At 65.1% G+C, this 56,395-nt stretch carries 56 protein-coding genes (2 of these 56 only partly in view); 23 read left to right on the top strand and 33 right to left on the bottom strand.

The annotated features are described in order from the left end of the window. From mnmH to rpmH, 10 genes are all read right to left on the bottom strand, one after another. Positions 1–24 carry the beginning of a tRNA 2-selenouridine(34) synthase MnmH gene (gene mnmH, locus VWP12_RS02590; RefSeq protein WP_410474476.1) on the bottom strand. 1,116 nt of this gene lie to the left of the window's left edge, so only the first 24 of its 1,140 coding nucleotides appear in the window; it begins with the start codon at positions 22–24; the stop codon falls past the left edge of the window. Further along, entirely contained in the window at positions 21–1,088 is a 1,068-nt protein-coding gene (gene selD, locus VWP12_RS02595; RefSeq protein WP_410474477.1) for a selenide, water dikinase SelD, read from the bottom strand. The genes mnmH and selD overlap by 4 nt, the downstream gene beginning before the upstream one ends. 109 nt (positions 1,089–1,197) lie before the next feature. Further along, positions 1,198–1,992, bottom strand: a complete 795-nt coding sequence (locus tag VWP12_RS02600; RefSeq protein WP_410474478.1) for an EAL domain-containing protein — start codon at positions 1,990–1,992, stop codon at positions 1,198–1,200. A 58-nt stretch (positions 1,993–2,050) separates the two neighbouring features. After that, complete coding sequence (locus VWP12_RS02605) at positions 2,051–2,596, bottom strand: GNAT family N-acetyltransferase (RefSeq protein ID WP_410474479.1); 546 nt, start codon at positions 2,594–2,596, stop codon at positions 2,051–2,053. Between the two features lie 16 nt (positions 2,597–2,612). Beyond that, positions 2,613–3,167: a PAS domain-containing protein gene (locus tag VWP12_RS02610; RefSeq protein WP_410474480.1), complete on the bottom strand. Its 555-nt coding sequence runs from the start codon at positions 3,165–3,167 to the stop codon at positions 2,613–2,615. Between the two features lie 141 nt (positions 3,168–3,308). Continuing rightward, positions 3,309–4,655: a tRNA uridine-5-carboxymethylaminomethyl(34) synthesis GTPase MnmE gene (gene mnmE, locus VWP12_RS02615; RefSeq protein WP_410474481.1), complete on the bottom strand. Its 1,347-nt coding sequence runs from the start codon at positions 4,653–4,655 to the stop codon at positions 3,309–3,311. A 59-nt stretch (positions 4,656–4,714) separates the two neighbouring features. Then, on the bottom strand, positions 4,715–6,424 hold the full coding sequence (gene yidC, locus VWP12_RS02620) for a membrane protein insertase YidC (protein ID WP_410474482.1): 1,710 nt from the start codon (positions 6,422–6,424) through the stop codon (positions 4,715–4,717). Positions 6,425–6,433: 9 nt separating this feature from the next. After that, positions 6,434–6,742 carry a membrane protein insertion efficiency factor YidD gene (yidD, locus tag VWP12_RS02625; protein ID WP_410474483.1) on the bottom strand — a complete coding sequence of 103 codons (309 nt, stop codon included), beginning with the start codon at positions 6,740–6,742 and terminating at the stop codon, positions 6,434–6,436. Beyond that, positions 6,727–7,146: a ribonuclease P protein component gene (rnpA, locus tag VWP12_RS02630; protein ID WP_410474484.1), complete on the bottom strand. Its 420-nt coding sequence runs from the start codon at positions 7,144–7,146 to the stop codon at positions 6,727–6,729. Before rnpA ends, yidD begins: the two co-directional genes overlap by 16 nt. A 5-nt stretch (positions 7,147–7,151) precedes the next feature. Continuing rightward, a complete protein-coding gene (rpmH, locus tag VWP12_RS02635; protein WP_058574926.1) occupies positions 7,152–7,286 on the bottom strand; it encodes a 50S ribosomal protein L34 in 135 nt (44 codons plus the stop codon). A gap of 518 nt (positions 7,287–7,804) precedes the next feature. On the opposite strand from rpmH, the gene dnaA reads away from it, so the two are divergent. The 7 genes from dnaA to xth all read left to right on the top strand — a co-directional run bounded on the left by dnaA (position 7,805) and on the right by xth (position 17,045). Further along, positions 7,805–9,214: a chromosomal replication initiator protein DnaA gene (gene dnaA, locus VWP12_RS02640; protein ID WP_410474485.1), complete on the top strand. Its 1,410-nt coding sequence runs from the start codon at positions 7,805–7,807 to the stop codon at positions 9,212–9,214. A gap of 266 nt (positions 9,215–9,480) precedes the next feature. After that, on the top strand, positions 9,481–10,590 hold the full coding sequence (gene dnaN, locus VWP12_RS02645; RefSeq protein WP_410474486.1) for a DNA polymerase III subunit beta: 1,110 nt from the start codon (positions 9,481–9,483) through the stop codon (positions 10,588–10,590). A gap of 10 nt (positions 10,591–10,600) precedes the next feature. Continuing rightward, complete coding sequence (recF, locus tag VWP12_RS02650) at positions 10,601–11,671, top strand: DNA replication/repair protein RecF (RefSeq protein ID WP_410474487.1); 1,071 nt, start codon at positions 10,601–10,603, stop codon at positions 11,669–11,671. Between the two features lie 479 nt (positions 11,672–12,150). Continuing rightward, the gene (gene gyrB / locus VWP12_RS02655) at positions 12,151–14,562 is read left to right on the top strand and encodes a DNA topoisomerase (ATP-hydrolyzing) subunit B (protein ID WP_410474488.1); all 2,412 of its coding nucleotides are present in this window, start codon (positions 12,151–12,153) and stop codon (positions 14,560–14,562) included. A gap of 62 nt (positions 14,563–14,624) precedes the next feature. Continuing rightward, a complete protein-coding gene (locus tag VWP12_RS02660; protein ID WP_125199368.1) occupies positions 14,625–15,197 on the top strand; it encodes a LemA family protein in 573 nt (190 codons plus the stop codon). A 32-nt stretch (positions 15,198–15,229) separates the two neighbouring features. Then, the gene (locus VWP12_RS02665; protein ID WP_410474489.1) at positions 15,230–16,177 is read left to right on the top strand and encodes a GIDE domain-containing protein; all 948 of its coding nucleotides are present in this window, start codon (positions 15,230–15,232) and stop codon (positions 16,175–16,177) included. 76 nt (positions 16,178–16,253) lie between these two features. Further along, a complete protein-coding gene (gene xth, locus VWP12_RS02670) occupies positions 16,254–17,045 on the top strand; it encodes an exodeoxyribonuclease III (protein ID WP_410474490.1) in 792 nt (263 codons plus the stop codon). A gap of 20 nt (positions 17,046–17,065) precedes the next feature. Here xth and glnE read toward each other — a convergent pair whose 3' ends face one another. Beyond that, positions 17,066–19,939 (bottom strand): bifunctional [glutamate--ammonia ligase]-adenylyl-L-tyrosine phosphorylase/[glutamate--ammonia-ligase] adenylyltransferase, encoded by a 2,874-nt coding sequence (glnE, locus tag VWP12_RS02675; protein WP_410474491.1) that lies wholly within the window; start codon positions 19,937–19,939, stop codon positions 17,066–17,068. Between the two features lie 164 nt (positions 19,940–20,103). After that, the gene (locus VWP12_RS02680; RefSeq protein WP_125199364.1) at positions 20,104–20,580 is read right to left on the bottom strand and encodes a DsrE family protein; all 477 of its coding nucleotides are present in this window, start codon (positions 20,578–20,580) and stop codon (positions 20,104–20,106) included. A 410-nt stretch (positions 20,581–20,990) separates the two neighbouring features. On the opposite strand from VWP12_RS02680, the gene VWP12_RS02685 reads away from it, so the two are divergent. Together VWP12_RS02685 and VWP12_RS02690 are read left to right on the top strand one after the other, a co-directional pair. Further along, positions 20,991–21,848, top strand: coding sequence for a metallophosphoesterase (locus VWP12_RS02685; protein ID WP_410474492.1), 858 nt, complete (start codon positions 20,991–20,993; stop codon positions 21,846–21,848). Between the two features lie 4 nt (positions 21,849–21,852). Then, complete coding sequence (locus tag VWP12_RS02690) at positions 21,853–22,035, top strand: hypothetical protein (protein ID WP_410474493.1); 183 nt, start codon at positions 21,853–21,855, stop codon at positions 22,033–22,035. A gap of 76 nt (positions 22,036–22,111) precedes the next feature. On the opposite strand, the gene purH is transcribed toward VWP12_RS02690, so the two are convergent. Both purH and VWP12_RS02700 read right to left on the bottom strand, forming a co-directional pair. Further along, positions 22,112–23,674: a bifunctional phosphoribosylaminoimidazolecarboxamide formyltransferase/IMP cyclohydrolase gene (gene purH, locus VWP12_RS02695; protein ID WP_410474494.1), complete on the bottom strand. Its 1,563-nt coding sequence runs from the start codon at positions 23,672–23,674 to the stop codon at positions 22,112–22,114. A 152-nt stretch (positions 23,675–23,826) separates the two neighbouring features. Beyond that, on the bottom strand, positions 23,827–24,894 hold the full coding sequence (locus VWP12_RS02700) for an NAD(P)-dependent oxidoreductase (RefSeq protein ID WP_410474933.1): 1,068 nt from the start codon (positions 24,892–24,894) through the stop codon (positions 23,827–23,829). A gap of 73 nt (positions 24,895–24,967) precedes the next feature. Between VWP12_RS02700 and dgt the strand changes: the two genes are divergently transcribed. Both dgt and yfbR read left to right on the top strand, forming a co-directional pair. Further along, positions 24,968–26,410, top strand: a complete 1,443-nt coding sequence (gene dgt / locus VWP12_RS02705; protein WP_410474495.1) for a dGTP triphosphohydrolase — start codon at positions 24,968–24,970, stop codon at positions 26,408–26,410. Positions 26,411–26,466: 56 nt separating this feature from the next. Next, positions 26,467–27,081, top strand: coding sequence for a 5'-deoxynucleotidase (gene yfbR / locus VWP12_RS02710; protein WP_410474496.1), 615 nt, complete (start codon positions 26,467–26,469; stop codon positions 27,079–27,081). 22 nt (positions 27,082–27,103) lie between these two features. Here yfbR and VWP12_RS02715 read toward each other — a convergent pair whose 3' ends face one another. The 3 genes from VWP12_RS02715 to trxB form a co-directional block, all read right to left on the bottom strand. Then, the gene (locus VWP12_RS02715; protein ID WP_410474497.1) at positions 27,104–28,003 is read right to left on the bottom strand and encodes a hypothetical protein; all 900 of its coding nucleotides are present in this window, start codon (positions 28,001–28,003) and stop codon (positions 27,104–27,106) included. Beyond that, positions 28,003–28,359: a hypothetical protein gene (locus VWP12_RS02720; protein WP_410474498.1), complete on the bottom strand. Its 357-nt coding sequence runs from the start codon at positions 28,357–28,359 to the stop codon at positions 28,003–28,005. The genes VWP12_RS02715 and VWP12_RS02720 overlap by 1 nt, the downstream gene beginning before the upstream one ends. A gap of 67 nt (positions 28,360–28,426) precedes the next feature. Next, on the bottom strand, positions 28,427–29,386 hold the full coding sequence (gene trxB, locus VWP12_RS02725; RefSeq protein ID WP_410474499.1) for a thioredoxin-disulfide reductase: 960 nt from the start codon (positions 29,384–29,386) through the stop codon (positions 28,427–28,429). A gap of 216 nt (positions 29,387–29,602) precedes the next feature. Between trxB and hemH the strand changes: the two genes are divergently transcribed. The 9 genes from hemH (at position 29,603) to VWP12_RS02770 (ending at position 38,821) form a co-directional block, all read left to right on the top strand. Beyond that, positions 29,603–30,715, top strand: coding sequence for a ferrochelatase (hemH, locus tag VWP12_RS02730; protein ID WP_410474500.1), 1,113 nt, complete (start codon positions 29,603–29,605; stop codon positions 30,713–30,715). 12 nt (positions 30,716–30,727) lie between these two features. Continuing rightward, positions 30,728–31,504, top strand: a complete 777-nt coding sequence (locus tag VWP12_RS02735; protein WP_410474501.1) for a competence/damage-inducible protein A — start codon at positions 30,728–30,730, stop codon at positions 31,502–31,504. Positions 31,505–31,658: 154 nt separating this feature from the next. Further along, positions 31,659–33,068, top strand: coding sequence for a DegQ family serine endoprotease (locus VWP12_RS02740; protein ID WP_410474502.1), 1,410 nt, complete (start codon positions 31,659–31,661; stop codon positions 33,066–33,068). A 186-nt stretch (positions 33,069–33,254) separates the two neighbouring features. Next, the gene (locus VWP12_RS02745) at positions 33,255–34,022 is read left to right on the top strand and encodes an exodeoxyribonuclease III (protein WP_410474503.1); all 768 of its coding nucleotides are present in this window, start codon (positions 33,255–33,257) and stop codon (positions 34,020–34,022) included. 346 nt (positions 34,023–34,368) lie between these two features. Next, the gene (locus VWP12_RS02750; protein ID WP_410474504.1) at positions 34,369–34,827 is read left to right on the top strand and encodes a glycine zipper 2TM domain-containing protein; all 459 of its coding nucleotides are present in this window, start codon (positions 34,369–34,371) and stop codon (positions 34,825–34,827) included. Positions 34,828–35,129: 302 nt separating this feature from the next. Next, positions 35,130–35,762: a guanylate kinase gene (gene gmk / locus VWP12_RS02755; protein WP_410474505.1), complete on the top strand. Its 633-nt coding sequence runs from the start codon at positions 35,130–35,132 to the stop codon at positions 35,760–35,762. A 116-nt stretch (positions 35,763–35,878) separates the two neighbouring features. Beyond that, positions 35,879–36,205: a DNA-directed RNA polymerase subunit omega gene (gene rpoZ / locus VWP12_RS02760; RefSeq protein WP_125199349.1), complete on the top strand. Its 327-nt coding sequence runs from the start codon at positions 35,879–35,881 to the stop codon at positions 36,203–36,205. Between the two features lie 25 nt (positions 36,206–36,230). Next, complete coding sequence (locus tag VWP12_RS02765; RefSeq protein ID WP_410474506.1) at positions 36,231–38,414, top strand: RelA/SpoT family protein; 2,184 nt, start codon at positions 36,231–36,233, stop codon at positions 38,412–38,414. Positions 38,415–38,431: 17 nt separating this feature from the next. Then, complete coding sequence (locus VWP12_RS02770; RefSeq protein ID WP_410474507.1) at positions 38,432–38,821, top strand: RidA family protein; 390 nt, start codon at positions 38,432–38,434, stop codon at positions 38,819–38,821. Between the two features lie 112 nt (positions 38,822–38,933). Here VWP12_RS02770 and VWP12_RS02775 read toward each other — a convergent pair whose 3' ends face one another. The 8 genes from VWP12_RS02775 to VWP12_RS02810 all read right to left on the bottom strand — a co-directional run bounded on the left by VWP12_RS02775 (position 38,934) and on the right by VWP12_RS02810 (position 47,214). After that, the gene (locus tag VWP12_RS02775) at positions 38,934–39,677 is read right to left on the bottom strand and encodes a YdiY family protein (protein WP_410474508.1); all 744 of its coding nucleotides are present in this window, start codon (positions 39,675–39,677) and stop codon (positions 38,934–38,936) included. A gap of 211 nt (positions 39,678–39,888) precedes the next feature. Beyond that, positions 39,889–40,197: a BolA family protein gene (locus VWP12_RS02780; RefSeq protein ID WP_410474509.1), complete on the bottom strand. Its 309-nt coding sequence runs from the start codon at positions 40,195–40,197 to the stop codon at positions 39,889–39,891. A gap of 55 nt (positions 40,198–40,252) precedes the next feature. Continuing rightward, positions 40,253–42,271: a putative bifunctional diguanylate cyclase/phosphodiesterase gene (locus tag VWP12_RS02785; RefSeq protein ID WP_410474510.1), complete on the bottom strand. Its 2,019-nt coding sequence runs from the start codon at positions 42,269–42,271 to the stop codon at positions 40,253–40,255. Next, positions 42,268–43,563, bottom strand: a complete 1,296-nt coding sequence (locus VWP12_RS02790; protein WP_410474511.1) for a PfkB family carbohydrate kinase — start codon at positions 43,561–43,563, stop codon at positions 42,268–42,270. The genes VWP12_RS02785 and VWP12_RS02790 overlap by 4 nt, the downstream gene beginning before the upstream one ends. A 39-nt stretch (positions 43,564–43,602) precedes the next feature. Beyond that, complete coding sequence (locus tag VWP12_RS02795) at positions 43,603–44,169, bottom strand: metallophosphoesterase family protein (RefSeq protein WP_410474512.1); 567 nt, start codon at positions 44,167–44,169, stop codon at positions 43,603–43,605. After that, entirely contained in the window at positions 44,135–45,319 is a 1,185-nt protein-coding gene (locus VWP12_RS02800; RefSeq protein WP_410474513.1) for an SO_0444 family Cu/Zn efflux transporter, read from the bottom strand. The genes VWP12_RS02795 and VWP12_RS02800 overlap by 35 nt, the downstream gene beginning before the upstream one ends. A 108-nt stretch (positions 45,320–45,427) precedes the next feature. Next, on the bottom strand, positions 45,428–46,144 hold the full coding sequence (locus VWP12_RS02805) for a LytR/AlgR family response regulator transcription factor (protein ID WP_410474514.1): 717 nt from the start codon (positions 46,142–46,144) through the stop codon (positions 45,428–45,430). Next, entirely contained in the window at positions 46,141–47,214 is a 1,074-nt protein-coding gene (locus VWP12_RS02810; RefSeq protein ID WP_410474515.1) for a sensor histidine kinase, read from the bottom strand. The genes VWP12_RS02805 and VWP12_RS02810 overlap by 4 nt, the downstream gene beginning before the upstream one ends. 178 nt (positions 47,215–47,392) lie before the next feature. On the opposite strand from VWP12_RS02810, the gene argH reads away from it, so the two are divergent. Further along, on the top strand, positions 47,393–48,805 hold the full coding sequence (argH, locus tag VWP12_RS02815; RefSeq protein ID WP_410474516.1) for an argininosuccinate lyase: 1,413 nt from the start codon (positions 47,393–47,395) through the stop codon (positions 48,803–48,805). Between the two features lie 79 nt (positions 48,806–48,884). Here the strand turns inward: argH and VWP12_RS02820 are convergent, their stop codons facing one another. The 3 genes from VWP12_RS02820 to VWP12_RS02830 form a co-directional block, all read right to left on the bottom strand. Beyond that, positions 48,885–49,544: a hypothetical protein gene (locus VWP12_RS02820; RefSeq protein ID WP_410474517.1), complete on the bottom strand. Its 660-nt coding sequence runs from the start codon at positions 49,542–49,544 to the stop codon at positions 48,885–48,887. Positions 49,545–49,574: 30 nt separating this feature from the next. Then, complete coding sequence (locus VWP12_RS02825) at positions 49,575–50,228, bottom strand: hypothetical protein (RefSeq protein WP_410474518.1); 654 nt, start codon at positions 50,226–50,228, stop codon at positions 49,575–49,577. Between the two features lie 90 nt (positions 50,229–50,318). After that, on the bottom strand, positions 50,319–50,957 hold the full coding sequence (locus tag VWP12_RS02830; protein WP_410474519.1) for an alpha/beta hydrolase: 639 nt from the start codon (positions 50,955–50,957) through the stop codon (positions 50,319–50,321). A gap of 352 nt (positions 50,958–51,309) precedes the next feature. Here VWP12_RS02830 and pdxH point away from each other — a divergent pair, with 352 nt between their 5' ends. Together pdxH and VWP12_RS02840 are read left to right on the top strand one after the other, a co-directional pair. After that, the gene (gene pdxH / locus VWP12_RS02835) at positions 51,310–51,957 is read left to right on the top strand and encodes a pyridoxamine 5'-phosphate oxidase (protein ID WP_410474520.1); all 648 of its coding nucleotides are present in this window, start codon (positions 51,310–51,312) and stop codon (positions 51,955–51,957) included. After that, entirely contained in the window at positions 51,954–52,646 is a 693-nt protein-coding gene (locus VWP12_RS02840; RefSeq protein ID WP_410474521.1) for a uracil-DNA glycosylase, read from the top strand. The genes pdxH and VWP12_RS02840 overlap by 4 nt, the downstream gene beginning before the upstream one ends. Positions 52,647–52,872: 226 nt before the next feature. Here VWP12_RS02840 and VWP12_RS02845 read toward each other — a convergent pair whose 3' ends face one another. The 5 genes from VWP12_RS02845 to VWP12_RS02865 form a co-directional block, all read right to left on the bottom strand. Further along, positions 52,873–53,625, bottom strand: a complete 753-nt coding sequence (locus tag VWP12_RS02845; RefSeq protein ID WP_410474522.1) for an RES family NAD+ phosphorylase — start codon at positions 53,623–53,625, stop codon at positions 52,873–52,875. Between the two features lie 3 nt (positions 53,626–53,628). Further along, positions 53,629–53,997, bottom strand: a complete 369-nt coding sequence (locus tag VWP12_RS02850) for an antitoxin Xre/MbcA/ParS toxin-binding domain-containing protein (RefSeq protein WP_410474523.1) — start codon at positions 53,995–53,997, stop codon at positions 53,629–53,631. 300 nt (positions 53,998–54,297) lie between these two features. Continuing rightward, complete coding sequence (radC, locus tag VWP12_RS02855; protein ID WP_410474524.1) at positions 54,298–54,969, bottom strand: RadC family protein; 672 nt, start codon at positions 54,967–54,969, stop codon at positions 54,298–54,300. 46 nt (positions 54,970–55,015) lie between these two features. After that, complete coding sequence (locus tag VWP12_RS02860; RefSeq protein ID WP_410474525.1) at positions 55,016–55,777, bottom strand: DUF2063 domain-containing protein; 762 nt, start codon at positions 55,775–55,777, stop codon at positions 55,016–55,018. Further along, positions 55,777–56,395, bottom strand: the 3' portion of a protein-coding gene (locus VWP12_RS02865; protein WP_410474526.1) for a DUF692 domain-containing protein. Its footprint extends 227 nt past the window's final position; 619 of the gene's 846 nt are visible here — the last part of the coding sequence; its start codon lies off the right edge, out of view; the stop codon is at positions 55,777–55,779. Before VWP12_RS02865 ends, VWP12_RS02860 begins: the two co-directional genes overlap by 1 nt.

Genomic DNA, 56,395 nt, shown 5'->3' on the forward strand with positions numbered 1-56,395 from the left:
CGGCAGATCGGCACGCCCGCTCACGCCGAGCCGCCCTCGTGGAAGACCACGCGCGGGCCCTCGTTCTCCTCGTGCAGGCGTCCGATGGGAGCCGCGTGCAGTCCGGCCTCGGCCAGCAACGAGGCGACGGCGTCGGCTGCCTCGGGACGCACCGATACCAGCAACCCACCGGAGGTCTGCGGATCACAGACGATCGCGCGGGCGAACTCGCTCATCTGGCCGAGATCACGTCCGTAGCTGTCGAAGTTCCGCCCGGTACCGCCCGGCATCTGGCCGGCGGCGATGTAGTCGGCGACCGCCTCGATCAGCGGCAACGATGCCACGTCGATCTCGGCGCGCAGCCGGCTGCCGCGCACCAACTCGAGCAAATGACCGCCCAGCCCGAAGCCGGTGACATCGGTCATGGCGGTGACCGCCTCGAGCGCCGCCAACTCACGGCCGATAAGGTTCAGGCGCGTCATGCTCTGCGGGGCGAAATCGGCGTGGGCGGCGTCGAGCACGCCGTTCTTTTGTGCGGTGGTCAATACGCCAACGCCGAGCGGCTTGGTGAGAAAGAGATGATCGCCGGCACGAGCGGTGTCGTTGCGCTTGAGCCGGTCGAGCTCGACACGGCCGGTCACGGCCAGGCCGAAAATGGGTTCGGGGGCATCGATCGAGTGCCCGCCAGCCAGCGTGATGCCGGCATCAAAGCAGGCACTGCGCCCGCCGTCGATCACTGCCGCGGCGATCTCCGGGCCCAGTTTATCGATCGGCCAGCCGAGGATCGCGATCGCCAGCAACGGTTGACCGCCCATGGCGTAGACATCGCTGATCGCGTTGGTTGCCGCGATCCGGCCAAAGGTGAACGGATCATCGACGATCGGCATGAAGAAGTCGGTAGTCGAGATCACGGCGCTGCCATCGCCCAGATCGAAGACGGCGGCATCGTCGCGCGAGTCGTTGCCCACGAGCAGCCGGGCGTCGGGCTGGATCGGGGTCAGGCTCGAGACCAGCATGTCGTCGAGCAGGGCCGGGGCGATCTTGCAGCCACAACCGGCACCGTGGCTGTACTGGGTCAATCGGATGTTGGGGGCGTTGTCTGAGGACATGGAATCATCGGTGGACTGTGTTCAACCGCTATCGAGCGGGGGACCATCACCGCCCCGTGGCTCGACACCTCACGGCGGCGTGGGGTCGACGGGGTGGGCTTGGACGAATTCAGGGCATCTCGGGGATCGGGAGTGTCTCGAACCCGGGCCGGGCGAACCAGTATCCCTGGAAGCGGTTGAGCCCGAGCGAACGTAGCGTCTCGTATTCCTCGCGCGTCTCGACCCCTTCGGCAATCAGCTCGATCCCCATCTCGTCGCACATCATCGCGGTCGAACGGATCACCGCCTGCTTGCTGCGATGCTCGTCCACCCCACGTACCAGGTTGAGGTCGATCTTGACCAGGTCGGGCTCGAGCTCGATCAGGTGATTCAGTCCGGCGAACCCCTCGCCGTAGTCATCGATCGCCCGCATCAGCCCGCGCTCGCGGTACTCGTCGAAGATCGAGCGCAGGTGGCCGCGATCGGTGATGCGTTCGGCCTCGGTGACCTCGAAGATCAACCGCTTCGGGTCGAAGCCGTAGATCGCAGCCGCCTCCATGGTCGCGCGAATGCAGGCCTGCGGCTTGTAGACGGCATTGGGCATGAAGTTGATGCTCAGATTCGCCTCGATCCCGAGGTCGGAGGCGAGGCGAATCGCGGTCACGCGCGCGGCCTGGTCGAAGTAGTAGCGATTCTGGTCGGTGACCTGGCCGAGCACGCTGCCGGCCGACTCCCCGTTGGGACCGCGCACCAGCGCCTCGTAGGCGTAGATCTCGTTGCGATCGATATCGACGATCGGCTGGAACGCCATGGAAAACGAGAAACCCAGTTTGTCCGACGCCTCGGCCAGGCAATCGCGGCAGGTGACCTGCCGCACCCCGTCGGGGAACACCTGCAGATCGTTGAGTTCGGTCACTTGCGGCATCGACAACCTCCCGGGGCACTGACAAGCAATGGCCCACCGAGGCGGCGGCGCCAGTGGGTCAGTCTAGCAAAAGCCCGAGAATTCCCGTGCGATACATAAGGTAATCGTCCATGACGAAGCCATTGCCGATCGGCTGGCAATCACTGCCCGAGACAAAAAACCCGGCCCGTTCGTAGGCCCTGATGGCCGGGTGATTGTGTCGATTGACCCGCAGTCGGACCTGGTCGAGACCCTCAACGGCCATCTGCCGGCAACTGGCATCGATCAACCAGTGACCCAGCCCCTTACCGTGAAAGCTCGGATCCAGGTAGAGCTTGTCGAGGAAGGCCATATCCGATTCGTGGCGCCAGGCCGAAAAGCCGATCGGCACGCCGACAATCCGCAGCAGCGAAAAGCGGGTGCCGTTCTGCTGGGCCTCGCGCAACGCGGGCAAGGCGTAGCCGCGCCCGAGCATGTAATGCACCTGGGCACTGCCAATGATGGGCGGATAACACCGCCACCAGATGCTTTCGGCCAGGGCCGCGATACCGGGCAGATCGTCAGGTTCCGCCGGATCGAGGGACAGCCGATTGGGCTCAGCGGAATGGCAGGCGGGCAACGACATTCTGTTCTACGCCAACTCAGGCCCGGGAGGACAGCACCATCTGCGGCAGGCTGGCATAACCGTGCCGACGGACGAAGCGATTCATTACCTCGATCGCGGGCGCAAAACGCCGCTCGTCGGTCTGACTACTGCGCTGCTCGGCGGCGCGCATGTTGGCAAACAGCTGCTCCCATTCCGGCACCACGTCGGCGCGCAGCAGGAAGCGAGCCGAGGTGCAACCCTGCGCCTGGCCATCGCGGACGATCGGCGCGACGGGGGTGAGCACCCAGTAATGATCACCGTTCTTGCAGCGATTCTTGACGATGCCGAAGAATTCCTCGCCGGCCTGAATGGTCTGCCACATCAGGTAATAGACGGTATCGGGCATGTCCGGATGGCGCAGGATGCTGTGCGGCTGGCCGATCAGCTCGTCAACCGCGAACCCGGAAATCTCGGCCAGCGATCGGCTGGCCTGGGTGATGATGCCATTGCAGTCGGTCTTTGACTGCAAGGCCCGGTGGGTCCCCAACCCGACCACTCGACCGGTGACCTGTCGAATGTCGATCGGCGGCTGGTACTCCATCGACAGCATGGCAGCGCTCCTCTACCCGAAAGGGCAAGCCGGACGTGGCCCGACGGTACCAAGAAAAATCGATCGGGTATTTAAGCGCGAGAGGCCGGGGCCTTCAACCAAGCAGGGCGCTCGGGTAGACCGGCACGAATCCGGTACGGCTCACTTGCCGATGCAGAAACTGCCGAAGATCTCGCCCAGCAGGTCATCGGCGGTATAGCGACCGGTGATGGCCTCCATCGCGGACTGCGCGCGGCGCAAGGACTCGGCCGCCAGCTCGCCCGCCCCCAACGTCAGCGAGTCGGAGGCCTCGGCCAGGCTTTCCCGGGCGCGCTCGAGTGCCTCGAGATGCCGCCGGCGCGCGATGAAGGGATCCTCGGTCCGATCGGACACGCCGGCAAGGTGCCGCAGTTCGCGGCGCAACGCATCCACGCCCGCCCCGGTTCGGGCGCTCAACCGCAGTATGCCGTCCTCGACCGCCTCGGAGGGCGACTGGTCGGTCAGATCGACCTTGTTGATCACGGTCAGCAGCGGCTTGTCGGGGAGGCGCGCGAGCGTGGCCTCGTCCTCGGCCGATCGGCCGTGCGCGCCGTCGATCAGGTGCAGGATCAGATCGGCGCGCTCGATCTCCTCCCAGGCCCGGCGGATACCTTCCTGCTCGATCGGGTCATCGCTCTGGCGCAGGCCGGCGGTATCGATGACGTGCAGCGGCAGGCCGTCGAGCATGATCTCGGCGCGCAGCACATCGCGGGTGGTGCCGGCAATCTCGGTAACGATCGCGCGCGACTCGCCGGCCAGCTGGTTGAGCAGACTCGACTTGCCGGCATTGGGCTGGCCGACGATCACGAGTTGCAATCCTTCGCGCAGCCGCACGCCTTCACCGGTGCGGCCCAGCAGGTCGGCCAGCTCCTCACGCAAGGCGGCGAGTTGGTCACGCAGCCGCGTGTCGGAAAGGAAATCGATCTCTTCTTCGGGGAAATCGAGGGCGGCCTCGATGTACATCCGCAGGTGGATCAGGTGTTCAACGAACGCATCCACACGTCGCGAGAACGCCCCGGTCAACGACCGGCGCGCGGCGGTGGCCGCCTGCGTGGAACCGGCCTCGATCAGATCGGCGACCGCCTCGGCCTGGGCCAGATCCATGCGGCCATTGAGGAAGGCCCGCTCTGTGAATTCACCGGGACGGGCCATGCGCGCACCGCAGGCGATCATCGCCGCGACGGCGGCATCCAGCAGCACCGGGTTGCCGTGCCCCTGCCATTCGACCACGTCCTCGCCGGTGTAGGAATGCGGCCCCGGGAAATACAGCAGGATGCCGTCGTCCAGCACCTCGTCGCTTTCCGGTCGGTTCAGCGTGACGTAGTGGGCGTAGCGAGGACGGGGCTCGATGCCGCTCAGGCGTCGGACGATGGCGAGCGCCTCCGGCCCGGACAGTCGGACGACGCCGACACCGGCCCGCCCGGCGGCGGTCGCCACCGCGCAGATCGTGTCGACCGGTATCGCGTTCATGGAAAGGTCCGATTACGGTCGGAAAGGGTGCGATGTTTCACGGGAAACATCGCCGCCGATCAGCTCGATCCCTTCTGGGCCGCCATCTGCTTTTCCACCCGGCGGGTGATGATCGCCTGCTGGACGATCGAAAGCAGGTTGTTGACGAACCAGTAGAGCACCAGACCCGCCGGGAAGAAGGCGAAGAAGACCGTGAAGATCACCGGCAGCCACTGGAAGATCTTCTTCTGCATCGGATCGACCGGCGCCGGGTTGAGCTTCTGCTGCAGGAACATCGAGGCGCCCATCAGCAACGGCAGGATGAAGTACGGATCCTTCTGGGTGAGGTCCTCGATCCACAGGATCCATGGCGCCTGGCGCAGCTCGACCGACTCCACCAGCACCCAGTAGAGCGCGATGAACACCGGGATCTGGATCAGGATCGGCAGGCAGCCACCCAGCGGATTGATCTTCTCCTTCTGGTAGAGCTTCATCATCTCTTGGGAGAGACGCTGCTTGTCGTCGCCGAAGCGCTCCTTCAAGGCCTGCATCTTCGGCGTGACGGCCCGCATGCGCGCCATCGATCGATAGCTGATTGCCGAGGGCCACAGGAAGAGCAGCTTGATCACCAGGGTGACCAGCACGATCGCCCAGCCCCAGTTGCCGACCCAACTATGGAAGAAGTCGAGCAGCCAGAAAATCGGCTCGGAAATGACGGTCAGGATGCCGAAGTCGACCGCGAGGTGCAGGCCGGTGGCGAGCGGATCGAGGTTCGACTGGATCTTCGGCCCGACGTAGAGGATCGATTCGAGCGTCTGGGTCGACTGCGGCGCCACGGCGGTGACCGGCGACATCAGGCCCAGGCTATAGACGGTAAAGCCGTCGTTCTGGCTGCGCAGGGTGTAGTACTGGTTCACCTGTTCGGGGTTCGATGGCACCCAGGCGCTCATGAAGTAGTGCTGGATGATGGCGGCCCAACCATCCTGCAGATCCTTCTGCAGCTTGATCTTGCCCATCTCGTCGAATTCGATCTTCTCGTAGTTGAGTCGATCACCGCCGCCGGGAGGCGTGCCCGCGTAGACGCCGCCGGTGTAGGTATACATCAGCTGCATGCCGGGGGTGGAGCCCGAGCGGGTCAGCTGACGATATTGCTGACCACGCCATTCGGCGTCGGTGGTGTTCTCCACCGTGTAGCGCAGGTCGACTGCATACGAGCCGCGCTTGAACAGGTAGGTCTTGGTCACCCGGATGCCGTCCTCTTCCCATGTCATCGGCACCTCGAGCACGGACTCGCCGTCGGCGAGCCGGTACTCGGGCTCCTCTACCTGGAAGGTGGCATGGTGATCCGGCGCGGGCGCATTCTTCGCGCCGATCAGGCCGGACTGGGCAATGTAGGTAAACCCGCTGCTGTCCTGTAGCAGGCGCACCGGCTCATCCGGCCGATCGAGCTCGACGGGGTACTCCAGCAGGTCGGCCTGGCGGATCACGCCGCCGTTCGGATCGAGCTCCAACGACAGCACGTCGGTCTCGACCCGGATCCGATCCGACGCGGCACCCGGCCCGGCAGCCGCCTCCTCGCCAGTCGAGGAAGGCACATCGCCCCCCGTTGACGGCCCGCCGGAGGTAGGCAGATCGTCGGCCGGGCGGTCATTTCCGGCCGCCGCCTGTTCGGTCGTCTGAGAGACGTTGCTGCGCTCGGCCGATGACGTGTTGTCTTCCAGCCAGGCCTGCCAGAGCAGGATCAGGACGAAGCCCAGGGCGATGATCAAGATCAGGCGGCGTTGTTCCATGGGAATCTTTCAGTCTCGCGATTGAACGGCATGGGGCCCGTGATGGGCATCGGCTCGGGAAGCGTCGGATTCGAGTTGGCAGCGGGAGCAGCCGTGTGCCGAGGAGGTACCAGGCACCGGATCGACGCCACCGGCGCAAAAGGGATGGCAGCGCCCCAGTCGACGCAGGGTCAGCCAACCGCCCTTGAGCGCGCCGTGTTGTGACAGGGCCTCGACGGCGTACTCGGAACAGGTCGGGTAGAAACGGCAGGACGGCGGCAGCATGGGGCTGATCAGTAGGCGATAGCCCTTGACCAGTCCGATCAGGACGCGGCGCATTTCCGACTCGCCTTGTTCAGTGCCTGGCGCATCTGGCGGTGCAGATCCGGCATGGACAGCTTGTCCACCCCCGACTTGGCCAGCACGACGACGTCCATGCCGGGCAGGTCGGCGCGGCTCAGGCGAAAATGTTCACGAGCGACGCGCTTGACCCGATTGCGCTCGTGGGCAAGTCGCACCCGCTTGCGGCTGACGGCCAGCCCCAGGCGAGGTTCGCCCTCCGGATTGGCGCGCAGGGCCAGCATCAGGTTGGCCGTATGCACCCGGCCGCCGTCACGCATCACGCGCTGGTAGTCCCGTCCGGAAAGCAGACGGGCCGAACGCGGAAACCGGCCGCCACGAATGACGGCCGGTTCCGTGCTGTCGGCCCCGGCGATCAGGACCTCGGGCGCTGCGTCAGTCATCTGCCTTAGGCAGACAGACGCTTGCGGCCCTTGGCGCGACGGGCGTTGATGATGGCGCGGCCGCCACGGGTCTTCATGCGGGCACGGAAACCGTGGGTCCGCTTGCGGCGCAGATTGCTCGGCTGAAAGGTTCTTTTCATGACGACGTCCCAGTATTGATCAGGTCGATGAGGTGGTCGGAAAGACCGGTCTCGCCGGTCCGTTCGGGTCGAATCGATCGACCGTATCCGCTTGAAAAAGGGGCCGAATACTCTGACAGACCGGGGGCCGCTGTCAAGGGCGGCGTGGCACGGGCCCCGGAAAGACTGCCCCGGCACCTCGAAACCCGGCCAGGAACCACCCGCCGTTGGTCTGTGTATCGACGGATTCGCGACCGTCTCATATCTTGTGGATAAGATGTCGATCGACCGGGGGTGGATGTTATCATCCGCCCCTTGTCCGAGGTATCGATACACGAATCTCCGCAGCCCCGGCTTGCCGGCTTTTTGGCCGTCACGGCACCGATTCAACCACGGGCTGATTGCCCGTCAAGAAGCTGGACGCCCCGTGACGAACCAGGGCGAGCAAGCCGGCAAGCCCGCCAGACTGCCCCAGCGGCGGTCTCGATTCGTGTAAAGAACCCTAGTCGACCCCGAACCGGTGGAGAACGACCGTCGTCATGCAGCATTTCCCGATGTGGCAACAATGCATCGATCGTCTGGCCCAGGAGTTGCCGAACGATCAGCTGACCATGTGGATATTCCCGTTGCAGGCCGAACAGGTCAGCGACGAGCAATGGCTGCTGTGGGCCCCCAACCGCTTCGCCTTCGACTGGGTCAACCAGAAACTGCTCGAACAGATTCGCTTCCACGCCCGCGAGATTTCCGGCCAACCCGAACTCGACGTCTCGTTGCGCATCGGCGAGGCAGGACGCAGCCATACCAAGTCATCGACGACCCCGAGCACGCCTCCGAGCACCCGGCCGGCGCCTGCGGCCCCTCGACCGACCACGCCCAGTCCAATCGAACCCGAGCCGGTCGAGCCGGGTGACACCGCCGACGAAGGCTTCTCGCACAATCTCAATCGCGGCTTTACCTTCGAGACGTTCGTCCAGGGCAAGTCGAACCAACTGGCGTGCGCTGCCTCCCAGCAGGTTGCCGCCAATGCCGGGGCCAGCTACAACCCGTTGCTGATCTACGGTGGCGTGGGCCTGGGCAAGACCCACCTGATGCACGCGGTGGGCAATCAGATCATCGAGCAGCAGAGCGACCGGCGCGTGATCTACCTGCACAGCGAGCGGTACGTGCAGGAAATGATCACTGCGATTCGCAACAACAACACCGAGCAGTTCAAGAACTTCTACCGCGGCATCGACGCGCTGCTGATCGACGACATCCAGTTCTTCGCCACCAAGCCGCGCAGCCAGGAGGAGTTCTTCCACACCTTCAATGCGCTGATCGAGCAGGGCAAGCAGATCGTGATGACCTGCGATCGCTACCCCAAGGAAATCGAGGGGCTTGAGGAACGCTTGAAGTCGCGTTTCGGCTGGGGCCTGACGGTGGCGGTCGAGCCGCCCGACATGGAAACCCGGGTCGCCATCCTGCACAGCAAGGCCGAGCAGTCGGGCATCGATCTCGATTCGGACGTCGCCTTCTTCATCGCCCGACGTATCCAGGCCAACATCCGCGAACTCGAGGGTGCCCTGCGACGGGTGATCGTCACCACGCAGTTCTCCAAGCGGCCGATCACCATCGAGTCGACCAAGGATGCGCTCAAGGACATGATCTCGGCGCACGCCAAGATGATCACCCTGGACAACATCCAGCGCACGGTCGCCAAGTACTACAACGTCAAGATCCAGGAACTCACCGGCGCCCGACGCACTCGTTCGATCGCCCGACCGCGCCAGCTCGCGATGGCACTGGCCAAGGAGTTGACCAACCACTCCCTGCCCGAGATCGGCGAATCATTCGGCGGCCGCGATCACACCACAGTGCTGCACGCGGTGCGCAAGATCGAAGAGCTTCGCGAGATCGACAGCAAGATCAATGACGACTACAACCTGCTGCGACACACGCTGAATGTGTAATCGCCGGCGGTCCTGGGGACAAACCACGTACACCACGGGGACAGGCACTGGGGAACGTGTGGATGAATCCGCGAATAATGAGTTTTCCACAAACCGTCCCATTTCATACACAGGCCGTCCCATGGCATTGAGCCAACCTGTTAAGTGCGAGAAGCTACTGATCGAACTCGGCTTTTCGCACTTATCCCAAGGAAAGCGGCTACGTCACATTCATCATCATCAACAGAATAAAAACATCTGTTACTGATTCAGAGGAACCGCCCACCATGCAACTGACCGTCAGTCGACCGGACCTGCTCGATGCCATCAACCGGGTAATCGGAGGCGTCGAGAAACGCCAGACGATGCCGATCCTGGGCAACCTGCTGCTTGAAGTGGATGCCGATCGGCTCAAGCTCACCGGCACCGATCTCGAGATCCAACTGGAAAGCGAGTGTCCCGTCGACGCCCCCCAGCCGGGTCGAACCACGGTCAACGCACGCAAGCTGCACGACATCATTCGAGCAATCCCCGCCGAATCGCAGATCGTCATTCGCCAGGAAGAAGGCTTCGTCATCGTCCAGGCCGGCCACAGCGTGTTTCGACTCGCCTGCCTGCCTGCCGACGAATACCCGCGCATGGAAGCGACCACCGAGGAACATCGCCTGGTCCTGGGACAGGATCGGCTTCGCGCCATGCTCGACAAGACCCAGTTTTCGATGGCCCAGCAGGATGTCCGCTATTTCCTCAACGGCCTGCTGTTCGAAGTCAGCCCTGAGCGTATTCGTTGCGTGGCCACCGACGGCCATCGACTGGCGCTCGCCGAAACCGACAGTCAGCAGGCGATCGAGGAGACCCTGCGCATCATCGTGCCGCGCAAGATGGTGATGGAACTGATGCGGGCGCTGGACCGCGACGACAACTCCCCGGTCGAACTGCTGGTCAGTACCCAGCAGATCGAACTCAAGCTCGCCCACCAACGCATGGTCAGCAAGCTGATCGACGGTCGTTTCCCGGATTACGAGCGGGTCATCCCGAAGAACAACAGCAAACAGGTCCACGTCGATCGCGAGACGCTCAAGCAGGTCCTGCAACGTGCATCCGTGCTCAACACCGACCGCTTCGCCGGTGCGCACTACCACCTGCAATCCGACCGCTTGGCGATCGAGGCAATCAACAGCGACCAGGAATCCTCCCGCGAGGAAATCCCGGTTCACTACCAGGGCGATGACCTGAAAATCGCCTTCAATATCAGTTATATGCTGGCCATCCTCTCGCACGTCGACGACATGCAGGTCCGCATGGATTTCGAGACCCCCGAATCCAGTGCCCTGATCCTGCCGACCGACGAAGACGCCATCCGGACCCGCTACGTCCTCATGCCGATGAAGATCTAAGCGGCTTGACGTGACGCGACTGGCGACACTGCACGTCGAGCGGTTCCGCAACCTCGAACCACTCGATCTCGAGCCGGCGGCCGGCATCAACCTGATCAGCGGGGCCAACGGCGCCGGCAAGACCAGCCTGCTCGAGGCGATTCACACCTTGAGCCTTGGGCGCTCCTTTCGCGGCAACAACGCCAGCGAACTGATCCGACACGGTGCCGATGATCTGTTGCTGCGTGCCGAGGTGAAGACCCAGGCCGGCCACACCACGCATCGGCTCGCGTTGCAGCGCGATCGGCGCAGCATGACCCTGCGGGTCGACCAGGAAAACGTCGCCCGGCTGAGTGAACTGGCCCGGCTGCTGCCGGTGCTGGCCCTGCACCCGCAATCCGACGACCTGGTGCTCGGTTCGCCCGACTACCGGCGCCGTTTCCTCGACCGCGTCGGGTTCTATGCCCGGCCGGACTTCCACGGCATCCATCGCGATTTCCAGCGCGCGCTCAAGCAGCGCAACGCCCTGCTGCGCCGGGGCCGCCGCGAACCGGCATGGGATCAGCTCTATCTCGAAACCGCTGGCCGACTCGAAACGGCCCGACGCGAGGTGCTTGCGAATCTCAACCAGCGGATCACCGCCCTGCTGGAGCGGATGCTGCCGGGTAGCGTGCTCGCCTTGCGCTACCTGCCCGGCTACCGCCAGGATCTCGATCTCGAACAAGCCCTTCGCCAGGGTGCCGAGCGCGAACGCGACCAGCAGGCCAGCCTGTTCGGTCCCCACCGCGCGGATCTCAAGATCGCGCTCGACGATCACGAGGCCCGGCAGGTCGCCTCCCGCGGGCAGATCAAGATGCTGGTGGTGCTGTTGCACCTGGCGGTGCTCGATCTCTGGGCCGAGGTGCGTGGTGAACCCGCGGTGGTGCTGTTCGACGATCTGGCCTCGGAGCTCGATGCCGACAATCGCCGCCGGGTGCTGGACTATCTCGGCGCGAGCGGGCATCAGGCGTTCGTCAGCGTGATCGCCGCCGACGCCATCGATGGTGAGGGCGATATCCAGGCACGCTTTGCGGTCTCGGCAGGCCAGATCACGCCCCGTTGAGTGGTGTCGACCCCGTGTTGGCGGCCCGCTCATCGGTCTGATCCGAGGTTGGGCGGGAAAATGGTATGATCAGCAGGGAAGGTCTGCGCGAATAGCCAACGCCTCTGCGGGTCGCCAGGCGTCCAGATGCAAGGCGCAGTGCGCCGTCCAATGGCCGTCGTCATTGGCAAGCGCTGCAACACCGCAGATAGGCGCCTGGCGGCCCGCCCTGTGGGGCTTGCCGGCTTGCCCGCCCTCGGTGTTGCCGATCCTCGCCGGGCCCTCGTTATCATATTGGGCCCGCCTTCGGATCGGCGCCTTGATGGCGAACAAGCCGGTAAGCCAGAGGCATTGGCTATTCGTGCAGACCTTCCCTAAGTTTTGAAACACCGTCGGAACGATCGGGACGGATTGGCCAGCCGGCCGATCTCCCGGTGGACCGGTCCGGTTCGGCAAGCGCCGCCGACAGGACCGCTGCGACAGGAAGGGACAAGAGCTACATGAGCGCCGATAACATTTACGACTCCAGCAGCATCAAGGTCCTCAAGGGACTCGACGCGGTGCGCAAGCGCCCCGGGATGTACATCGGCGATACCGACGACGGCACCGGTCTGCACCACATGGTGTTCGAGGTGGTGGACAACGCGGTCGACGAATCGCTGGCCGGCCATTGCTCCAAGATCGACGTGACGATCCACGCCGATGGGTCCGTGTCGGTTACCGACGACGGTCGCGGCATCCCCACGGACCTGCACGAGGAAGAGGGCCGCTCGGCCGCCGAGGTCATCCTGACCGTGCTGCACGCCGGCGGTAAGTTCGACCAGAACAGCTACAAGGTCTCCGGTGGCCTGCACGGCGTGGGCGTCTCGGTGGTCAACGCACTCTCCGACCGGCTGGACCTGACCATCTGGCGCCAGGGCCGCCGCTGGGTGCAGGAATACCACTTGGGCGAGCCGCAGTATCCACTGAAGGATGCGGGTCCCACCGAGCGCTCCGGTACCCAGATCCGTTTCCTGCCCAGCCAGACGATCTTCACCGACGTCACCTTCCACTACGACATTCTGGCCAAGCGCCTGCGCGAGCTGTCGTTCCTCAACTCCGGGGTGCACATCTCGCTCTCCGAAGAGCAGAGCGGCCGCTCGGACACGTTCTACTACGAAGGCGGTATCCGTGCGTTCGTCGAGCACCTGAACACCGGCAAGACACCGATCCACAAGAACGTGATCTACCTCACCGGCGATCGTGACGATGTCGGCATCGAGCTCGCCTTGCAGTGGAACGATTCCTACCAGGAAAACCTGTTCTGCTACACGAACAACATCCCGCAGCGCGACGGCGGCACGCACCTGACCGGTTTCCGCACCGCACTGACGCGTACGCTCAACGACTACATGGATCGCAACGGGATCCTCAAGAAGGCCAAGGTCAGCACCACCGGCGAGGACTGGCGCGAGGGCCTGGTGGCGGTGATATCGGTCAAGGTCCCTGACCCGAAGTTCTCCTCGCAGACCAAGGAAAAGCTGGTCTCCTCCGAGGTGAAGACCGCAGTCGAGTCGATGACCGCCGAGCACCTCGCCTATTTCCTCGAGGAAAATCCGGCCGATGCCGAGGCGATCACCTCGAAGATCATCGAGGCGGCGCGTGCCCGCGAGGCGGCACGTCGCGCCCGCGAGATGACCCGTCGCAAGGGCGCGCTCGACATCGCCGGCCTGCCCGGCAAGCTGGCCGACTGCCAGGAGAAGGACCCGGCTCTCTCCGAGCTGTACCTGGTAGAGGGCGACTCCGCCGGCGGCTCGGCCAAGCAGGGCCGTGACCGGCGCACGCAGGCGATCCTGCCGCTCAAGGGCAAGATCCTCAACGTCGAGAAGGCCCGTTTCGACAAGATGCTTTCCTCGGTCGAGGTGGGCACGCTGATCACCGCGCTGGGTTGCGGCATCGGTCGGGAGGACTTCAACCCGGACAAGCTGCGCTATCACCGCATCATCATCATGACCGACGCGGACGTCGATGGCAGTCACATCCGTACCCTGCTGCTGACCTTCTTCTATCGCCAGATGCGCGAGCTGGTCGAGCGCGGTCACGTCTACATCGCCCAGCCGCCGCTGTACAAGGTCAAGAAGGGCAAGCAGGAGCAGTACCTCAAGGACGATCTGGCCCTGAACCAGTACCTCTTGCAGCAGGCGGTCGACGGCGCGCGCCTGGAGCTGGGCGAGAACACCCCGCCGATCTCCGGGCCGGGCCTCGAGTCGCTGGCGCGTGAATACCTGTCGGCCCAGGCGATGATCGAGCGCATGGCCAACCGGTTCGATCTCAACGCGCTCAAGGCGCTGATGCAGATCGGGCGCCTTGAGCCGGCCATGATGGACGACGAGTCGCGTCTGGCCGGCTGGCTGGGGCACTTTAACGGCATGCTCAATGCCATCGCCGATGCCGGGGTGGAATACGGTGTGGCGATGGAGGAAGGCGAGCACGGCCACGTGTTCCGCATTGAGCGTAGCCAACATGGTGTTTCACATGAAACCACCATCCCGGCTGCCTTCTTCAGTGGCAACGAATACCGGCTGCTGGCCGATCTGGGCGAGCGGCTCGACGGGCTGATTGCCGAAGGAGCCGAGGTGGTCCGCGGCGAGCGTCGCCAGCCGATCGAGCGGTTCGAGCAGGCAATCGACTGGTTGATGACCGAGGGCCGACGTGGCCTAGCGGTGCAGCGCTACAAGGGTCTGGGTGAGATGAACCCGGATCAGCTGTGGGAAACCACGATGAACCCGGACACCCGTCGCCTGCTGCAGGTGCGCATCGAGGATGCCGTCGCGGCCGACTCGGTGTTCACCGTGCTGATGGGCGACCTGGTCGAGCCGCGTCGTGATTTCATCGAGAAATTCGCGCTGTCGGCATCCAATATCGACGTGTAACCCGCAATCATTGAAGCAACTGAACCCCGTTATGGCGGGGTGGCCACGGAGGCGAGCAAACCATGGGCATCGCGCTGTCGATCATCGTTTTCCTGCTGGTGCTGATCCTGATCTGGGGGATCATCGTCTACAACGGCCTGGTGCAGCTGAAGCACAACGTCTCGCAGGCCTGGTCGAACATCGACGTGTTGCTGCGTCAGCGTCACGACGAGTTGCCCAAGCTGGTTGAAACCGCCCGGCAGTACATGCACTACGAGCGCGATACGCTCGAACGGGTGATGGAGGCGCGCGCGGCGGTCAATGACGCGCAGCAGCGCGGCGACGTCGGGGCGCTGGGCGGTGCCGAGCAGAGCCTGCGCCTCGGTCTGGGTAACCTGTTCGCGGTGGCCGAGGCCTACCCCGAGCTCAAGGCCAACGAGACCTTCCAGCACCTGCAGCAGCGCATCAGCGGGCTGGAAAACGAGATCGCCGATCGGCGCGAGTTCTACAACGCGGCGGTCAACACCAACAACATCCGCATCGAACAGTTCCCGGATGTCCTGATCGCCCAGTTGTTCCGCTTCCGTGCCTTCCGGTTGCTGGAGTTCGATCGCAAGACCACCGAAGACGTCGACGTGAAGGCCCTGTTCAGCTGATCCCGGCTGTCGCCCAGCCTGGTTGACGACCGATGCAGGACGCCCTATCCGACTGGTTGATCGGTCTCGACCCGGGTTTCTACCTGGTGCTCTGGACGGGGTTGCTGATCCTGCTGCTGGTCTGCCTGTTCGTCGGGTTTCGCACCCTTGCCCGGGCCCGGATCATCGCCCATACCCCAACCGCCAAGCTGCGCTCGGCCGCCCAGGGCTTCAACGAGATCGAGGGCACCGGGCGGGTGATCGCCGAGCATCCCCTCTACTCGCCGCTGACCTTCACCCCGTGTCTGTGGTTCGACATGAAGATCGAGCGGCTTGAGTCCAGCGGCAAGAATCGGAACTGGGTCACCGTCGAGCGGCGGACCAGCGATGCCCTGCTGCGGATCGACGATGGCACCGACGAGGCGTTCGTCGATCCGGATCACGCCCGGGTAATCCCGCATTCCAGTCGACGCTGGCGCGAGCGTGCCTCGGACTCCGACTGGTCGTCGACTTCCTCGCTCGGTTTCGGCGGCAAGCCGTATCGCTACACCGAACGCCTGCTTCTCCCTGAACAACCCCTGTACGTGCTCGGCTGGCTGGAAACCCGTGGGCATCGAAATGGCGGAGTCTCGGAGCGGGACGTGATCGAAAGGCGTCGGCGTGAACTCCTGCAGGAGTGGAAACACGACGCGGCGGCCCGTGAACGTTTCGATCTGGATGGCGATGGCGATATCTCGCCGCGTGAATGGGATTGGGCCATGCGCCTGGCCCGCGCGCAGGCGAGAAAGGAGCTCAGCGAGGCCGATGACCCACGGGTCTCGGCCAGCAACACCGTTCATCTCCTGCGTCGGCCGACGGGCGGTGAGCCGTTCATCATTTCCGGCCTGCCCCAGGAGAGGCTGATACGGCGCAAGACCCGCAAGGCTGGCGCGTTCATCAGCGCCTCGTTGGTGCTGTTCGTGATCTGGCTGATCGCCCAGGGGATTCGCGCGCCGTTCTGACGGCCCGCAGGTTGCCCGGATTCTGCGAGAATGGTCCCATGATTTCGCTCAAGGATTTCGCCCGAGGCAGACGCGCATGAACATCGTTAGCTGGAACGTCAATTCGCTCAAGGTCCGCCAATCGCAGGTACTGGACTGGCTGGGCGACCAGCCCGCCACCCTGCTCGGCTTGCAGGAGCTAAAGCAGCTCGACGAGGCCATCGATCGCGAGACGATCGAGGCGGCCGGTTACCGCGTGATCGCCAACGGCCAGAAGACCTACAACGGGGTGGCGTGGGTCTATCCCGCCCACTGGCCGGAACCGACCGACGTGGTCACCGATATCCCCGGTTTCGAGGACCCTCAGCGACGGGTGATTGCCGCGACGTTTGGCGATTTGCGGGTGATCAACCTCTACGTGGTCAATGGCGAGGCGGTTGGTTCGGAGAAATACGCCTACAAGCTTTCCTGGCTGGAAGCCCTGACCCGGTGGTTGGCCGAGGAGGCAGGCCGGTACGCCAAGCGCGTGGTGGTCGGCGATTTCAACATCGCCCCCGCGGACGCCGATGTCCATGACCCGGAAGCCTGGCGGGATCGTATCCTGTGCAGCACCCCCGAGCGCGATGCGCTTGACCGGATCCTCGAGACCGGATTGATCGACGCCTTCCGCCTGTTCGATCAGCCGGAGAACGCCTTTTCCTGGTGGGATTATCGGCAGGCCAATTTCCGTCGCAATCGCGGCCTGCGGATCGACCTGATCCTGATCAGTGAGGCCCTGCGCAATCAAGCCCGGGCCTGCCGGATCGACGTGGAGCCCCGTCGTTGGGAACGTCCGTCGGATCATGCCCCGGTGGTGCTCGAACTCGATCACGGTGCGCCCGGCAGCTAACGGGTGCCGCAGCCTGACCGCTACTCGGTGCTATCGCCGTCGGACCCCGGTGGCAGGCAACCGACCAACGCCTGCCATTGATCGATCACGATCTGTCTCTCGGCCTCGTACGCCTGGGCCTCGACCACCGAGCGGCTGCCCAGCAGGGCCTGATGATGGCCCGCGTCCCGCAGAGTTCGGTAGGCCTGGACCAAGGCGTCGCTGGCCTCGGCGTCGATCAACCCGGCATCCCTGAGCGAATCGAGCTGACGGATGTTGTCGGTGAACTCGAGGATCTCCGGGTGCTCGGCGGCATGGCGCAGCAACAGGTACTGCACCAGGAACTCGATGTCTGTGATGCCGCCGACGTCGCGCTTGAGGTGGAATAGCCCGGCCGGTGTCTCGGTCTGGTTTGCCCTCATCTTGCGACGCATGCCCACCACGGCCTCGCGTAGCTCGCTCGGGTCCCTTTCCTGGGTCAGCGTCAGGCGCCGGATCTCGGCGAAGGTATCGCCCACCGAGTTGGATCCGCCCACGAAACGCGCACGGCACATTGCCTGCACCTCCCAGACCCAGGCGTGTTCCGCCTGGTACTGCGCGAAGGCGTTCACCGACGAGACCAGCAACCCCCCGACGCCGTCCGGTCGCAGGCGCGTGTCGACCTCGTAGAGCACGCCGGCTGGGGTGCGGATGCTCAGGGTGTGGATGATCTTCTGGGCCAGCCGCGCGAAGTAGAGGCTGTTGTCGATCGAACGATCCCCATCGGTGACCGCCTCCCGATCAGTGGAATCGTGCAGGAAGACCACATCGAGATCCGAGCCGTATCCGAGTTCGATCCCGCCGAGCTTGCCGTAGCCGATGATGGCCAGCCCTGGTGTGAATGCCTCGCCGGCATCGTTGACTGCGCGTGGCTTGCCGTGGCGCGCCTCGATCTGCTCCCGGGCACGTTGGTGAACCGCCTCGAGGATCACCTCGGCAATCCAGGTGAGCTGATCGGAGACCCGCATTACCGGCAAGGCGCCGACCACGTCGGCAGCGGCCACCCGAAGGGTCGCAAGTTGCTTGAATCGGCGCAGCTCGTCGAGGCTGCGTTCCTCGTCGTGCGGACACTTGCCCAGCAGTTCCCCCAGTTCCTGCGCCAGTTCGGACTTGTTGGGCGGGGCATACAGGGTTTCGGGGTCGATCAGCTCGTCGAGGAGAATCGGGTGCTGCGTCAGCAGCGAGGCAATCCACGGGCTGCCGTGGACCAGCCGGACCAGTTGGCGACGGGCCTGGGGTTGTTCGATCAGCAATGCCACGTAGACAGAGCGGCGCAGTATGGCCGTCAGCAGGTCGAGCATGCGATCGAGGATCGCCACCTGGCCCTGGTAGGCGCTGATGTCTCGCAACAGGTCGGGCATCAGCTCGTCGAGTCGCTGGGCCACGGTGCCGCTGATCGCCGGCGCCTGGGTGTCGCGCCACGACGAGAGATGCTGCTCCAGCACGGATGCTTGCTCGAAGCCGTGACGTTCGAGGATGGCGACGCGGTCGGCTACATCGCCCAGACCATTCCAGACCTGTTCCAGTGGCTCCTCGCTCTCGTCGCCGTCGCTGGGCAGCCGCAACACCTCGGAGAAATGTCCGTGGATGCGATCGCGGTGCTGGTCGAGGGCATAAAGGAAATGACCCCAGTCCTCGAATCCCATCGCGATCGCCAGGCGCAGTTGATCGAACTTGTTGTCCGGCAGGGTCTGCGTCTGGTGGTCGTAGAGCATCTGCAGACGGTTCTCGGACCGACGCAGGAAGTCGTAGCCGGCGGTGAGATCGGTGACGGTGTGTTCGTCCAGCTCGCCCATTTCCTCGAGGATGGCGAGCACGGGGATCAGTCGTCGCGCTTGCAGCGCGGGTTCGCGTCCGCCGCGCAGTAGCTGGAACAGCTGGCCGATGAATTCGATCTCGCGGATGCCGCCGGGGCCGAGCTTGATGTTGTTGTGCATGGCGGCATCGGTCATCTCCCGTTCGATCATGCGCTTCATCTCACGCAACTGGCTGAACGCACCGAAGTCGAGGTAGCGACGGAAGACGAACGGGCGGAGCATGTCCATCAGCTCGCGCCCGGCCTCCTGGTCGCCGGCAATCACGCGTGCCTTGATCCACGCATAGCGTTCCCATTCGCGTCCGCGCGTGGCGTAGTAGAGCTCCAGCCCGTCGAAGCTCATCGCCAAGGGGCCCTCGTCGCCGTTGGGACGCAGACGCATGTCGACCCGGAAGACGAAGCCGTGACCGGTCTTCTCGTCGAGCGAGCGGATCAGCCGTTGGCCGAGCCGGATGAAGTACTCCGCGTTGCTGATCGTCTTGCGGCCGTCGGTCTCCCCTTCCTCGGCATAGGCGAAGATCAGGTCGATGTCCGAGGAGTAATTGAGCTCGTCGCCGCCGAGCTTGCCCATGCCGATCACGACCAGGCCGATCGGCTCGCCGTTCGGCCCGCGCGGCTGACCAAAGCGCGACTGCAGGTGATGCTCGTGGTAGGCAAGCGCCTCGGCGACGCAGTAGTCGGCCAGTTTCGACAGCGAGCGCAGGGTGGCATCGGTGTCATCGATGCCGTTGAGATCGCGCCAGGCGATCAGGATCATCTCGCGCCGACGCAGGCGTCGTAGCTCCCGACCGAAGGCCGCCGTTTCCAGCGCTCGGCGCTCGTCGGCCGAGCCGCTCAGCCGGGCGAAGCGCGCCTCGAGCCCGTCGCCGAGGAAGTCGTCGGCGCATCCATCGAGCACGTAATCGAGGATGTCGGCCTCGGCGGCCAGACTTTGCTGGATGAACGGGCTGCAGCGCATCACGTGTTCGAGCTGGGTGCGTTGCGAGGGCTCCAGTGAGGAGGATTGGCTCAGTTGATCAAGTAGCGTCTGTGCGGGGGTGATTTCGTCGAGGTCGGACACGGGGATCGGCCTGTCGGTTGATGAGGGATGCCTCGATCATACGCCTTGCCGGTAGGTGGGTGCAGGGTTGCAGTGCCGTGATTTGGGTGACGTTCGATCGGCCACAAAAAAGCCCCGGGCCCTTGATAAGGGAACCGGGGCGGCTTGCGTGCGGGGTTCTGGCGTTACGGGCGAACCAGCACGTAACCGGCGTCGACCAGGTCGAGGATGCGGGCAATACCGGCTTCGACCGGGACGGCGGCGGAATTCATCTCCGGTTCCTTGCCCAGCTTGCGCGTCGCGCCGGCAATCGAGTTCTCGCAGGCGGAGAAGCGCACGCCCTGATCAGCCAGCGACTGGATGCGCTCGGCGTGATGGTTGTTGGCAAACAGCATGCTGATGCCCGGACCGAAGGCAACGACTTCGACGTCGATCTGATCCGGGCCACCACGTGCCTTGAGGACGTTGTTGGCAACATTGAGCACCAGGTTCTGGCGCTGCATGTCACTTTCTGTGATCTGCAGCACCAGGTGTTCCTTGGCCAGGGTATTGCCGCCGACTTTCTCGATCTTGTCGGCATCGGCGGCATGCGCTGCATTGGCGAAGGAGAACGCGGCAAGCAACATCAGCCAGGCGGCCGGGAAAAGGGAACGGGTTTTCATGAAAATCCTCCTTGACTGGTTTCCGTCGGTTTTATTGTCACGGGTGTGAATTGCATCCCGTCAAACAGCATACGCTCAAGCAAATGGAAGCGCAGCCCTTTAGTCGGTAAATTATCGAATGGGGTATCAGCGAATGTTGGGCAAAATCGATGGCGACGATGCGGGCTTTTGCGACCTCGCGCGCAACCGCAGGAGCCGTTGGCCAAGCTGTTGACCTGACGCTATTTTTTAGCGAACATATCGATCATGCGATCGGCGGGCTATCTGCCCGCCCCGTCCCCGCGTGGCAGCGAAGTCGCCCAGCTCGTTGCCGATTTGAGTCCCGGACGGACCGTCGACCCAATCCAATCCTCATGGCATGTCAGACGGCCCGTCGCATGCCGTGGCGCAGGCGTTGTTGCTTAGATTACATGACGTTATTCAAACAGCTTTTGAAGAACCCGCGGGGTCGGGATTTCATCGTCGGCGATCTGCATGGCAGTCGGCCGCTGCTGGAAAAGATCCTCGACAAGCACGATTTTTCCCCGGAGCGGGATCGTGTCATTGCCGTAGGGGATCTGATCGACTACGGCGAGGATTCACTGGGCACCCTGCGTCTCTTGGGTGAGCCCTGGTTCTTTTCCGTGGCCGGCAATCACGAGCGGGTGATCGCGAATCATCGCGACGCGCTCGCCGAACGTTGCCTGACCGCTCGCCAGCACGCCGACCTCGAGGCGATGGGCTCGGCCTGGCTGCTGGAGCCCTACGACAAGCTCAACGACGACAAGTGGGACGACCTGATCACCGAGGTGATGAACCTGATCAGCCAGATGCCGTTGATGATCCAGGTCGGCAACGGACCGGCGGCCGTCGGCGTGGTGCATGCCGAATTGCCGCTGTGGGACTGGGACCAGAACATCGCTCGACTCGAGCGGGTCAAGAAGCTGAGCTACTGGGCCTCGACAAAGGCCGACCCACAGCTCGACACCATGCTGTGGGGGCGCTCGCAGGTCCACGAGGTGCTCGATGGCCGTCGACCGGAACGCAGTGTGCGGGGCATCGACTGGGTCATCGCCGGACATACGATTACCGGCCAGCCCGTGCGTGACGGCAACCGGCTCTGGATCGATTGCGGCGCGTGGGACGAACGGCCCGGCCGTGGGCTGGCGCTGGTCGAGGTAGGCGACACCCTCGCCGTGAGCGCGCACTACCACGATCCCAGTGTGCGGACCCACCGGTTCGTGCGCCGCGGGCACCACTTCCATTCCGTGATCGATGCGACCGGCTGATCCGATGTTCGATTTCAATCGTCTTTCTCTGACGGAACTGCGGCGCCTGATCGAGAGGGCGCGTGCCGAACTGGAGCGTCGCGACCGCGAGCCGGTCGACGAACACACCCTGATCAAATCGCTGGAGCTGGATCTAAAGCGTCATCACCGGCGCAAGGATCAGGAGCCCTTCGATCCCTTTGCCTGATCCGGCGCGGCCGGCGCCCATTAAAAAAGGCCCCTCGTTCGAGGGGCCTTCTCGTGTGCGGATCGACAAGCCAGGATCAGTGGCGGAAGTGGCGCATCCCGGTGAACACCATGGCGATGCCGTGCTCATCGGCCGCGTTGATGACTTCCTGGTCGCGCATCGAGCCGCCCGGCTGGATCACGGCCTTGATGCCCGCCGTCGCCGCGGCGTCGATGCCGTCGCGGAACGGGAAAAAGGCGTCGGATGCCATCACCGAACCCTCCACCGGCAACCCGGCGTCGGCCGCCTTGATGCCGGCGATGCGCGCGGAATACACCCGGCTCATTTGCCCGGCGCCCACGCCGATGGTCTGCTGGCCGCTGGCGTAGACGATGGCGTTGGACTTGACGAACTTGGCGACCTGCCAGGCAAACAGCAGATCCTGGATCTCCGCCTCGTCCGGCGCACGCTTGGTGACGATCTTCAGGTCATCCGCGCCGACAACGCCGTGGTCGAAGTCCTGGACCAGCAGCCCGCCGCCGATGCGCTTGAAGTCCATGCCCGGAGCCGGCTTGACCGACCAGTCATCGATCGCCAGCGCACGCACGTTCGGCTTGGCGGCCAGCTCGGAGGCCGCCTCGGCCCCGATCTCGGGGGCGATGATCACCTCGACGAACTGCCGCTCGACGATGCTGCGCGCCGTGTGCGCGTCCAGCGGACGGTTGAAGGCGATGATGCCGCCGAAGGCCGAGGTCGGGTCGGTGGCGAAGGCGCGATCGTAAGCAGTGGTGATGTCATCACCGGTCGCCACGCCGCAGGGGTTGGCGTGCTTGACGATCACGCAGGCGGCGCGGTCGAACTGCTTGACGCATTCGAGTGCGGCATCGGCATCGGCGAGGTTGTTGAACGACAGGGGCTTGCCCTGAACGATGCGCGCGCGGGCCAGCGTGCCCGGCGCGGCGTTCGGCTCGACGTAGAAGGCCGCGTTCTGGTGCGGGTTCTCGCCGTAGCGCAGATCCATGGACTTGTTCAGGGGCAGGTGCCAGGTCGGGGCGAACGCGCTTTCCTCGAACTGGCGCCCCAGGTAGTCGGCGATCATGCCGTCGTACTGGGCGGTATGGCTGAAGGCCGCGCCAGCCAGACGCTGGCGCGTGGCCATGGAGATGCCCTCGCCGTTGATCTCCCCGAGCACGACCTCGTAGTCGGCCGGGTTGACCACGATCGCCACGTCGTTGTGGTTCTTGGCCGCCGCGCGCACCATCGCCGGGCCGCCGATGTCGATGTTCTCGATCGCCGTGGGCAGGTCGCAGTCGGGGTCGGCCACCGTGCGGGCGAACGGATAGAGGTTGACCACCACCAGATCGATCGGCGTGATGCCGTGGGTGGTCATCACCTCGTCGTCGGTGCCGCGACGGCCGAGGATGCCGCCGTGGATCAGCGGGTTGAGCGTCTTGACCCGCCCGGCCATGATCTCCGGGAAACCGGTGACGTCACTGACCTCGCGCACCGGCACGTCGTTCTCGCGCAGCAGACGGGCGGTGCCGCCGGTGGACAGCAGTTCCACGCCGGCGGCGTGCAGACCTTGGGCCAGGCCCAGGATCCCGGTCTTGTCGGAAACGCTCAGCAGGGCGCGGCGCGGCTTGACGGCATGATGGCTCATGGGGATATCCGTGTTTTCAGCGATGGGTTCGAAACGCACCAGCCGCCCGACGGGGCGGTGCGCAAACCGCGCATTGTACCCGCTTGGCCCGGAGGTGTTTAGGCTCCCTTGCTGCAACCCACGACCCGCTCGTTCGCCGGTCTCCCGAGTGATCAGTGCGTGGTGCCGTGGCGGACGATATTCTCGTAGAGGGACGAATAATCGTGATTGCCGTGGCCGGCGTAGATGCCTTCTTCCAGCACGTGCTGCAGGCCGATCAGCAGGTGGGTGTCGATGTCCTGTCCGGCGGCGCTGCGCGTGAAGAGGCGAATGTCCTTGAGCAGGTGCTTGAGTGGAAAATTGGCCTTGTCGAACGAATGGTCGAGCATGTTGCCCAGTTTCTTGTCGAAGGTCGGCGCGTAGAGGGCCGAGTCGCGCAGGGTTTCCATGAAGCGGTCGACATCGACCCCCTCGCGCTGGACCAGCCCGAGGCTCATGGAGAAGGCCGCGGTCAGCGAGCCGATCAGCTGATTGAAGGCGAGCTTGGCGGCGGCGCCACTGCGTACCGCCCCGAAATGGGTCGGCGTACCCAGCGCCCGCAGGAGCGGATCAAGGCGTTCGATCAGCGCCTCGGGACCGCCCAACAACAACTGCAGTGTGCCGCTTTGCGCCTGCGGGATGGAACCGAGGACGGGGGCCTCCAGGTACTCGCCGCCGAGCGCCTCGACCCGGCGCGCGATTTCGGCGGATTCCGACGGGGCGATGGTCGAGCTGTTGATCACGACGTGATCGCGGATGCCGGCCTCGCCCAGTCGGTCGATTACCTCGCGGCAGGCGGTGTAGTCGCTGACCATCATCCAGAGGGTCTCGGCGCGATCGGCAAGATCGGCCAGGCTGGCGGCGACGGGGATGTTCTCGATCTCGCGTGGGTGGCGGTTAAAGCCGGTCACCGCCCAGCCAGCTTCTGCGAGACGGCGGGCCATGGCGGTTCCCATCAGCCCCAGGCCGATCATTCCGATCGTGGTGTTCATGACGGTGCCCTCTTCGATGTTCTGTGCTGCGGTCGTTCTCTCGCCACAATCGCGCGGGGCACGCTCCGTCGTCTGGTGGATTGCGGCGGGTATAGGGTTATGCTTGCGCCAGCGGTCGTTCGTTTCCCTGTCGCCACTGGTGGAATCGCGAACCTTCGGGCCTTGCTTTCGTGTCGTTACCGGCCCGTTTCGGCCTAAGGAGGCTAGCAGAACCCGGTGGTGATTTCCGGCTCCGACGGCCCCGTGTTCCGACTATTCCCTGGCCACCCCTCAAGGAATCGTGATGAGGCAGGATCTCGACAGCCACTGGCGCCGCTGGCTCAATTCCGACCGCCGCCGCCCCCGCAGCGGGCAGGGCAACCTCCTGGCGACCGTGCCGGCGCAGACGCGCACGGCCATCGAGCGCGATTACGACCGGGTGCTGTTCTCCACCCCGGTGCGCCGCATGGCCGACAAGACCCAGGTCTTCCCGCTGGATCGCTCGGACAGCGTGCGCACCCGGCTGACGCATTCGCACGAGGTGGCCAACCTGGCCCGCTCGGTGGGCATCGATCTGGTCTTCCATCACGGCGTGGCCGCGGGTTTGCCTGAGGCGTTGCGCGATGTCCCCGCCCTGCTGGCCACCATCGGCCTGGCCCACGATCTGGGCAACCCGCCGTTCGGTCATCAGGGCGAGGATGCGATCGCGCGCTGGTTCGAGATCAACCGTGCCGAGGTGCTGGATGCCGAACCAGCCCTGAGCCCGGCGATGAAGCAGGACTTCCTGCGTTTCGAGGGTAACGCCCAGACCTTGCGCCTGCTGACCAAGCTCCAGCTGATCAACGACGACTACGGGCTGAACCTGACGTTGGCGAGTCTGGCCGCACTCGTGAAGTACCCGGCGGCCAGCGACGAGATCGACCGGTCGCGCGTCACCCACAAGAAGCATGGCTATTTCCAGTCCGAACGGGCGCTGATGGACGAGGTCTGGGCCGGCACGGGCCTGTCACCCGGGCAGCGCCACCCGCTGACCTGGATCATGGAGGCCTGCGACGACATCGCCTACTCGGTGCTGGATGCCGAGGACGCGGTCAAGAAGGGGCTGCTGTCGTTTTCCGATACCATCGCCTTTCTGCGCCACGAGGCGCCGGACGACCCGGTGGTCACGGCGGTATGCGACGCGGCGGCCGCCGAGCACAAGGCCTACCGTCAGGAGCGCCTCTCGCCGGACGAACTCAACGACATCTCCATGCAGACCTTCCGCATCCGCGCGATCGGGGCGCTGATGGAGGCGATCGGCGAGGTGTTCATCGACTCCTTGTCGGCCATGGCCGAGGGCCGTTTCGAGCAGGAGCTGGTGGATGCCTCGCGCGGCGGGCGCCTGCTGGCCGCCCTGAAGGCCTGCAACTGGCAGCACGCCTACCGGCACAAGTCGGTGCTGCGCGTCGAGCTGACCGGCCTGAGGGTCATCCACGGCCTGATGGATGCCTTCTGGTACGCGATCACCCGCCGCGAGGATCGCGATGACCCGGCCAGCCCGCGGTCCACGCCGCTGGCCGGCTACATCTATCAGCGCATCTCGGAGAATTACCGGCGGGTGTTCGAGTCACCGGGCAACCCGATGCCGATCCGCTACCGCGAGGCGCAACTGCTGACCGACATGATCTCGGGGATGACCGACAGTTTCGCCGTCAGCCTGTTCGAGGAATTCCGCGAGGTGGGTTTCCGCCCGTCCACGCAGGCCTGAGAGTGGCGACTACCCGCTTAGCCTTTGATGATTGTCAGAAAATTGCCAGGAGCCCGATGAGCGATTCCGACCAGAGCCCCGAAAAAAGCCACTTCTTCGCCTACCTCTCGCGGATGAAGTACATCTACCGCTGGGGGCTGATGCGCAACACGCGCAGCGAGAACGTCCAGGAACATAGCCTGCAGGTGGCGATGATCGCCCACGCGCTGGCGGTAATCGGCAACCAGGAATTCGGCGAGGACAACGATGTCGGCCGGGTGGTCAGCGTGGCGCTCTACCACGATGCCTCGGAGATCATCACCGGCGACCTGCCCACACCGGTGAAGTACTTCCGCGAGGACATCCGGGATTCCTACAAGGCACTCGAGGCGCATGCCGAGCGCAAGATCATCGGCCTGCTGCCCGAGTCATTGCAGGAATCGTTCGCCGAGGTGATCGAGAGCGCACGTATCGAGCCCAAGGTACTGCGGTTGGTCAAGGCCGCCGATTCGCTATCGGCCTACCTCAAGTGCATCGAGGAGCGGGCCGCCGGCAACCAGGAATTCCGCCGTGCCGAGGAGTTCCTGTACGGCAAGCTTGACGAGATGACCGACCTGCCGGCGGTGGCCTTCTTCCGTCAGCAGTTCGTCGATGCCTTCGAGCTGACCCTCGACGACCTGAGCCACGACTGAGCCCCGGCAACCCCGGGCGCGATCACTTCGCCGAGCTGGTCGACTCGTTTGGCTCCGACTCGGCGGTGGCGTCCTCCGTCTCGTCGTCGTAGAAGGTCCGCCGTGAGATCTGGCAGAAGGCGCCCTGGCGCTTGATGAAGTGGATCGAGCCGGCAACCACCAGCCCGCCGATCACCAGGAGCAACAGGCTGCTCTGCACGTAGCCGAGCGTGACGATGGCCGCACCCACCAGGCCGACGTGACGCGCCTGGATGCGCAACAGGTCCTCGTGCGGCTGGGACAGGGCCGCCAGGGCCGCCCATTCGATTGCGAGCACGATTAGTAGAACCAATGGCGCCACGGCCACCTTCGGGTAGGCGACGGCGATCACGCCGAGTACCCCGATGATCGCCAGCACCACCCATTGAGCGATCTGCTGATTGCGCGAGCCCCGGTTCGAGGCACGCAACGTGCCCTTGAGGCGCAGCCAGTGGATCAGCCCGGTGACGCCGGTCCAGACACCGATGAAGATGCCCAGCACCGCGGCCAGGCGCAGATCCCAGGCGCCGAGGTAGAGCGTGGTCTGCTCCCAGCCGATCACACCCAGCAGGGTAATGGTGATGCCGCTGCCGATCAGGACGATCGCTGCACCCCGCACCAGATCGATCAGGCGGGTGTCCTGGTCGCGACTGGCCCGATACCACGGAGCGGCGGCCACGCCGAAGGCCAGCGCGGCGATCGCCAGCCAGGCCTTCCAGCCCATGCTGGGCAGATCGCCGGCCGCCCCGGGGAAGAGCGCGCCGGCGAGCACGATCAGGATCGCCAGCGGCAGCGCCCACATCCAGACCCGGCGGCGCCCCGGGTGGGTCAGCGCCGAGAGGGTAATCAGTACCAGCCCCAGGGCGAACCAGCCGGCATTGTCGATCATCAATCCGATGCCCATCACGACACCTCCTTGCCGGCACGTTCATGGGCGAACTGCTGTTCGCGGTCCTCCTCGTCGAGCATGTCCTGCTCGTCGGGCTCGTCCGCCGGTTCGGCGTGTATCTCCTGGCGCAGCAGCAGGAAGGCCGTTGCCGCCGACTGGGCGCCGAAGAACACCGCGACAGTCGACAACACCAGTTCAAGTGCACTCTGCGAGGTCAGCAGCGCGCTGACGGCCGCGACCACCAGGAAACCGGCCAGGGTGGTCACGATTAGCAGGCCCCGGCCGCAGTGTTCCCGTTCGGCACGCAGCGCGCCGGTCAGGCCGAGCGCGAGTGCCAGTAGCACCATGTAGGCGGCGATGGTTGGATCCATGTCGGTGTTCCTTCGGTCGTGATGGCCGATCGTCCGATCGGCCGGATGAAGCGATGATCGGTCGGGATCAGTCGTCCAGCTTTTCCAGGAACGCCTTGGCATCCAGGGCGGCCATGCAGCCGGTGCCCGCCGAGGTGATGGCCTGGCGATAGACGTGGTCCATGACGTCGCCGGCGGCGAACACGCCGTCGACCGAGGTCGCGGTGGCATTGCCGTTGGTGCCGCTCTTGACGCTGATGTAGCCGCCGGGCATGTCGAGCTGGCCCTCGAAGATGCCGGTGTTGGGCGAGTGGCCGATGGCGATGAACACGCCAGAGAGCTCGAGATCGGTGGTCTCGCCGTCGTTATCCTTGATGCGCAGGCCGTTGACGCCCATCTGGTCGCCGAGCACCTCGTCGACCTCGTGGTTCCAGTGGATCTCGACGTTGCCGTCCTCGGCCTTCTTCATCAGGCGGTCGATCAGGATGTCCTCGGCGCGGAAGCGGTCGCGACGGTGCACCACATGCACCTTGGCCGCGATGTTGGAAAGGTACAGCGCTTCCTCGACCGCGGTGTTGCCGCCGCCGACCACGGCGACCGTCTGGTTCTTGTAGAAGAAGCCGTCGCAGGTCGCGCAGGCCGACACGCCCTTGCCGCGGAAGGCCTGCTCGGACTCGATGCCGAGATAGCGGGCCGAGGCGCCGGTGGCGATGATCAGGGCATCGCAGGTGTAGGTGCCCTGGTCACCGGTGAGCGTGAACGGGCGCTCGTCGAGCTTGGTGGTGTGGATGTGATCGAAGATGATCTCGGTGTCGAATTTCTCGGCGTGCGCCTTCATGCGATCCATCAGCGCCGGCCCGGTCAGGTCGTCCGGGTCACCCGGCCAGTTCTCCACCTCGGTGGTGGTGGTCAGCTGACCGCCCATCTCCATGCCGGTGATAAGGACCGGGTCGAGGTTGGCCCGTGCGGCGTAGACCGCGGCGCTGTAGCCGGCGGGGCCGGAGCCGAGGATGAGCAGTTTGCTGTGGCGGGTGTTGCTGTCGGCCATGGTGAAGGAGCACTCCTGTGATTATTCGGTGTAAGGGTCACCGGCGTGACGGCGACCGCCGGATCGGCGTGAAAGCATCCGGTCCGGCAACGTGTGACTGGTTTGCCTAGAATGACCCGGGATTGACCCGGTCTCGGGTTCGGCGACGCGTGTTGGTGCGTCGGCCGAGCACGTCCAGACTGTAGGATACTCGTCGAAAAATGTTGAGGCCATCGAATGAATTACCAAGGTGAACCGGACTACAAGCACGGCAGTGCGGAAGGACTGGGGGTACTGCTGCTGAATCTCGGTACGCCGGACGCGCCGGAGGCGCCGGCGCTGCGTCGTTACCTCAAGCAGTTTCTCTCCGATCCGCGCGTGATCGAGCTGCCGAAGTGGAAGTGGTGGCCGATCCTGCACGGCATCGTGCTGCGCACCCGCCCGGCGAAATCCGCCGAGGCCTACCGCTCGGTCTGGGATCACCACGGCGAGGGCTCGCCGCTGCTGACCATCGCACGAGCGCAGCAGAAGGGCCTGCAGGAGCGGTTGAGCGAGCAGATGGCCGGCCCGGTGACCGTGGCACTCGGCATGCGCTACGGCAACCCGTCGGTGCCCTCGGCCCTGCACGAACTGCGCGAGGCCGGCTGCCGGCGCGTGGTCGTGTTGCCGCTTTACCCGCAGTACGCTGGGGCGACCACCGCCTCGACGCTGGACGCGGTCTTCGACGAATTCATGCACTGGCGCTGGGTGCCCGAGCTGCGCACCATCAACCAGTATCACCGTGACCCGGGCTACCTCGATGCCCTGGCGGCGAGCATCCAGGAGCATTTCGACGAGCACGGCAAGCCCGACAAGCTGATCATGAGCTACCACGGCGAGCCCAAGCGCTACCTGCTCAACGGCGACCCGTACCACTGCCACTGCTACGTCACCTCGCGGCTGGTCGCCGAACGCCTGGGTCTGTCCGAGGACGACTACATGGTGACCTTCCAGTCGCGCTTCGGTCCCGAGGAATGGCTCAAGCCCTACACCGACGAGACCTTGAAGGCCCTGCCCGGCCAAGGCGTCAAGCACATCGCCGTGATCTGCCCGGGTTTTTCGGCCGACTGCCTCGAGACCATCGAGGAGATCGGCGACGAGAACCGCGAGTACTTCGAGGAGGCTGGCGGCGAGACCTATCACTACATCCCGGCGCTCAACGACCGGGGGGATCACCTCGATGCGCTGGCCCGCCTGGTCCGTCAGCACACCCAGGGTTGGGTCGAGCACAGCGAGTTCGATGCCGTCGAGGACCAGCGCGAGCGCGACCGGGTGCGCGAGAACGCCCTGAAGATCGGGGCGAAACAGTAGAGCGCGTCCGGGATGAACGAGGGTCTTGGCAACGGAGCGCTTGCCGGCATCGGCGTGGTGGTGATCGGCGACGAGATACTTTCCGGTCGCCGGCAGGACCGGCATCTCGCGGCGGTCACCGAGCGCCTTGCGGCCCGCGGGCTGGTGGTCGACTGGGCGCAGTTCCTGCCTGATCGCGAGATCACCATCATCGATCTGCTGCGTCGCAGCCGGGCCGACGGCGCGACGGTGTTCTGCTTCGGCGGCATCGGCGCGACGCCCGACGATCTCACTCGGGCCTGTGCCGCCAAGGCCTTCGGGCGATCTTTGGTGCGCCACCCCGAGGCCGCCGCACTGATCGAGTCGCAGTTCGGCGAGGGCGCCCACCCCAAGCGCATCCTGATGGCCGACCTGCCGGAGGGCGCGGAACTGGTACCCAACCCGTTCAACCGCGTGCCGGGCTTTGCCATTGAACGGCATTTCTTCCTGCCCGGCTTCCCCGAGATGGCGCACGCGATGCTCGATAACATCCTTGCCGGCCCGCTGGCCGGACTCGGGGATGCGGGCTACGTGGAGCGATCGCTTTGGCTGATCGACACCCCGGAGAGCGAGCTGGTCGACCTGATGGAGGCGTTCTGTGCGGCCCACCCGGCCTTGCGGCTGTTCAGCCTGCCGGTGCTCTCGACCGAACGACGGCTGCTGGAACTGGGCTTCAAGGGGGAACGTGCGGAGGTCGAGCGGGCCATGACCGCGCTGGTCGCCGCCTTGCATGAACGCGAGATCACGGTGCATTCGCAGCGCCCCGGGTGAGGCGGATCCGTCCCGCCGGGGGGATTGAACTTGAACTTCATGCGGCCAGCCCTATCTCATCGATCTGGCCCCTTCTCGTTTGGTCCCTTTAGCCTTGATCCGGGGCTTGGCTGTTACCTTTCGCATGATTCCGAACCGGAATAGGAGTTGGTCGATGATGGCATTCGTGACAACCCGCCGAGCCACCGCGCTTCTTGCGGTCGCATTCGCCGCGACGATGTTGCTGTTGGGGGCGCCTGCCCAGGCGCAGTACCCGGATTTCGCCAAGCTGGCGAAGGACAACGCCCCGGCGGTGGTCAACATCAACACCGTCACCAAGGGGCAGCAGTCGAGCCAATCGGGGCAACTGCCGCAGATGCCGAACCTCCCGCCGGGCCCGATGGGCGACATGCTGCGCGATTTCTTCGAGCAGATGCCGCAGCAGCCGATGCCGCGCTCGCGTCCGGCCCAGTCGCTGGGGTCGGGTTTCATCATCAGTGACGATGGCTACGTCATCACCAACGCCCACGTGGTCCGTGGAGCGGACGAAATCAGTGTTCGCCTGAACAATCAGAAGGAGTACCCCGCCGAGCTGATAGGCGAGGATCGCCGTACCGACATTGCCCTGCTGAAGATCGATGCCGAGGACCTGCCCGCCGTGACCATCGGCGACTCCGACGAGGTCGACGTGGGCGAATGGGTGCTGGCCATCGGCGCGCCGTTCGGGCTGGATCATTCGGCCACCCACGGCATCGTCTCGGCCATCGGCCGTGACCTGCCCAACGAGACCTACGTGCCCTTCATCCAGACGGATGCACCGGTCAACCCGGGCAACTCCGGCGGCCCGCTGATCAACGCCGATGGCGAGGTGATCGGCGTCAATTCGCAGATCTACACCAACTCCGGCGGCTACATGGGCATCTCGTTCGCGATCCCGGTGAACGTGGCCATGAACGTCGCCGAGCAGCTCAAGGACACCGGCGAGGTGCGGCGCGGCTACCTCGGCGTGATCATCCAGCCGGTCACCGACGAACTGGCCCGCTCGTTCGGTCTGGACGACACGCAGGGGGCCTTGGTTGCCCAGGTTCAGCCGGATACCCCGGCGGCCGAGGCGGGGCTCGAGTCCGGTGACATCATCACCGAGTTCAACGGCAAGCCGGTCCGGCGTTCCGGCCAGCTGCCGCGGCTGGTGGGCGCCGCCCCGGTGGGCGAGCCGGCCGAGGTGACCGTGATCCGTGATGGCGAGGAAATGCAGTTCGAGGTCGTGCTTTCCGAGCTGGATGCCTCGGCGGCCGCTGGTGGCGGCGCCCTGTCGTCGTACGGGCTGTCCGTCGCGCCGCTTGAGAAGGGCGATCGTGGCAGCCTCGGCGTGCGCTACGGCATCGAGATCGAATCCGTTGCCGGAGATTCGCCGTTTGCCGGGGCGTTCGAGCCAGGGGACGTGTTGCTGGAGGTCAATCGTCGCCCGATGCGCGGCGAGCAGGATCTTGTCGAGGCGCTGTCCTCGGCACCGGAAAACCGCCCGGTTGCCATTCGCCTCTTGCGCCGCGGTCAACCGCTGTTCCTGGCGGTCGACCTCGACTAGAACCCGTGGTTCGGCCGGAGGAACTTTTAACCGGCTAACCACTCTCATTGAATGGCTCCTCATGGAAGAACCGCTGCCCCGACCCGATGGTCGGGGTTTTTTTTGCACTTTTGTTCTCGGCGGCTGCTCGGATGGCCGATTTGATTCGAATTTACCTTGCTAGAATCCATCCATTTGGACGAACACATGCGGGTAATCAGTTTCAACGCCAACGGCATCCGCGCCGCGGCGCGCAAGGGGTTCTTCGACTGGCTGGCCACGGCGGATGCCGATCTCGTTTGCATCCAGGAGACCAAGGCCCAGGCCTGGCAGCTGGAGAAGGACCCGGCCTTCTGGCCCGAGGGCTACCACTGCCGCTACGTCGACGCCGAGCGCAAGGGCTACAGCGGGGTCGCCATCTACAGCCGGATCCAGCCGGAGGCCGTGACCACCGAAATGGGGCTGGCGGAGTTCGACGCCGAGGGCCGCTACTGTGCGTTCGACCTGGGCGATCTCACCGTCGCCTCGCTCTACCTGCCCTCGGGGTCGGCCGGGGATCATCGCCAGGCCTCCAAGGATCGCTTCCTGGAGGCCTTCCTGCCCATGCTGCAGCGGGTCCGTGACGAGGAACGTTCGCTGATCCTCTGCGGTGACTGGAATATTGCCCACCGCGAGATCGACCTGAAGAACTGGCGCGCGAATCGCAACAAGTCCGGATTCCTGCCCTACGAGCGCGCCTGGCTCGATCGCGTGTTCGACGACCTGGGCTTCGTGGATGCCCACCGAACCCTCAAGCCGGACGTCGCGGAGTACACCTGGTGGTCGAATCGGGCGAATGCCTGGAACAACAACGTCGGCTGGCGGATCGACTACCAGATCGTCACCCCGGATCTGAGCGAGCGGCTGGCCGACGTGCAGGTCTATCGCGAGGAGAAGTTCTCCGACCACGCCCCGCTGATCATCGACTATCGCTGAGCCAAGGGAAACTCCGCACGATTCGATAGTGCCTCTGCGGGACCGCCAAGGGCCCAGTTGCAAGGCTCAGTCCGCCGTGAATGGCGGGGCCTTTAGAAGGGCTGCAACACCGCAAGTGGGCCCTTGGCGGCCCGCCCGTGCGGGGCTTGCGGGTTTGCCCGCACTCGGCGTTGCCGTCCCTCGCCGGGCAATGAGCCCGCCTTCGGCTCGGCGCCTTGATTGCGAACAAACCCGCCAGCCAGAGACACCATCGAATCGTGCGGAGTTTCCCTGGGGAACCCTGCGGTGCGCGTCGCATCTGACTTATACTTTTCCCATCACTCGTCAATTCGTGCGGAGGTTCCACATGAAACACTGGATGACCCTGGTGCTGGCCGTGGTCGGCCTGGCCTTTCTGTCCGGCTGCGCCAGCAGCCTCTCGAGTGGTGCCTACTCGCGCGATTCGGCACGCCAGATGCAGACCGTCTACTACGGCACGGTCCAGAACATCCGCACGGTACAGATCGAGGGCACCAAGACCCCGATCGGCACCGGCGCGGGCGCGATTACCGGCGGCATCCTGGGCAACCAGGTCGGTGGCGGCACGGGTCGCGCGCTGGCGACCGTCGGCGGCGCGCTGCTGGGCGGCGTGGCCGGTTCGGCTGCCGAGGAAGGCATCACCCGACAGGCGGGTTACGAGATCACCGTCCGACTCGACAACGGTCGGACCGTCAGCATCGTGCAGGCCACCGATGTATCCTTCCAGCCCGGCGAGCGCGTGCGGGTGATCGAGGCGCGTGACGGCACCACCCGCGTGACACGCTGAGCCAGGGAGCCTCTGCACGAATGCCATACCGCTCTGCGCGTCTTGAGCCGGGCAGATGCAAGGCGTTCGTCCGCTGCGGAAGGGTCCGTTCCCTTTCCAAGGACGACAACACAGCAGATGCCCGGCTCAAGACGCGCCCTGCGGGGCCTGACGAGCCGCTCGTGCTCGGTGTTGCGTCGTCTTGACGTGACCACCGGCACGCCGGCGACGACGCGCCTTGATCACGAACGGCTCGACAGGCCAGAGTGGCATGGCATTCGTGCAGAGGTTCCCTAGAGGAACGTAAACCAGACGGAGAGACGATGACGGCAACGCCGCGTGGACAGCTATTCGTGATTTCGGCGCCCTCCGGGGCGGGCAAGACCAGCCTGATCAAGGCGCTGCGTGAACGTCGGCCGGAGCTGGCGTTGTCGGTCTCGCACACCACCCGCCCGCGGCGGGACGGCGAGATCAACGGCGAGCACTACCACTTCGTCGATATCTCGCAGTTCGAGGTGATGTTGGCCCAGGAGGCCTTCGTCGAGCATGCCAAGGTGTTCGACAACTACTACGGCACCAGCAAGGCGGCGATCAGCGAGGAGCTCGAGCGTGGCCGCGACCTGATCCTCGAGATCGACTGGCAGGGCGCGGCGCAGGTGAAGAAGCTGTTTCCCGAGGCGATCTTCATTTTCATTCTCCCGCCCAGCAGCGCCGAACTCGAAAGCCGCCTGCGCAATCGCGCCTCGGACGACGACGAGGTGATCGCGCGGCGTTTGGCGGAAGCCCGCCGCGAGATGAGCGAGTGCCACTGGTACGACTATCTCGTGATCAACGATAACTTCGAGCAGGCGCTGGATGAGCTCGACGCGCTGTTCACCGCCGCCCGGCTTGAGACCGATCGACAGCGCGAACGGCAGCCCGAGCTGATCGCCGATTTGCTGGGCGAGGCCGACTGACCGTAAACTAGTGGCCAGAAACGTCTTTTCGGTCGAAAAGACACCCAACCGCGATACGGCCCGGTCGTCCCCTGACGGCCGGGCCGTCCAACCTGTATACCGAGGCTAAGACACCAATGGCACGCGTAACCGTAGAAGATTGCCTGGAAAAGATCCCCAACCGCTTCGAGCTGGTACTGACCGCGGCCAAGCGCGCCCGCCAGATCGAGCACGGCGCCGAGCCGCTGGTGCCGATGGGCAAGGAAAAGCCGGTGGTGATCGCCCTGCGCGAGCTGGGTGAGGGCAAGATCGATCGCGCACGGATCGACGAGATCGAGAAGCAGATCACGCTGTCTCGCTCCGAGATCACCGAGCAGGAGATCCGCGCCGAGCTGGCCCAGTTTGCCGACGAAAGCGCCGAACCGGCCCGCCCGGCCACGCCGGCCACCAGCGACGAGGCCTGAGCCCAAGGGCCGGGTCGGGGCACCGATGGAGAGCGGGCAGACAGGGACACCGGTCGTCGCCGCGACGGCCGAGTCGCACCTGACCGACGTCTTCTTCGCCCCGCTGGCCCAGCACCTCGCCGAGTATCTCGACCAGGCGGACATTGCCCGGATTCGCACCGCGTTCGAATTCGGTGCCCAGGCGCACGCCGGTCAGACCCGCAAGAGCGGCGAACCCTACATCAGTCACCCGATCGCGGTGGCGCACATCCTCGCGGACCTGCGCATGGACGAGGCCACCCTGGTCGCGGCCATCCTGCATGACGTCGTCGAGGACACCGACATCGTCCACGACGAAATCGTCGCCGAGTTCGGCGAGGAAGTCGCCCACCTGGTCGATGGCGTCTCCAAGCTCGCCCAGATCCGCTTCAAGTCGAAGGCCGAGGCGCAGGCGGCGAACTTCCGCAAGATGATGATGGCGATGGTTGAGGATGTGCGCGTCATCCTGATCAAGCTCGCCGACCGCCTGCACAACATGCGCACGCTCGGCGTGATGCGCCCGGACAAGCGCCGGCGGATCGCGCGCGAGACGCTCGACATCTACACGCCGATCGCCAACCGGCTGGGCCTCAACGCCATCCGGCACGAGCTCGAGGATCTCGGTTTCGCCTCGCTCCACCCGTTGCGCCACCGCATCCTGAGCGAGGCGGTGCGCCGCGCGCGCGGTAACCGCAAGGAGATCGTCGCCGGCATCCAGGAGCGTTTCGAGCAGCGTTTTTCCCACGAGGGCCTGACCGCCGACAGCCTGGCGCGCGAGAAGCGCCCCTATTCCATCTACCGCAAGATGCAGTCCAAGCACCTGTCCTTCAAGGAGGTGTTCGACGTCTTCGCGGTGCGCGTACTGGTGGACTCGGTCGATGACTGCTACCGGGCGCTGGGCATCGTCCACAACCTCTACAAGCCGCTGCCGGGGCGCTTCAAGGATTACATTGCCATCCCGAAGGCCAACGGCTACCAGTCGCTGCACACCATCCTGTTCGGCCCGCACGGCATCCCGCTGGAGGTGCAGATTCGCACCCACGAGATGCACCAGTTCGCCGAGTCCGGCATCGCCGCCCACTGGCTCTACAAGACCCAGGGCGACCGCGGTTCGGTGACCCAGACCCGGGCACGCGAATGGTTGCGTGACCTGCTGGAGATCCAGCAGAAGGCCGGCAACCCGCAGGAATTCCTCGAGTCGGTCAAGGTCGACCTGTTCCCCGACGAGGTCTACGTCTTCACGCCGATGGGCGAGATCATCGAACTGCCACGTCGTGCCACCGCGGTGGACTTCGCCTACGCGATCCACACCGACGTGGGTAATACCTGCGTGGCCTGCAAGATCGATCGGCGTTTCGCGCCACTGTCGACCCCGCTCGAGTCCGGTCAGACCGTCGAGGTGATCACCGCCCCGGGCGCGGTGCCCAATCCCAGCTGGCTGTCGTTCGTGGTCACCGCTCGGGCACGGGCCAACATTCGCGCCTACCTCAAGCACCTGCAGGATGCCGAGGCCATCCGCCTGGGCCATCGTCTGCTGGCAAAGGCGATGACGGCCGAGGGCTGCGACATCGAGGAGCTCGACGAGACGCGCATCGACAAGATCCTGCGCGAGTACCACCAGGAGAGCTTCAACGACCTCTTGCGCGAAATCGGTCTGGGTAATCGCATGGCCCCACTGGTCGTCCGCCTGCTCAAGGCCGAAGCCGGCAAGCTCGACCCCGACGAGATCCTGCGTGACGGTAGCGCCAAGCAGGCGCCGGTGATCATCAGCGGTACCGAGGGATTGGTGGTCAGCTTCGCCGGCTGTTGTCACCCGGTGCCCGGCGATTCGGTGGTCGGCTTTCTGTCGACCGGCCGCGGGATCGTCGTCCATCGCCAGGGCTGCCCCAATGCCAGCGATGCCGGCGAACACCCCGAGCGGTGGCTCGCCGTCGACTGGGAGGCGCAGCCCACCGGCGAATACCAGTCGCAGATCAGCATCCAGGCCAACAACGTCCGTGGCGGCCTGGCGCGCATCGCCGCCGCGGTGTCGGATGCCGGCTCCGACATCGACGACGTGCGCTTCGACGATCGCGACGTGAACCTCACCATCATCGACATCACCGTGCGCGTCACCGACCGGATCCACCTGGCCCGCGTGATGCGCTCGATCAAGCAATTGCGTGACGTGGTGCGCGTCTCGCGCCACTGACCTTTCACGGAGAGACCATGAGCCGACGCGAAATCATCCACAGCAACGACGCCCCGGCCGCCATCGGCCCCTATTCCCAGGCCGTGCGCGCCGGCGACACCGTTTACCTGTCCGGGCAGATCGCGCTCGATCCGGCGACCATGACGCTGGTCGAGGGTGGCATCGAGGCGCAGACCCGACGCGTCTTCGACAACCTCACCGCTGTCTGCCGCGCCGCCGGTGGCGAACTGGCCGACGTGGTCAAGCTGCAGATCTACCTGCCGGATCTGTCGCACTTCGAGACCGTCAACGCGATCATGAAGGAATATCTCGCCGAGCCGTTCCCGGCCCGCGCTGCCCTCGGCGTGCGCGCCCTGCCCAAGGGCGCCGAGGTGGAGATCGACGGGGTGATGGTCCTGCCGGACTGATCGCCCCGTTTCCGGTAGCCCGGCCGAGAAAAGGCCCGGTTGGCATCCGCCACCGGGCCTTTCGCTTGTCGTCTTCTCCAATCGGGTTCGCCCACCCGGGCGAATACCTCGATCAGTCGAAGTTGTAGACCAGATTGACCGAGGTATAGGTATCCGTGTTCTCGGTACCGGCCGGCACGTCGGTGTTGTGCTGGACGGTATAGGCAAGTTTCATTGCCAGCGTCTCGGTCAGGGAGGTCGACAGCCCGGTAACCGATTCGATCTCGGTGTTGTCCTCTCCGGCGAGCACCGTCACGTCCTGGTTGAATTCGGCGAAATCGGAAAGGCGGTACTCGAAACTGCTGGCGACACGCGCGATGGGGTTGGTCTCGCGCACGCCGTCCTCGGTTTCAGAGACCCGGAGACCCGGACCGATCTCGGCGTCCCAGTAGCCGCGTTCCGAGACCCAGAGCTTACGGCCGTAACCGGCGGCGACACTGGACTGGTATTTGTAGCCCGAGAACTCGTCGTGGGTGCCGCGCACCACGCCGAACAGGTAGTCGCGCTCGGTCAGGGCGTAATTGCTCTCGAACTCGCCCAGTGCCCGGTTCGCCGTGTCCTCGCCGTCCTCGCTGGCTTGCATGGCCTCGAGGCGGAGATCGTGGGTCCAGAGGCCGGTAACGTAGCCCACCTCGAACTTGCCATTGACCATGGACGATTCGGTGTTACCGGTGGTCATCGAGGCGCCTAATTCGGCCGAGCCACTCCATCCTTCATCGACTTCGACTTCCTCCTCGCTTTCGTGGGCGAGTGCCGGGCTGATGGCCAATGGGGCTAGGGCCAACGGGGTGGCCAGAAGTAGGTGACGCGTTTTCATGAGGAACTCCTAACTGTTTGGAACGGATGCGATCACGGCGTCAAATTCGTGCTTCAGAAACGAAAATGCCCCAACCGGGGCATGCGCGTAACGACATTTGGCGGGGAGCCTAGTCGGTCGACCCGTGGTTGTAAACAAACCCGACGATCTTTATCGGGATATGATCGAGACGTCTTCAGGCATCCATTCCGTGTAGCAAGTTTTCCCCTGGTTAGTGCCCCCCACCCTGGCAATCCGGTGATACCGGCGCGTCCAGACGCTGCTCCCATTCGGCGGGGCTGTAGGTGTGCAGGGCCAGCGCGTGCAGGCCCTGCTCAAAGGCCGGCTTGAGCGGATCCTGCGCCAGTCGATGGCGGCGGATCAGGGGCAGGCCATCGAATTGCTCGCTGACCACCACCACGCGGAAGTGGCTTTCGACGCGGTCGCCGGCATGCTGCGTCGACTCGTCGGTGATCTCGAGATAACTCGGGTTGAGCGCGTCCCGCAGGGTCTGCTCGATCCATTGTGCGCGTGTGGTCATGGGTTCGGGCCTCTTGGCGGTTAGGGAACCTCTGCACGCTTCGTGCAGAGATTCCTTAGAGCAGCCGCACGCCCAGCAGCGGGCGAATGGCGTCGGCCGGTGTCGGGCGACCGATCAGGTAGCCCTGGAAGGAGTGGCAACCGAGCGCGTCCAGCAGGTCTCGCTGCTCGGTGGTCTCCACCCCTTCGGCGATGATCTCGAGCGACAGGGCGTTGCCCATGGCGATGATCGCCCGGACGATCTCCAGATCGTTGCGGTCGCCGAGGATGTCGCGCACGAAACCCTGGTCGATCTTCAGCCGGTCGAACGAGAATCGCTTCAAATAGCTCAGCGAGGAATAGCCGGTGCCGAAGTCGTCCAGCGCGAGCTTCACGCCGAGCGCGCGCACGGCATCCAACATTGTTGCCGCCTGTTCAGGATCATGGACCAGCGCGGTCTCGGTGAGTTCCAATTCCAGTCGCTCCGGGGGCAGGCCGGATATCTCCAGCGCACGCGCGACGCGCTCGGCAAAACAGGGGGCATGCAGCTGCACGCTGGAGACATTCACCGAGACGGTGATCGCCTCGCCGGTCTCGCGGCCCCACTCGGCGGCCTGGCAGGCCGATTCGGTCATCACCCAGCCGCCGACTTCGACGATCAGCCCCGATTGCTCGAGGAACGGAATGAACTTCTCGGGGCCGCACTGCAGTTGCGGATCGGGGGCGTCCCAGCGCAGCAGGGCCTCCACGCCCGTGACGGCCAGGCCGAGGGCGTCCTGCTGGATCTGGTAGACGATATGGAAGCGGTCGTTCTCCAGGCTGTCGCGCAGGGCGCCCAGCATCTCGGAACGCCAGATCTGCCGTTCCGAGAGCTGTGGGCTGAAGACCGCCACCGGCTCGCGCTCGTTCTTCTTTGCCTCGAACATTGCCGCATCCGCCTGGGTAAGCAGCTGGGCGATATGGCGACTGTGGGCCGGCCAGTAGGCGATGCCGGTACTCGCGGTCAGGATCAGGTTGGTGGTTTCAAGCTCGAAGGAATGGCGCATGAGCTCGCGCAGCGCCCCGCCCAGCACCTCCGGTCCGTCGCTGGATTCGACGTCGCCGGCGAGGATGGCGAACTCGTCACCGGCGAGCCGGGCGACCAGCCAGTCCTGCGTCGCCCCCAGGTCGCGCAGCCGATCGGCCATTTGGCGAATCACCCGATCGCCTTCTTCGTGGCCGTGGCAGTCGTTGATGCTGCGGAAACGGTCGAGATCCAGCACGGCCACGGCTGCGTGGCGGTTCTCGCGGCCCAGTTCGTCGAGGCGGCGCTGGGCCTCGATCTGGAAGAAGCGGCGGTTGTAGAGATGGGTCAGCTCGTCGTGGATGGCCAGGTCTTCGTACTCGGCCTGGGCACGCAACTGGGCGGTGATGTTGCGCGCGATCACGATCATGGCGTGGCGCCGACCGTCGGGGTCGAGGACTGGTTGCTTGATCGTGTCGAAGACCTGCTCCTCGCCTTCCGGCGATTTGATCACCTCGCTCTCGCGATGGAGTTCGCTGGCCTTCCAGGCGCGCTCGTCGGATTGTCGACAGAAATAGAAGGCGTCCCGGAAGGTCGGCTCGGTCAGCTCGGCCAGCGAGTCGTCGTCCCGTCCCCACCAGGGCAGGCCTTCAAGACGGAACAGGTTGAGCGCGGCCTGGTTGGCCAGCAGCCAGCGACCCTGGCCGTCCTTGACCAGGATCACGTCGGGACTGGCGTCGATAAGCAGGCGGACCAGGCGCTCAGTTTCGGCCAGCGCCGATTCGGCGCGCTTCTCGCTGGTCACGTCCTGCAGCAGGTGCAGCTCGCGCGGGATGGCCTCGGGGTCGGGGTGCGAGCCGAGGTGAAGGTGGCGATACACCCGGCGGTCGGCATCCTCGCTGGGTGGATGGCTGACCAGCCGCGGGGAGATGTCTCCCTCGCGGTCGTCGAACATGCCTTCGAGTTTGCTGCTCGCCGGCATCGAGCGGGCCGCCCGGTTGATCAGGTGCAGCCGACCGTCGGCATCACGTCCGACCAGCGGGTCGGGCAATGCCTCGAGCCAATGCGAAATGTCATGTTGGCGATTCATCATCCCTGCGGGTTTCCCGACGAGTGTTCCTGGGGGCGTTCCTGTTCATCTCGCCGGCTTGCACGATCGGCCAGGTAGATCCGGTTGCCGATCCGTTCCAGATCGACGGGTTCGAGCCGTTGCCCCTCGCAGGGACCGGCGGTGCACAGGCCATCGTCGAGACGGAAATAGGCCTGATGCACGTTGCATCGCAGCTGGCGTTCGCCCTCGCGGGTCTCGAGGAAATCGTGCCGTTCCCGCGACAGCGGCGAGCCGTTGTGCGGACAGACGTTCCGCCAGGCGCAGACCCGCTCGCCGTCGCGGGCCACGATCAGCGGTGCTGGCCCGCCCCGGGCTGCCTCGTCGCCACGCGGCCACACGCCCAGGGCATCCACCGGCTCGAGATCATCAAGGCGGCAAAGCAGGTCCGGGTCGGCGGCCGGATCGTTCGGACCCAGCCCGGCCAATCCGGCCTGGCCCAGCTTGCGCTCGGCCAGGCGGACGGCAAATTCCAGCGACTCCAGCGACCCCATTCCGCGCGCGCGGGCATGGATGAACCCGGCGATCAGGGTGTCGCCGGCGGCGATGCTGTCAATAATCGTATCGACCGGTTGCGCCGGAACATGAGCGGGCTCGGCCTCATCGGGTCGGGACAGCCAGGCCCCGCCGCTGCCCCAGCCAAGCACCAGGATCGCCTGCGGCGCCCAGCCGCGAGCCTCGCGCAGGAAGGCTGCGGGCTCGTCGAAGCCGCGACCACCGGCGAAGGCCTTGGAGAAGAAGATGATGTCGGGGAAGGACCAGAGCTGGTCCAGGTCCGGGCGGTCTTTCTCCACTTCCAGCGAGATGGGCTGGTCGGTGACCCGCGCGCGGGACAGGGCCAGCATGGCGGCCGTCTCGTCGCAGGCGCGTGCCTCGAAGTGCAGCCAGTCGTACTCGCTTGGGTCGAGCGCCATGAACGAGCCCAGGTCGAATTCCGGCAGGTCACGCCAGTGCACGATGGTGCGGCTGCCGGTGGCACGATTGACGGTGATGTAGGAGGTGGGCGCGTGACCCTCGACCCGGCGCGCGTGGCGGGTATCGATGCCGTAGCGATCCATCAAATCACTGATGCGTCGCCCGTCGGCATCCTCGGTCAGCACGCCGGCAAACTCGACCGGATGATCGAACTGGCGCAGCACGCGCAGGCTGTTGGCGACATTGCCGCCCAGCTCGACGCGCTGGGAAACGGCGCGCTGCTCGCTGTCCTCGGTTGGGTAGTGATCGAGCTCGTTGATGATGTCCAGCGTGGCAATCCCCACGCCCAGCACGTTCGCCATGAATCGAGTGTGTCCTTTGGTGACGATTCCCGGGAGAGTCTACGTGTCCCGGCCGCGCTTGGGGAGGGTGACGACCTCGACCCACCACTCGTCCACCGTGGCGGTCAGGCGCAGAAAGCCGATCCCACCAAAGGCGCGCTGGCGCCCGGCGGCCCCCGGGTTGAGGACCCAGGGCGTCTCGTCGGTGTCGATCACCCGACGATGGGTGTGGCCGTAGACGATCGCGCGCGCATCGGGATGGCGGCGTCGCAGGCGCTCGTGACGGCTGCGGGCGGGGTTGACGCGGTGACCATGTTCGATCACCAGCAGGCCGCCGGGCAGTTGCAGATGCGCCTGTTCGGGTAGGGTCTCGAGCAGTGCCTCGGTCCCTTCCGGCCACTGGTCGGGGGTGTCGTTGTTGCCGCGCACGACCACCACGTGGCCGCTGGTCGGCGTGAACTGGCGCAGTTCACCGGGATCGAGCAGGTCGCCGGCATGGACAATCACGTCCACGTCGGCCAGCAGCGGCAGCAGGGCGCGCTCGAGCGTGCCGTGCGTGTCGCTGATCAGGCCGACCGTGACCCGGTCGTGGTCACCGAGATCCATCCCGGTCTTGTGAACAGCCACAGGCTTCCTCCCCTGATCCGTGGCGTGGCACCTGACGGACCTGCCGGCGGCGCCAGTAGGCGTGAATGGTGACGGCGGCGAGCACGGCGAGCGAGCCGATGCCCAGCCAGTTCGCTTCCATCGCATGGCCGGCCGCCGCGCTGCTCGGCAGGCTCCAGTCGAACGCTTGCCACAGCAGGTCCAGGCTGATCCCGGCGACCAGCGCGCAGGCAATCACCGTCACGAGATACACCCCGATCAGGCGGGCGCCGAAGTGCTTTCTCAGGATGCCGAGCGTGCCGATGTTGGTCGCCGGGCCGGCGAGCAGGAACACCAGCGCCGCGCCCGGCGACATGCCCGCCACCAGCAGCCCGGCGGCGATCGGCGTCGAGGCGGTCGCGCAGACGTACATCGGGATGCCGATCACGGCCATCAGCAGGTAGCTACCCACCAGTCCCCAGGCATTGTCGAAAAAGCCGTCCGGGATCAGCACCACCGCGGTGGCCGCGATGGCCAGGCCTAGGACCATCCACGGCACGATGTCGATCAGCACCTGGCCGAAGGCATAGGCAAAGCCGCCGGAGAGGCGCTCGCGGGCGCCCGGGCCCGCCGGCACGTCGTCCCCGCAGCAGGCGGTAGCGGTGTCGTTTTCCGGGGCGCAGCAGCTTGCCGTCGAGGCGCTCGCCGGAGTGGTGTCACAGCAGCCGCTGTCCTTCTCCTCGCCACAGCAACCGTCGGCGGTTGTCGTGGCCGAGTCGGCCGGCATGGGTCCGGCCAGTCGGCCGCTGACCACGCCGGTGACGATGGCGCCGATGATCGCCGCGATCGGGCGGGCGATGGCATAGACCGGCCCCAGCATGCCGTAGCTGACACTGATCGAATCCGGCCCGGTCTCCGGCGTGGCGACGAGAAAGGCCATCGACGGGCCGCGGCCGGCGCCGGCGTCCTTCAGTCCCAGCACCGCCGGCACCACCCCGCAGGAACACAGCGGCAGCGGCGCGCCGATGAACGCCGCGCGCACGATCGCGCCGGTCGACTCGCCCGAGAGGTACTTGGCGATTGCCAGCTGGTCGGAGAACGCCTTGATCAGCGCGGCGATTACCAACCCCAGCAGCAGCCAGGGGGCGGCCTCCAGCGTCAGGAACCACAGCTCATCGAACCATTGCGTCATCACGGACCTCCTCGTGGGGCTTGCGGGGTCGTGTCATGCCCCGGCAGGTGACCCCCAAGTGTCGCACAAATGAAACAGCGCCCCGTCGTCCAGACCCGGGCGTTGCGGTTATTCCTCGAGCGCGTCGCGTACGGACCGCCAGGCGCGGCGACTGATCATCAGTGGCTCGTCGAGGTGATGAACGTGGCAACGATGCTGGCCGTCGTGATGGCTCACCGAGTGGATCTGCGCGGCATTGACCAGGCTGTTGCGGTGCAGGCGCAGCAACTGGCCGTCGAAGCGTTCCTCGAGCTCGTTGAGGCTCGGTTCGATCCACGCCTCGCGGCGCCGGCCATCGGCCGGATCGAGCAGGTAGAGGTGGGTCGCCTTGTCCTCGGCCATCGCGGCGACCACGTGCTCGGGCCCCAGGCGCAGTTCCTCGCGGCCGAGGCGCACGGTCAGGGTCGGGCGACGGGACTGGTGGCAGCGATTGGGCCGGGCGGCGCGTTCGATCGCCGCGGTCAGGGCCGCCGGTTCGATCGGCTTGAGGAGGTAACCCGCCGGGGCGGTCTCGCTGGCGGGCAGTGCGCGGTCGGCATGCGCGGTGGTGAAGACGATCGCCGGCGGCAGGTCCGCCTCGCGCAGCCGATGGGCGAGCTGGATGCCGTCCTCGCCGGGCATCTCGATATCGAGAAACACCAGGTCCGGTATCTGGCGCATGGCCACGCACGCCTCGGTGGCGTTGCCGGCCTCGCCGACCACCTCGATGCCACCCAGTCGGCCCAACAGGCGGCGCAGCCGGTCGCGGGCCAGTGGCTCGTCGTCGACGATCAGGGCGCGCATCATCTCGCCACCCCCTCGCTCGCTCGCGGGAGGACCAGCTTGACCCGGAAGCGCCCGTCGACCGGCCCGGCGCGCAGCGAGGCCTCCTCGCCGAACATCAGGGCGAGCCGGTCACGGATGTTCGCCAGCGCCATGCCGTTGCCGTGGTGATCGGGACCGGCGACGCGGTCGTTCTCGATCACCAGACCGATCGCCTGGCGTCCCACCTGGCATTCGATCCGAATCGGGCCGGGCTCGGCCTGGCGTTCGACACTGTGACGCACGGCATTCTCCACCAGCGGCTGGAGGGTGAGCACCGGCAGCTGGGCATCGGGCAGCGGATCGGGCAGTTGCCAGTCGACGTGCAGGCGCTCGCCCAGCCGCCAGCGCTCGATCTCGAGGTAGCGTCGCGCCAGCTCGATTTCCTCGGTCAGCGTGCTGGTCGAGTCGCTGGCCAGCGCGGCGCGGAACACGCGCGAGAGATCCAGCACCGCCTGTTCGGCCGCCTCCGGTCGGTCATGGACCAGCTCGGCGACCGTGTTGAGGCTGTTGAACAGGAAATGCGGCCGGATGCGCGCGTGCAGCGCCGACAAGCGCGCCTCGGCAGCGGCGTTGATCTGGCGGGCATTGCCCAAGTGCAGCGAGAACATCCAGATGCCGATCAACCCCACCAGCAGGGCGATGGCGAGGTTGTGGACAAGGAATTCGCCGGCGGTCTCGTGCGGACGCCAGCCGATCGATTGCAGCGCCCCGAAGGCAGTCACGCTGGTCACGGCGGTGACCGTCAGTAACAGCACCACGATAGTGCCCAATAGCACCGCCAAGGGCGCACGACCCAGCCAGCGCCTGGTGGCGCAGAGCAGCGCCACGGTCACCAGCGCGATCCAGGTCACCAGCCACAGCGTCGTGCCGAATCGCGCCCAGCGTTCCGGCCCCACCCCCGGCACCAGGGTCATCAGCAGCGAGAGTGCCGCGCCCATCGCCAGGGTGATCAGGATCACCCGCGCGGTGCAGAAGGCCGGCAGCGCAGCGGGCAGCAGCGCGCGGTCGCGGGCGGTTTCCGAGGTGGTTGCGTTGGTGGGCTGGGATGGCAAGCGGGCGACTCCTTTCGCGTCGATGACCTGACGGGGTCTATCTTGCCTCAAGGTCTCACGTGAATCGATTCGGGCCTCAGGGTGCCGGCGCTGGCTGCGATATACTCGCGTCACTTTCAAATTCCGACGGCGGCCGGCACGGCCGACCCGATGCGAACCCGATTTCCCGAGGACCACCATGACCGATCGCGACGACAAGCCAGCCGCCAAGCTCTGGGGCGGCCGTTTTTCCGAACCTACCGACGCCTTCGTCGAGGCCTTCACTGCCTCGATCGGGTTCGACCAGCGCCTCTACGACGAGGACATCACCGGCTCGATCGCCCATGCCCGCATGCTCGCCCGCGTCGGCGTGATCACCGAGGACGAGGCCAAGAAGATCGTCCGTGGTCTCGAGGACATCCGCGGCGATATCGAGCGCGGCGATCTGGCCTGGTCGGTGGAGCTCGAAGACGTGCACATGAATATCGAGGCGCGCCTGATCGACCGCATCGGTGACGTCGGCAAGAAGCTGCACACCGGCCGTTCGCGCAACGACCAGGTGGCTACCGACATTCGGCTGTTCATGCGCCGCGCCGTCGACGCGATCATCTCAGAGGCCAACCGCCTGCGCCGCGGGCTGGTGGATCTCGCCGAGGCCGAGGCCGACACCGTCATGCCCGGCTTCACCCACCTGCAGGTCGCCCAGCCGGTCAGCTTCGGCCATCACATGCTCGCCTGGCACGACATGCTCGAGCGCGACGTCGAGCGGCTGATCGATACCCGCAAGCGCATCAACATCATGCCGCTGGGCTCGGCCGCGCTCGCCGGCACCTCCTACCCGCTCGACCGCGACTGGGTGGCCAACGAGCTGGGCTTCGACGGCATCAGCGAGAACTCGCTCGACGCGGTCTCCGATCGCGATTTCCAGATCGAATTCCTCTCCGCGGCCTCGATCCTGATGATGCACCTGTCGCGCATGAGCGAGGAGCTGGTGCTGTGGACCTCGGCGCAGTTCAACTTCATCGAACTGCCCGACCGCTTCTGCACCGGCAGCTCGATCATGCCGCAGAAGAAGAATCCCGACGTACCCGAGCTGGTGCGTGGCAAGACCGGTCGTGTCTACGGCAGCCTGTTCTCCCTGCTCACCCTGATGAAGAGCCAGCCGCTGGCCTACAACAAGGACAACCAGGAGGACAAGGAGCCGGTCTTCGATGCCGTCGACACCCTGATGGGCTCACTGCGCGCCTTTGCCGACATGATCCCGGCGATTCAGCCCAACCGCGAGCGCCTGCGCGAGGCCGCCCGCCAGGGCTTCTCCACCGCCACCGATCTGGCCGACTACCTGGTCCGCCGCGGTGTCGCCTTCCGCGATGCCCACGAGATCGTCGGCAAGGCCGTGCGCCACGCCACCGAGCAGGGCTGCGATCTCGCCGACCTGCCGCTGGTGGAACTGCAGGCCATCTCCGGTCACATCGAGAAGGACGTCTTCGACGTGCTCACCGTCGACGGCTCCATGGCCGCCCGCGACCTGCCCGGTGGCACGGCACCCAAGCGCGTCCGCGCCCGGGCCGTGGCGGCAAGGGCGGCGCTGGAGGCGTTTAAGATCGCCTGATGCAGACGCACTACTAGCGCTCCGCGTGCTCCGTTGTGAGTCATTGGCTTATGAAAGGCAGTGTGTAAAAGCGGAGGAGCTATCGTGAAGTTTCGGCTTGAGCCGGTCCGATTTTCGCTTGGGCTCGCGACTTATTCAATTCTTTGGTGTATTCGATCACCCCTTTCCCAATGTTGCCTCCAAAAGGGCTTCCATTGTTTACTAGATCAGCTCTGTTGATTTTATCCAGAGGGTCCGTTGCTTCTTTTGGCCAATTGGAAAAGTCCGCTATAACAAGAGCTGAAGTGGGGTCAATTTTTTCCGGCCATAGTGGGTCCCTTTCGTTCATGTAGTATTGCTTAGACTTCAGCTCTGGGTGATCGAGCAGAACGTAGAACCGATGTCGCCAGTATTCTTCCTGTTCGGCTAATATGACGGCTTGCGTTTCCGTTTTTATCGAGGCCCTTAGCCATCTGTATCGAATTAAATGTCGAGCAGAGGTCAGCCAGCTGAGTCGATTGGCCAAGGGGGCGGAATTTTCGTCCGCCCCATCTGAAAGCACGTCGTAAGCCCATCGCAGGGAAAGCGAGGCTTGGTCCGCTATTTCCTTGTCTCGTTTTACCCTGTTGTCCGCTTCTTGCTTTTTCTTGCTCGCCCTGTAGCTTAAATAAGCGACAGCAATTGATAATAATGTTAGCCCGCTAAAAATGGTCCGCGCCACTTCCCATCCGGTGGTCATTTGTGTTCCTTGCTCAATCATTTCGCTGAAATTTCTTGTGTCTATATAGGCCTATTGATCCCATGTTTCTGGCCTACGAAGTTTGTGTGTTCTGATAAAAAAAGACAGGTCTTCGATCTTTTCTTTAGACTCCGGGTCGCTTATTTCAAAGCTGGATAATATCGACCGAAAATCCTCGGGAGGCGCGACCCACAGCCTTGAGTGGTCGTGCTTTTTGTTTAGTTCTTGTCTGAGTTCATTGTTTGATGGCCGATTTTTTTGTATTTGGTTTATGATGGCTAGTCCGTGGTCCCATTCTAAATATTTGTTGAATGTGTCGTGGGTTCCCCTTATGTCCTCATCACTCAAACCAATTTTTCTTAGGGACTGGTCGATCGCCTTTATTATCTGGAGTTTTCTTTTTAGGCCTATTCCTCCCCAACGTCCTTCGCCCCCAATTATTGCGTTGATGGCTTTCGTTAGTTCGGCTGCAAGTTCTTTAACGCTAGAGGTGGTTGCGTATGCTTCATCTACTGCTCTCCGAAGCTCGGCTTCGAATCCAGCTCCTTTTATTCTCGTGAACATTTCCAGTCTTGAGAAAGCCATCCCTAAGGCACCCGGAACTACTGATAGTGCCATGGCTCCTAGTTTTCCTTGGTAACCAAATGTTGCAGCCGCTGTGATTAGAAAAATGAAGGATGCCCAGAAAATTATTTTGTTTTCCATGTTTGGTCAAAGCGTTTGGTTGTGGTGGGCCGGGCGCGGTTGAGATATCGATTTTTACAACGATTGGGTTGGGGGTGTTCCGGCAACCATTCAAGTCAATTTTTGCTGTGCCAAAGTTCGTTCGAGCCAGCCCGCCATGTCCTCTAGTTCCTCCGGCAAGATGCCATGCTCGACCGGGTAATGCCGCTCGGTGATATTGGTCAGGCCGCAGTCGTTGAGAAAGTCATTCACCATGCCGGCGGCGCGCACCGGGATCAGGGTGTCGTGCTCGCCGTGGCCGATAAACACCGCCGGGTCGCGGCCGTCGCTGGGTTTCTCGATCTGCTCGGGGGCGGGCAGCCAAGTGGAGAGCAGGATCGCGGCCAGCGGCGGGCGCGGCAGGCTCAGCATCAAGCGATAGGCGAGCACGCCGCCCTGCGAGAAGCCGCCGAGAATGTAGGGGTCGTCGCCGACGGTGTCCTGCACCTGTTGTTGCAGGTCAAAGGTGATGCCGGCGAGGCTGTCGCGGTCGGCCTCGATTTGTCCGTTGTCGGCGATCAGGTCGAACCAGCTGGGCATGGGCAGCCCGCCGTTGAGGGATACCGGCGAGACCGGCGCGTCCGGGCGGTGGACCTGCCAATGGTGGTCGGTCAGCGCCACGCGCTCGGTGATCAGGTCGCTGATCGGGGCGAGGTCGTCGCCGTCGGCGCCCAGGCCGTGAAACAGGAATAGGTGCAGCGGTCGGTTCATCGTCCGTGGTCCTTTCTGGAAACGGGTGGTTTCTGCCCAGGGAGCCTCTGGGCGGGTCGCCAATGGCTCTGGCTTACCGGCTCGGTCGCTATCAAGGCGCCGGTTCGAAGACGGGCTGGTTGCCCGTCGAGGAGCGGCAACACCGAGAGCGGGCGAGCCGCTAAGCCCCGAAGGGCGGGTCGGCAGGCCCTGCCGCGGCGTGGCGGTATCAGCGACCACTCGACGGTCAGCCCAATCCCACGCCTTGCGTTCGCAACGCCTGACGACCCGCAGAGTCGTTGGCGAACCGTGCAGAGGTTCCCTATAGTCTCGCACGGTAACCACTGACCTTCAGCGACCTTCGGGAGCACCCATGGCGGGCGAATTCGATCACCGTGCCGACCGGCGCGACTACCTCCACGGCGTACTGCATCGCCGCGACCTGGCCACCGATCCGGTCGACCAGCTGGCCAGCTGGCTGATCGCTGCGCGCGAGGCGAACAACTTCGATCCCACCGCGATGTGCGTCTCGACCGTCGACGCCGACGGCTGGCCCTCGGCGCGCTACGTGCTGTTGAAGCACTTCGACGCCCGCGGCCTGTGCTTCTACACCGACACCCGCAGCCGCAAGGGTCGGGAACTCGACGCCAACCCGCGCGCTGCCATCACCTTCTTCTGGCCGGAGGTCGACCGGCAGGTACGCGTGGCAGGCTTGGTCGAGCGCTTGTCCGACGAGGACAACGAGGCCTACTTCCGCCAGCGCCCGCGCGGATCGCGGCTGGCGGCGATCACCTCCACCCAGAGCGCGGCGATCGAATCCCGTGAGGCACTGGAGGCGCGTTTCGAGGAGATGGCCGAGCGCTACCCGGAAGGCGAGGTGCCGCGCAACCCGGCCTGGGGCGGTTACCGCGTGGTGCCGCGCGAATGGGAGTTCTGGCAGGGCCGCGCCTCGCGGTTACACGACCGCTTCGCCTATGTGCGGGAGGGCGACGGCTGGCGCATCGACAGGCTCATGCCATGACGCAGCCGGCCCTCGAACGCGTGCAGATGGAGCCGGCGTGGCGCGAGGCGCTCGCCCCGGTACTGCTCGATACGCCCATGCAGCAGCTGCGCGAGCGACTGGTCGAGCAGGGCAAGAACGGCACCGTTATCCACCCCAAGCCCGACGAGTGGTTCCGCGCCTTCAACCACACCCCGCTCGACCAGGTACGGGTGGTGATCCTCGGGCAGGACCCGTACCCCACGCCGGGGCATGCCAACGGCCTGTGCTTTTCCGTGCGCCCGGACGTCCGGCCGTTGCCGAAGTCGCTGCTGAACATCTTCAAGGAGCTCGCCGACGATCTGGGTATCCAGAACACGAACGGTGACCTCACCCACTGGGCCGACCAGGGCGTGCTGTTGCTGAACGCCGTGCTGACCGTCGCCTCGGGCCAGCCGGCCTCGCACCAGGGCATGGGCTGGGAGGCGCTGACCGACCGGGCCGTCCGCGTGCTCGCCGAGCAGCCCCGCCCGATCGTGTTCGTCTTCTGGGGTGCGCAGGCGCAGAAAAAGGCCGCGCACGTCCATCGCCCCGAGCATCTCGTCATCAAGAGCCCCCACCCCTCGCCGCTGTCCGCCTACCGCGGCTTCTTCGGCTCCAAGCCCTTCTCCCGCATTAACGCCTTTCTCGAATCGCACGGGCTCGAGCCGATCGACTGGCGGACGGGGTAAGCGGAACCCCGTGGTGCCCGGCGACCGATGCGGCTTTCGTCAGCCGCGCTTATTTCTACAGGCGCGTGGTGCGGTTAGCGTAGGAGCGCCTTCAGGCGCGATGGTATCGGGCGCCGTGGTGGCATTCCTGGGCCAAAGCCCTTCCTGCCGACTGCCCTCCTGTTGCCGGTGAGGCCAACCCTCAGGGCGGCACCCGACCGGGACCGTGGTTGCAGCCTCCGCGCGCTCAGACGGCCGGCTGCGGCAGCTGTCCGTCGACGCGGAAGGTGTCGGCGGGGAAGCGTTCGATGCGTCCGCCGGTGAGATGGAGGAAGGCGACGAGCTTGCCGGTCACCTCGCACAGCCAGCCTTCCCATTCGGTCGGCGATCGTGAGGTCAGGGCCGATGGTTCGAACAAGCCGACATTGATGCCGCCGCGCGGATCGCGGGCGGAGGGAAATTCGAAACCCAGTATCCCGGCCTCGCGCATGGCTCGGCCGAGTTGCTGGGTGGAGGTGTAGTCGGCCGGATCGGTCAGGACGGCCCGTTTGCGGTCGCAAGGTGGGCGATGCAGCCGCAGGCCGTTATCCGTGTCGTATCTTGCGCGAAACAGGGTGTGACGGCTGCGAAGCGCGGACGAGGGCGGCGTCTGCATGCCGGACCAGAACACCAGCCGATAGTAGGCGGCTTCCGCCAGCGCGGTGTCGGTGGCCAGCGATCCGTAGAGCAGGGATGGCTCGAATCGGCCGCCGAAGCGCGACCCGTGCCTCAGCGGTGGATAGCGGAAGGGTGTGAGCAACAGGTAGTGCAGATCCTCGCTGTCGTGGCGTGGCGGGGGCTTGGTCGCCTCGAGCATCTCCTCGAGCATGCTCTGCTCCTCGAGGGTGTCGACCAGCCCGGTCGTCGCCACCTGCTCCTGGCTCTCGACGATGCGAGTCAGCATGCCGCCGACCGGCTCGATTCGCTCGGCGAGTTCGCACGCCTGCCACAGATTCGGCACGCCTCAGACCTTGCCGCGAATCGCGTCCAGATAGTCGCAGACATGCACCAGCCCGGCCACGGAGAGCATCTGCTCCGCCGGTGTGCCGCCGGTGTGCCGGTTGGGTGTGTGCATCCAGTGCTTCATCTGCTCCTCGTTGCCGTCCATGAGCGCATACAGGCTTCGGTAGCAGCGCACGAGCAGCAGGGCCAGCTGGCCGTTTTGGCTTTCCGGGTCCACGCCCGAGCGAGTGAGGGTCGAGCGGTTCTTGCCGACGATCCGACCGATCAGGGTCTGGCTCAGGCCGAGCCCGCGCCCGGCATTGAACAGGGCCTTGGCCAGCACCATGGCCTTGTCTTTCGAGGCGTTGTTGGGGGCGACGGCGAGGGTCATGTCACGACTCCTGTGTTGCGTATTCCAACGATAGGGTCAGACGTGTGCATATGCAACAACGCAGGGCGTGTTGCAGGCGCGCGGCGTTCAAGCAAAGGCCCTTGTGGGAGCGACCCTCGGTCGCGAATCGTGCGGGACGCGCGAGTTCCGGGTTGGGCGGTTTGCAACGTCCGGATCGGGACGGCCGCTGGGGGGGGGGCGGCCTTTTCGAGCGGGGCTTGCTCCCACGGAGTGCGTAGGAGCGCCTTCAGGCGCGATGGGATCAGGTGTCGTTGCGACATTTCGCGGCTAAAGCCGCTCCTACAGCAGGCCGCGCTCGGCCATCGAGATGCAGGGGCGTCCCACCACCACGTGATCCAACAGACGTACGTCGATGAGATTCAGCGCATCGCGCAGCCGTTCGGTGATGCGCCGGTCGGCGCTGCTGGGTTCGGCGACGCCGGAGGGGTGGTTGTGGGCGAGGATCACCGCCGCGGCATTGTGGCGCATCACGGCGCGCACCACCTCGCGCGGGTGGACGGCCGCCTGGTCGATGGTGCCGAAGAACAGGCGTTCGAAGCCGAGCACGCGGTGACGGTTGTCGAGATAGAGCGCGCCGAAGACCTCCTGCGTTTCGCCGTCGAGCTCGGCCTGCAGGAAGCGGAACACCGCCTGCGGACTGGTGATGTCCGGCCCGACGCGCAGCTCCTCGGCGAAGTGCCGCCGGGCCAATTCGAGCACCGCCTGCAGCTGGCAAAACTTCGCGTCGCCCAGCCCGCGGGCGCGGCCGAAATCCTCTCGCGAGGCACTGAGCAGCGCGCTGATCGAGCCGAAGTGCGACAACAGGTCGCGGGCGAGGTCCACCGCCGAGCGGCCGGCAACCCCGGTGCGCAGGAAGATCGCCAGCAGTTCGGCATCGGAGAGGCTCGCCGGCCCTCGGGCTAGCAGGCGTTCGCGTGGCCGCTCGGTGGTCGGCCAGTCGGTGATGGGCATGGTGATTCCCTCCCTGGAATCGTCATGGCAAATGGACGGTGTTGGTTCAGCCCGGCGGACGCGCCCCCAGCAGGATGCCTTGCGCGCGCCACTCTGCCAGCTGCCCGCCGGCAAATCCGAGCAGTTCGTCGACCGGCCGGCCGAAGGCCTCGGCGAGCTGGGCGACGAGCGCGTGGCCGGTCTGGCCATCGGCCTCGGCCAGTGCCACGAACAGCTGGGCGCTGCCGGGCGTGAGGGCCAGGGCGAACGGTGCGCCGTTTTCGTCGCAGTGCAGCAGCAGGTGGTGCATGCCGGCCGGCGGGATCTCGGGCGTATGGCTGGCCTCGAGGGCTGCGGCGATCCGGTCGACCGGGTAGACGCTCACCATCAGGCGGGCCAGCGAGGAGACCACCGGCCGGCCGGCGAGCAGGTCACCTGCCTGATCGAGATCGTCGGGTGCGGGGTCGGCGTCCTCGGCCATCAGCTCGAAACGCGCCAACTCGTAGGCGGCCAGTTCGCGCTGCCAGTCGGCCAGCTCGGGCTTTTCTTGTAGGAACTCGGCGAACGCCGCCGGCAGGTCGCGCAGGATCGGCGAGTGCGCCGGGTGGTCGCGGAAGAACGGCCGGGTCAGTCCCTGCCAGCTATCGTCGTCGAGGCTCGCGCGCAGCGCCGGGAAGGCGTTTTCCAGTGTGCTGTCGATGTTGTTGAAGAACAGCTTCGCGTACCAGGCCATGCGCTCGGGCCTGCTGCCCGGCGGTGGTGGGTTGGTTTCAGGATCACGTACGTAGCGAGTGAACGCCTCCTGGGTTTCCTTGAAGCCCTGGCCCATCAGGCGGCCCGGCTACCCAAGGCTCGCTCGCCGGCGCGGCGGATCTGGGCGACCTCGCCCATCAGCTCGTCGAGCGGCGGGATGTCGAAGTCGCGCTCCAGGAGCGTCGGCACCGGGCCGACGTGGCGGTAGGTGTGCTCGAGCAGGTCCCACACCGGTGCGCTGACCGGCGCGCCGTGGCTGTCGATGATCAGGTCTTTCTCGACCTGGTGGTGCCCGGCGACGTGCAGGTAGCGCACCCGCTCGGCGGGCATGGCGTCGATGAAGGCGTAGGGGTCGTAGCCGTGATTGACGCTGTTGACGAAGACGTTGTTGACGTCGAGCAGCAGGTCGCAGCCCGAGCGCTCGAGGATTGCCAGAATGAACGTCTGCTCGTCCATGGTGGATTCCACCGGCGAGTAGTAGGAGACGTTCTCCAGCACCAGCCGCCGGCCGAGGCGCTGCTGGACGGTGTCGATGCGCGCGACGACGTGATCGATCGCCTCCTCGGTGAAGGGGATCGGCATCAGGTCGTAGAGGTGCGCGTTGTCCGAGCAGAACGACAGGTGCTCGCTGTAGAGCGCCGGACGATACTCGTCGAGGAATGCGCCGACGTCATCGACGAAGCCCATATCCAGC

Source organism: Guyparkeria sp. TX1, from assembly GCF_046523965.1.
GTDB lineage: Bacteria > Pseudomonadota > Gammaproteobacteria > Halothiobacillales > Halothiobacillaceae > Guyparkeria.

Coding starts and splice junctions, on each gene's coding strand:
- selD (WP_410474477.1), bottom strand. CDS start 1,088: ATGTCCTCAGACAACGCCCCCAACATCCGATTGACCCAGTACAGCCAC.
- VWP12_RS02600 (WP_410474478.1), bottom strand. CDS start 1,992: ATGCCGCAAGTGACCGAACTCAACGATCTGCAGGTGTTCCCCGACGGG.
- VWP12_RS02605 (WP_410474479.1), bottom strand. CDS start 2,596: ATGTCGTTGCCCGCCTGCCATTCCGCTGAGCCCAATCGGCTGTCCCTC.
- VWP12_RS02610 (WP_410474480.1), bottom strand. CDS start 3,167: ATGCTGTCGATGGAGTACCAGCCGCCGATCGACATTCGACAGGTCACC.
- mnmE (WP_410474481.1), bottom strand. CDS start 4,655: ATGAACGCGATACCGGTCGACACGATCTGCGCGGTGGCGACCGCCGCC.
- yidC (WP_410474482.1), bottom strand. CDS start 6,424: ATGGAACAACGCCGCCTGATCTTGATCATCGCCCTGGGCTTCGTCCTG.
- yidD (WP_410474483.1), bottom strand. CDS start 6,742: ATGCGCCGCGTCCTGATCGGACTGGTCAAGGGCTATCGCCTACTGATC.
- rnpA (WP_410474484.1), bottom strand. CDS start 7,146: ATGACTGACGCAGCGCCCGAGGTCCTGATCGCCGGGGCCGACAGCACG.
- rpmH (WP_058574926.1), bottom strand. CDS start 7,286: ATGAAAAGAACCTTTCAGCCGAGCAATCTGCGCCGCAAGCGGACCCAC.
- dnaA (WP_410474485.1), top strand. CDS start 7,805: ATGCAGCATTTCCCGATGTGGCAACAATGCATCGATCGTCTGGCCCAG.
- dnaN (WP_410474486.1), top strand. CDS start 9,481: ATGCAACTGACCGTCAGTCGACCGGACCTGCTCGATGCCATCAACCGG.
- gyrB (WP_410474488.1), top strand. CDS start 12,151: ATGAGCGCCGATAACATTTACGACTCCAGCAGCATCAAGGTCCTCAAG.
- VWP12_RS02660 (WP_125199368.1), top strand. CDS start 14,625: ATGGGCATCGCGCTGTCGATCATCGTTTTCCTGCTGGTGCTGATCCTG.
- VWP12_RS02665 (WP_410474489.1), top strand. CDS start 15,230: ATGCAGGACGCCCTATCCGACTGGTTGATCGGTCTCGACCCGGGTTTC.
- xth (WP_410474490.1), top strand. CDS start 16,254: ATGAACATCGTTAGCTGGAACGTCAATTCGCTCAAGGTCCGCCAATCG.
- VWP12_RS02680 (WP_125199364.1), bottom strand. CDS start 20,580: ATGAAAACCCGTTCCCTTTTCCCGGCCGCCTGGCTGATGTTGCTTGCC.
- VWP12_RS02685 (WP_410474492.1), top strand. CDS start 20,991: ATGACGTTATTCAAACAGCTTTTGAAGAACCCGCGGGGTCGGGATTTC.
- VWP12_RS02690 (WP_410474493.1), top strand. CDS start 21,853: ATGTTCGATTTCAATCGTCTTTCTCTGACGGAACTGCGGCGCCTGATC.
- purH (WP_410474494.1), bottom strand. CDS start 23,674: ATGAGCCATCATGCCGTCAAGCCGCGCCGCGCCCTGCTGAGCGTTTCC.
- dgt (WP_410474495.1), top strand. CDS start 24,968: ATGAGGCAGGATCTCGACAGCCACTGGCGCCGCTGGCTCAATTCCGAC.
- yfbR (WP_410474496.1), top strand. CDS start 26,467: ATGAGCGATTCCGACCAGAGCCCCGAAAAAAGCCACTTCTTCGCCTAC.
- VWP12_RS02715 (WP_410474497.1), bottom strand. CDS start 28,003: ATGGGCATCGGATTGATGATCGACAATGCCGGCTGGTTCGCCCTGGGG.
- VWP12_RS02720 (WP_410474498.1), bottom strand. CDS start 28,359: ATGGATCCAACCATCGCCGCCTACATGGTGCTACTGGCACTCGCGCTC.
- trxB (WP_410474499.1), bottom strand. CDS start 29,386: ATGGCCGACAGCAACACCCGCCACAGCAAACTGCTCATCCTCGGCTCC.
- hemH (WP_410474500.1), top strand. CDS start 29,603: ATGAATTACCAAGGTGAACCGGACTACAAGCACGGCAGTGCGGAAGGA.
- VWP12_RS02735 (WP_410474501.1), top strand. CDS start 30,728: ATGAACGAGGGTCTTGGCAACGGAGCGCTTGCCGGCATCGGCGTGGTG.
- VWP12_RS02740 (WP_410474502.1), top strand. CDS start 31,659: ATGATGGCATTCGTGACAACCCGCCGAGCCACCGCGCTTCTTGCGGTC.
- VWP12_RS02745 (WP_410474503.1), top strand. CDS start 33,255: ATGCGGGTAATCAGTTTCAACGCCAACGGCATCCGCGCCGCGGCGCGC.
- VWP12_RS02750 (WP_410474504.1), top strand. CDS start 34,369: ATGAAACACTGGATGACCCTGGTGCTGGCCGTGGTCGGCCTGGCCTTT.
- gmk (WP_410474505.1), top strand. CDS start 35,130: ATGACGGCAACGCCGCGTGGACAGCTATTCGTGATTTCGGCGCCCTCC.
- rpoZ (WP_125199349.1), top strand. CDS start 35,879: ATGGCACGCGTAACCGTAGAAGATTGCCTGGAAAAGATCCCCAACCGC.
- VWP12_RS02765 (WP_410474506.1), top strand. CDS start 36,231: ATGGAGAGCGGGCAGACAGGGACACCGGTCGTCGCCGCGACGGCCGAG.
- VWP12_RS02770 (WP_410474507.1), top strand. CDS start 38,432: ATGAGCCGACGCGAAATCATCCACAGCAACGACGCCCCGGCCGCCATC.
- VWP12_RS02775 (WP_410474508.1), bottom strand. CDS start 39,677: ATGAAAACGCGTCACCTACTTCTGGCCACCCCGTTGGCCCTAGCCCCA.
- VWP12_RS02780 (WP_410474509.1), bottom strand. CDS start 40,197: ATGACCACACGCGCACAATGGATCGAGCAGACCCTGCGGGACGCGCTC.
- VWP12_RS02785 (WP_410474510.1), bottom strand. CDS start 42,271: ATGATGAATCGCCAACATGACATTTCGCATTGGCTCGAGGCATTGCCC.
- VWP12_RS02790 (WP_410474511.1), bottom strand. CDS start 43,563: ATGGCGAACGTGCTGGGCGTGGGGATTGCCACGCTGGACATCATCAAC.
- VWP12_RS02800 (WP_410474513.1), bottom strand. CDS start 45,319: ATGACGCAATGGTTCGATGAGCTGTGGTTCCTGACGCTGGAGGCCGCC.
- VWP12_RS02805 (WP_410474514.1), bottom strand. CDS start 46,144: ATGATGCGCGCCCTGATCGTCGACGACGAGCCACTGGCCCGCGACCGG.
- argH (WP_410474516.1), top strand. CDS start 47,393: ATGACCGATCGCGACGACAAGCCAGCCGCCAAGCTCTGGGGCGGCCGT.
- VWP12_RS02820 (WP_410474517.1), bottom strand. CDS start 49,544: ATGATTGAGCAAGGAACACAAATGACCACCGGATGGGAAGTGGCGCGG.
- VWP12_RS02825 (WP_410474518.1), bottom strand. CDS start 50,228: ATGGAAAACAAAATAATTTTCTGGGCATCCTTCATTTTTCTAATCACA.
- VWP12_RS02830 (WP_410474519.1), bottom strand. CDS start 50,957: ATGAACCGACCGCTGCACCTATTCCTGTTTCACGGCCTGGGCGCCGAC.
- pdxH (WP_410474520.1), top strand. CDS start 51,310: ATGGCGGGCGAATTCGATCACCGTGCCGACCGGCGCGACTACCTCCAC.
- VWP12_RS02840 (WP_410474521.1), top strand. CDS start 51,954: ATGACGCAGCCGGCCCTCGAACGCGTGCAGATGGAGCCGGCGTGGCGC.
- VWP12_RS02850 (WP_410474523.1), bottom strand. CDS start 53,997: ATGACCCTCGCCGTCGCCCCCAACAACGCCTCGAAAGACAAGGCCATG.
- radC (WP_410474524.1), bottom strand. CDS start 54,969: ATGCCCATCACCGACTGGCCGACCACCGAGCGGCCACGCGAACGCCTG.
- VWP12_RS02860 (WP_410474525.1), bottom strand. CDS start 55,777: ATGGGCCAGGGCTTCAAGGAAACCCAGGAGGCGTTCACTCGCTACGTA.